At 67.7% G+C, this 54217-nt stretch carries 62 protein-coding genes and 1 pseudogene (1 of these 63 cut by a window edge); 23 read left to right on the forward strand and 40 right to left on the reverse strand.

The annotated features are described in order from the left end of the window. A pseudogene (locus tag CA237_RS06220) lies at nucleotides 1-776 on the reverse strand (hypothetical protein); the annotation flags it as partial. A 155-nt stretch (nucleotides 777-931) separates the two neighbouring features. Here CA237_RS06220 and rplK point away from each other — a divergent pair. Together rplK and rplA are read left to right on the forward strand one after the other, a co-directional pair. Next, nucleotides 932-1363: a 50S ribosomal protein L11 gene (gene rplK / locus CA237_RS06225; protein ID WP_066693188.1), complete on the forward strand. Its 432-nt coding sequence runs from the start codon at nucleotides 932-934 to the stop codon at nucleotides 1361-1363. A 4-nt stretch (nucleotides 1364-1367) separates the two neighbouring features. Next, nucleotides 1368-2066, forward strand: a complete 699-nt coding sequence (rplA, locus tag CA237_RS06230) for a 50S ribosomal protein L1 (RefSeq protein WP_066693191.1) — start codon at nucleotides 1368-1370, stop codon at nucleotides 2064-2066. A 328-nt stretch (nucleotides 2067-2394) separates the two neighbouring features. On the opposite strand, the gene CA237_RS06235 is transcribed toward rplA, so the two are convergent. Genes CA237_RS06235 through CA237_RS06245 form a run of 3 tightly spaced genes read right to left on the reverse strand, consistent with a single transcriptional unit; the run spans nucleotide 2395 to nucleotide 5801 of the window. After that, nucleotides 2395-2889: a nucleoside deaminase gene (locus tag CA237_RS06235; RefSeq protein ID WP_066693193.1), complete on the reverse strand. Its 495-nt coding sequence runs from the start codon at nucleotides 2887-2889 to the stop codon at nucleotides 2395-2397. 45 nt (nucleotides 2890-2934) lie between these two features. Further along, nucleotides 2935-3924, reverse strand: a complete 990-nt coding sequence (locus CA237_RS06240) for a polysaccharide deacetylase family protein (protein WP_066693194.1) — start codon at nucleotides 3922-3924, stop codon at nucleotides 2935-2937. Beyond that, complete coding sequence (locus CA237_RS06245; protein WP_066693195.1) at nucleotides 3921-5801, reverse strand: histidine kinase dimerization/phospho-acceptor domain-containing protein; 1881 nt, start codon at nucleotides 5799-5801, stop codon at nucleotides 3921-3923. Before CA237_RS06245 ends, CA237_RS06240 begins: the two co-directional genes overlap by 4 nt. Nucleotides 5802-5979: 178 nt before the next feature. On the opposite strand from CA237_RS06245, the gene CA237_RS06250 reads away from it, so the two are divergent. After that, nucleotides 5980-6450 (forward strand): Lrp/AsnC family transcriptional regulator, encoded by a 471-nt coding sequence (locus CA237_RS06250; RefSeq protein WP_066693198.1) that lies wholly within the window; start codon nucleotides 5980-5982, stop codon nucleotides 6448-6450. 252 nt (nucleotides 6451-6702) lie between these two features. Here CA237_RS06250 and CA237_RS06255 read toward each other — a convergent pair whose 3' ends face one another. After that, a complete protein-coding gene (locus tag CA237_RS06255; RefSeq protein WP_066693201.1) occupies nucleotides 6703-8007 on the reverse strand; it encodes a hypothetical protein in 1305 nt (434 codons plus the stop codon). Between the two features lie 253 nt (nucleotides 8008-8260). Between CA237_RS06255 and yaaA the strand changes: the two genes are divergently transcribed. Further along, on the forward strand, nucleotides 8261-9013 hold the full coding sequence (yaaA, locus tag CA237_RS06260; protein WP_066693204.1) for a peroxide stress protein YaaA: 753 nt from the start codon (nucleotides 8261-8263) through the stop codon (nucleotides 9011-9013). Nucleotides 9014-9188: 175 nt separating this feature from the next. Here yaaA and CA237_RS06265 read toward each other — a convergent pair whose 3' ends face one another. The 4 genes from CA237_RS06265 to CA237_RS06280 all read right to left on the reverse strand — a co-directional run bounded on the left by CA237_RS06265 (nucleotide 9189) and on the right by CA237_RS06280 (nucleotide 11731). Continuing rightward, nucleotides 9189-9377, reverse strand: a complete 189-nt coding sequence (locus CA237_RS06265; protein ID WP_066693206.1) for a hypothetical protein — start codon at nucleotides 9375-9377, stop codon at nucleotides 9189-9191. Beyond that, a complete protein-coding gene (locus CA237_RS06270; RefSeq protein WP_066693208.1) occupies nucleotides 9367-9573 on the reverse strand; it encodes a hypothetical protein in 207 nt (68 codons plus the stop codon). Before CA237_RS06270 ends, CA237_RS06265 begins: the two co-directional genes overlap by 11 nt. A 27-nt stretch (nucleotides 9574-9600) precedes the next feature. Continuing rightward, the gene (locus CA237_RS06275) at nucleotides 9601-9981 is read right to left on the reverse strand and encodes a hypothetical protein (protein ID WP_066693210.1); all 381 of its coding nucleotides are present in this window, start codon (nucleotides 9979-9981) and stop codon (nucleotides 9601-9603) included. Between the two features lie 142 nt (nucleotides 9982-10123). Continuing rightward, nucleotides 10124-11731 (reverse strand): phosphoenolpyruvate carboxykinase, encoded by a 1608-nt coding sequence (locus CA237_RS06280; RefSeq protein ID WP_066693211.1) that lies wholly within the window; start codon nucleotides 11729-11731, stop codon nucleotides 10124-10126. A gap of 376 nt (nucleotides 11732-12107) precedes the next feature. On the opposite strand from CA237_RS06280, the gene CA237_RS06290 reads away from it, so the two are divergent. The 7 genes from CA237_RS06290 (at nucleotide 12108) to CA237_RS06320 (ending at nucleotide 17519) form a co-directional block, all read left to right on the forward strand. Next, complete coding sequence (locus CA237_RS06290; protein WP_066693213.1) at nucleotides 12108-12818, forward strand: response regulator transcription factor; 711 nt, start codon at nucleotides 12108-12110, stop codon at nucleotides 12816-12818. A 158-nt stretch (nucleotides 12819-12976) separates the two neighbouring features. Continuing rightward, a complete protein-coding gene (locus CA237_RS06295; protein WP_066693216.1) occupies nucleotides 12977-14548 on the forward strand; it encodes a stimulus-sensing domain-containing protein in 1572 nt (523 codons plus the stop codon). After that, nucleotides 14545-14967, forward strand: coding sequence for an HPr kinase/phosphatase C-terminal domain-containing protein (locus CA237_RS06300; protein WP_066693218.1), 423 nt, complete (start codon nucleotides 14545-14547; stop codon nucleotides 14965-14967). Before CA237_RS06295 ends, CA237_RS06300 begins: the two co-directional genes overlap by 4 nt. Continuing rightward, nucleotides 14964-15857: an RNase adapter RapZ gene (gene rapZ / locus CA237_RS06305; RefSeq protein ID WP_066693220.1), complete on the forward strand. Its 894-nt coding sequence runs from the start codon at nucleotides 14964-14966 to the stop codon at nucleotides 15855-15857. The genes CA237_RS06300 and rapZ overlap by 4 nt, the downstream gene beginning before the upstream one ends. A 23-nt stretch (nucleotides 15858-15880) precedes the next feature. Then, entirely contained in the window at nucleotides 15881-16288 is a 408-nt protein-coding gene (locus CA237_RS06310) for a PTS sugar transporter subunit IIA (RefSeq protein ID WP_055761511.1), read from the forward strand. After that, nucleotides 16285-16554 carry an HPr family phosphocarrier protein gene (locus CA237_RS06315; RefSeq protein WP_066693222.1) on the forward strand — a complete coding sequence of 90 codons (270 nt, stop codon included), beginning with the start codon at nucleotides 16285-16287 and terminating at the stop codon, nucleotides 16552-16554. The genes CA237_RS06310 and CA237_RS06315 overlap by 4 nt, the downstream gene beginning before the upstream one ends. 215 nt (nucleotides 16555-16769) lie before the next feature. Further along, entirely contained in the window at nucleotides 16770-17519 is a 750-nt protein-coding gene (locus tag CA237_RS06320; protein ID WP_066693224.1) for a DUF4019 domain-containing protein, read from the forward strand. Here the strand turns inward: CA237_RS06320 and CA237_RS06325 are convergent. Then, nucleotides 17474-17890 carry a hypothetical protein gene (locus CA237_RS06325; protein ID WP_066693227.1) on the reverse strand — a complete coding sequence of 139 codons (417 nt, stop codon included), beginning with the start codon at nucleotides 17888-17890 and terminating at the stop codon, nucleotides 17474-17476. The two genes, CA237_RS06320 and CA237_RS06325, sit on opposite strands and share 46 nt — an antisense overlap. Before the next feature lie 143 nt (nucleotides 17891-18033). Further along, nucleotides 18034-19257, reverse strand: coding sequence for a cyclopropane-fatty-acyl-phospholipid synthase family protein (locus tag CA237_RS06330; protein ID WP_066693230.1), 1224 nt, complete (start codon nucleotides 19255-19257; stop codon nucleotides 18034-18036). Nucleotides 19258-19506: 249 nt separating this feature from the next. Between CA237_RS06330 and CA237_RS06340 the strand changes: the two genes are divergently transcribed. Beyond that, nucleotides 19507-20739, forward strand: coding sequence for a glycosyltransferase family 39 protein (locus CA237_RS06340; RefSeq protein WP_066693233.1), 1233 nt, complete (start codon nucleotides 19507-19509; stop codon nucleotides 20737-20739). Between the two features lie 209 nt (nucleotides 20740-20948). Here CA237_RS06340 and CA237_RS06345 read toward each other — a convergent pair whose 3' ends face one another. The 3 genes from CA237_RS06345 to recO form a co-directional block, all read right to left on the reverse strand. After that, nucleotides 20949-22061, reverse strand: a complete 1113-nt coding sequence (locus CA237_RS06345) for a glycosyltransferase family 2 protein (protein WP_066693236.1) — start codon at nucleotides 22059-22061, stop codon at nucleotides 20949-20951. Nucleotides 22062-22166: 105 nt separating this feature from the next. After that, nucleotides 22167-23210, reverse strand: a complete 1044-nt coding sequence (leuB, locus tag CA237_RS06350; protein WP_066693401.1) for a 3-isopropylmalate dehydrogenase — start codon at nucleotides 23208-23210, stop codon at nucleotides 22167-22169. Between the two features lie 63 nt (nucleotides 23211-23273). Next, nucleotides 23274-24005, reverse strand: coding sequence for a DNA repair protein RecO (recO, locus tag CA237_RS06355; protein ID WP_066693238.1), 732 nt, complete (start codon nucleotides 24003-24005; stop codon nucleotides 23274-23276). A 39-nt stretch (nucleotides 24006-24044) separates the two neighbouring features. Between recO and CA237_RS06360 the strand changes: the two genes are divergently transcribed. Both CA237_RS06360 and CA237_RS06365 read left to right on the forward strand, forming a co-directional pair. Further along, nucleotides 24045-24344 (forward strand): hypothetical protein, encoded by a 300-nt coding sequence (locus CA237_RS06360; protein ID WP_126013403.1) that lies wholly within the window; start codon nucleotides 24045-24047, stop codon nucleotides 24342-24344. 14 nt (nucleotides 24345-24358) lie between these two features. Then, nucleotides 24359-24595 (forward strand): hypothetical protein, encoded by a 237-nt coding sequence (locus tag CA237_RS06365; RefSeq protein ID WP_126013406.1) that lies wholly within the window; start codon nucleotides 24359-24361, stop codon nucleotides 24593-24595. Between the two features lie 4 nt (nucleotides 24596-24599). Here the strand turns inward: CA237_RS06365 and CA237_RS06370 are convergent, their stop codons facing one another. Both CA237_RS06370 and CA237_RS06375 read right to left on the reverse strand, forming a co-directional pair. Then, complete coding sequence (locus CA237_RS06370) at nucleotides 24600-25511, reverse strand: GNAT family N-acetyltransferase (RefSeq protein WP_084401767.1); 912 nt, start codon at nucleotides 25509-25511, stop codon at nucleotides 24600-24602. Beyond that, nucleotides 25508-26464: a polysaccharide deacetylase family protein gene (locus CA237_RS06375; protein ID WP_066693245.1), complete on the reverse strand. Its 957-nt coding sequence runs from the start codon at nucleotides 26462-26464 to the stop codon at nucleotides 25508-25510. Before CA237_RS06375 ends, CA237_RS06370 begins: the two co-directional genes overlap by 4 nt. A gap of 236 nt (nucleotides 26465-26700) precedes the next feature. On the opposite strand from CA237_RS06375, the gene CA237_RS19605 reads away from it, so the two are divergent. Further along, nucleotides 26701-26871 carry a hypothetical protein gene (locus tag CA237_RS19605; RefSeq protein ID WP_157092782.1) on the forward strand — a complete coding sequence of 57 codons (171 nt, stop codon included), beginning with the start codon at nucleotides 26701-26703 and terminating at the stop codon, nucleotides 26869-26871. Between the two features lie 53 nt (nucleotides 26872-26924). Here the strand turns inward: CA237_RS19605 and CA237_RS06380 are convergent, their stop codons facing one another. The 19 genes from CA237_RS06380 to CA237_RS06470 all read right to left on the reverse strand — a co-directional run bounded on the left by CA237_RS06380 (nucleotide 26925) and on the right by CA237_RS06470 (nucleotide 42695). Continuing rightward, a complete protein-coding gene (locus CA237_RS06380; protein WP_066693251.1) occupies nucleotides 26925-27143 on the reverse strand; it encodes a type II toxin-antitoxin system CcdA family antitoxin in 219 nt (72 codons plus the stop codon). Then, nucleotides 27121-29052 (reverse strand): excinuclease ABC subunit UvrC, encoded by a 1932-nt coding sequence (gene uvrC / locus CA237_RS06385; protein ID WP_066693258.1) that lies wholly within the window; start codon nucleotides 29050-29052, stop codon nucleotides 27121-27123. The genes CA237_RS06380 and uvrC overlap by 23 nt, the downstream gene beginning before the upstream one ends. A 39-nt stretch (nucleotides 29053-29091) precedes the next feature. Then, nucleotides 29092-30183, reverse strand: a complete 1092-nt coding sequence (locus CA237_RS06390) for a GGDEF domain-containing protein (protein ID WP_066693260.1) — start codon at nucleotides 30181-30183, stop codon at nucleotides 29092-29094. Nucleotides 30184-30235: 52 nt separating this feature from the next. Then, nucleotides 30236-31225 (reverse strand): oxidoreductase, encoded by a 990-nt coding sequence (locus CA237_RS06395; protein WP_066693263.1) that lies wholly within the window; start codon nucleotides 31223-31225, stop codon nucleotides 30236-30238. A gap of 1 nt (nucleotide 31226) precedes the next feature. Then, nucleotides 31227-31526 carry a hypothetical protein gene (locus tag CA237_RS06400; protein WP_066693266.1) on the reverse strand — a complete coding sequence of 100 codons (300 nt, stop codon included), beginning with the start codon at nucleotides 31524-31526 and terminating at the stop codon, nucleotides 31227-31229. A 193-nt stretch (nucleotides 31527-31719) separates the two neighbouring features. Continuing rightward, complete coding sequence (locus tag CA237_RS06405) at nucleotides 31720-32658, reverse strand: alpha/beta hydrolase (protein WP_066693269.1); 939 nt, start codon at nucleotides 32656-32658, stop codon at nucleotides 31720-31722. Between the two features lie 112 nt (nucleotides 32659-32770). Next, nucleotides 32771-33643 (reverse strand): DUF4349 domain-containing protein, encoded by an 873-nt coding sequence (locus CA237_RS06410; protein WP_126013409.1) that lies wholly within the window; start codon nucleotides 33641-33643, stop codon nucleotides 32771-32773. Nucleotides 33644-33722: 79 nt separating this feature from the next. After that, on the reverse strand, nucleotides 33723-34043 hold the full coding sequence (locus tag CA237_RS06415) for a multidrug efflux SMR transporter (protein ID WP_066693274.1): 321 nt from the start codon (nucleotides 34041-34043) through the stop codon (nucleotides 33723-33725). A gap of 72 nt (nucleotides 34044-34115) precedes the next feature. Next, nucleotides 34116-34715, reverse strand: a complete 600-nt coding sequence (locus tag CA237_RS06420) for a DUF805 domain-containing protein (protein ID WP_126013412.1) — start codon at nucleotides 34713-34715, stop codon at nucleotides 34116-34118. After that, on the reverse strand, nucleotides 34715-35344 hold the full coding sequence (locus CA237_RS06425) for a hypothetical protein (protein ID WP_066693280.1): 630 nt from the start codon (nucleotides 35342-35344) through the stop codon (nucleotides 34715-34717). The genes CA237_RS06420 and CA237_RS06425 overlap by 1 nt, the downstream gene beginning before the upstream one ends. Continuing rightward, nucleotides 35337-35828, reverse strand: a complete 492-nt coding sequence (locus CA237_RS06430) for an ATPase (protein ID WP_066693283.1) — start codon at nucleotides 35826-35828, stop codon at nucleotides 35337-35339. The genes CA237_RS06425 and CA237_RS06430 overlap by 8 nt, the downstream gene beginning before the upstream one ends. Nucleotides 35829-35941: 113 nt before the next feature. Further along, nucleotides 35942-36169, reverse strand: a complete 228-nt coding sequence (locus tag CA237_RS06435) for a F0F1 ATP synthase subunit C (RefSeq protein ID WP_055759731.1) — start codon at nucleotides 36167-36169, stop codon at nucleotides 35942-35944. Between the two features lie 40 nt (nucleotides 36170-36209). Continuing rightward, nucleotides 36210-36995: a F0F1 ATP synthase subunit A gene (locus CA237_RS06440; protein WP_055759728.1), complete on the reverse strand. Its 786-nt coding sequence runs from the start codon at nucleotides 36993-36995 to the stop codon at nucleotides 36210-36212. 38 nt (nucleotides 36996-37033) lie between these two features. Beyond that, on the reverse strand, nucleotides 37034-37354 hold the full coding sequence (locus CA237_RS06445; protein ID WP_066693404.1) for an AtpZ/AtpI family protein: 321 nt from the start codon (nucleotides 37352-37354) through the stop codon (nucleotides 37034-37036). Between the two features lie 494 nt (nucleotides 37355-37848). Then, nucleotides 37849-38232 (reverse strand): YdbL family protein, encoded by a 384-nt coding sequence (locus tag CA237_RS06450; RefSeq protein ID WP_066693285.1) that lies wholly within the window; start codon nucleotides 38230-38232, stop codon nucleotides 37849-37851. A gap of 3 nt (nucleotides 38233-38235) precedes the next feature. Beyond that, nucleotides 38236-38415: a YnbE family lipoprotein gene (locus tag CA237_RS06455; protein WP_198158607.1), complete on the reverse strand. Its 180-nt coding sequence runs from the start codon at nucleotides 38413-38415 to the stop codon at nucleotides 38236-38238. 11 nt (nucleotides 38416-38426) lie between these two features. Next, entirely contained in the window at nucleotides 38427-41597 is a 3171-nt protein-coding gene (locus tag CA237_RS06460; protein ID WP_232308039.1) for a YdbH domain-containing protein, read from the reverse strand. Nucleotides 41598-41694: 97 nt separating this feature from the next. Continuing rightward, nucleotides 41695-42021, reverse strand: coding sequence for a hypothetical protein (locus tag CA237_RS06465; RefSeq protein WP_066693291.1), 327 nt, complete (start codon nucleotides 42019-42021; stop codon nucleotides 41695-41697). Continuing rightward, the gene (locus CA237_RS06470; RefSeq protein ID WP_126013415.1) at nucleotides 42021-42695 is read right to left on the reverse strand and encodes an acyloxyacyl hydrolase; all 675 of its coding nucleotides are present in this window, start codon (nucleotides 42693-42695) and stop codon (nucleotides 42021-42023) included. The genes CA237_RS06465 and CA237_RS06470 overlap by 1 nt, the downstream gene beginning before the upstream one ends. A 144-nt stretch (nucleotides 42696-42839) precedes the next feature. Here CA237_RS06470 and CA237_RS06475 point away from each other — a divergent pair, with 144 nt between their 5' ends. From CA237_RS06475 to CA237_RS06490, 4 genes are read left to right on the forward strand one after another with little or no spacing between them, the layout of a single operon-like run. Continuing rightward, entirely contained in the window at nucleotides 42840-43409 is a 570-nt protein-coding gene (locus CA237_RS06475) for a hypothetical protein (protein ID WP_066693294.1), read from the forward strand. After that, nucleotides 43409-43645 carry a helix-turn-helix transcriptional regulator gene (locus CA237_RS06480; protein WP_055789866.1) on the forward strand — a complete coding sequence of 79 codons (237 nt, stop codon included), beginning with the start codon at nucleotides 43409-43411 and terminating at the stop codon, nucleotides 43643-43645. The genes CA237_RS06475 and CA237_RS06480 overlap by 1 nt, the downstream gene beginning before the upstream one ends. Before the next feature lie 45 nt (nucleotides 43646-43690). Beyond that, nucleotides 43691-44374 carry a DNA repair protein RadC gene (gene radC, locus CA237_RS06485; protein WP_066693297.1) on the forward strand — a complete coding sequence of 228 codons (684 nt, stop codon included), beginning with the start codon at nucleotides 43691-43693 and terminating at the stop codon, nucleotides 44372-44374. Then, complete coding sequence (locus CA237_RS06490; protein WP_066693301.1) at nucleotides 44374-44919, forward strand: sugar O-acetyltransferase; 546 nt, start codon at nucleotides 44374-44376, stop codon at nucleotides 44917-44919. Before radC ends, CA237_RS06490 begins: the two co-directional genes overlap by 1 nt. Before the next feature lie 56 nt (nucleotides 44920-44975). On the opposite strand, the gene CA237_RS06495 is transcribed toward CA237_RS06490, so the two are convergent. Beyond that, nucleotides 44976-45452 (reverse strand): EF-hand domain-containing protein, encoded by a 477-nt coding sequence (locus CA237_RS06495; protein ID WP_232308040.1) that lies wholly within the window; start codon nucleotides 45450-45452, stop codon nucleotides 44976-44978. A gap of 208 nt (nucleotides 45453-45660) precedes the next feature. Between CA237_RS06495 and purB the strand changes: the two genes are divergently transcribed. Together purB and CA237_RS06505 are read left to right on the forward strand one after the other, a co-directional pair. Next, a complete protein-coding gene (purB, locus tag CA237_RS06500; protein WP_066693307.1) occupies nucleotides 45661-46971 on the forward strand; it encodes an adenylosuccinate lyase in 1311 nt (436 codons plus the stop codon). A 73-nt stretch (nucleotides 46972-47044) separates the two neighbouring features. Continuing rightward, nucleotides 47045-48391, forward strand: a complete 1347-nt coding sequence (locus CA237_RS06505; protein WP_066693309.1) for a methyl-accepting chemotaxis protein — start codon at nucleotides 47045-47047, stop codon at nucleotides 48389-48391. Between the two features lie 16 nt (nucleotides 48392-48407). Here CA237_RS06505 and CA237_RS06510 read toward each other — a convergent pair whose 3' ends face one another. The 3 genes from CA237_RS06510 to dnaK form a co-directional block, all read right to left on the reverse strand. Then, nucleotides 48408-48890, reverse strand: a complete 483-nt coding sequence (locus CA237_RS06510; protein WP_066693311.1) for a GNAT family N-acetyltransferase — start codon at nucleotides 48888-48890, stop codon at nucleotides 48408-48410. 166 nt (nucleotides 48891-49056) lie between these two features. Then, nucleotides 49057-50178 carry a molecular chaperone DnaJ gene (gene dnaJ / locus CA237_RS06515; RefSeq protein ID WP_066693314.1) on the reverse strand — a complete coding sequence of 374 codons (1122 nt, stop codon included), beginning with the start codon at nucleotides 50176-50178 and terminating at the stop codon, nucleotides 49057-49059. A 115-nt stretch (nucleotides 50179-50293) separates the two neighbouring features. Beyond that, on the reverse strand, nucleotides 50294-52201 hold the full coding sequence (dnaK, locus tag CA237_RS06520; protein ID WP_066693317.1) for a molecular chaperone DnaK: 1908 nt from the start codon (nucleotides 52199-52201) through the stop codon (nucleotides 50294-50296). Between the two features lie 155 nt (nucleotides 52202-52356). Between dnaK and CA237_RS06525 the strand changes: the two genes are divergently transcribed. Next, entirely contained in the window at nucleotides 52357-52791 is a 435-nt protein-coding gene (locus CA237_RS06525) for a copper chaperone PCu(A)C (RefSeq protein ID WP_066693323.1), read from the forward strand. Nucleotides 52792-52810: 19 nt separating this feature from the next. On the opposite strand, the gene CA237_RS06530 is transcribed toward CA237_RS06525, so the two are convergent. Continuing rightward, a complete protein-coding gene (locus CA237_RS06530) occupies nucleotides 52811-53911 on the reverse strand; it encodes a helix-turn-helix transcriptional regulator (protein WP_164523842.1) in 1101 nt (366 codons plus the stop codon). Nucleotides 53912-54106: 195 nt separating this feature from the next. Here CA237_RS06530 and CA237_RS06535 point away from each other — a divergent pair, with 195 nt between their 5' ends. Further along, on the forward strand, nucleotides 54107-54217 hold the 5' portion of the coding sequence (locus CA237_RS06535; RefSeq protein ID WP_066693328.1) for a hypothetical protein. Its footprint extends 606 nt past the window's final position; 111 of the gene's 717 nt are visible here — the first part of the coding sequence; the start codon lies at nucleotides 54107-54109; its stop codon lies beyond the right edge, outside the window.

Raw genomic sequence — 54217 nt, forward strand, 5'->3', positions numbered from 1 at the left:
GGCTCCCACTGCGTCCGGCGCCCACCCCGCCGCCACTCCAGCTGCGCATATTCCACCATCCGCATCTCGTCCTCGGCCAGCAACAACCGGGCGCGATAGTCCTTCGCCTTGCGCTCGAGATACGCGGCGTTGCTCTCGCCGCGCTTCGGGGCGAGGTCGGGGTTGGCCAGCCCCTTGGCACGCTTGTCGTTCCACGCGATCATCTGCATCGCCTGGTGCACGGTCATCGCCGGGATCGGCGGGGGATCGTTGTGCTGCCAATGGTCGTGGACGTTCGCCTCCGGCAGCGAGCTTTCGAGCAGCGCCAGTTCGAGGCGTTCGGACCCAACCGCCAGCGCGACGCGCATTTCGCGGGCGAAGCCGGGATTGTTGCGCGCACGGGCGTAGAAGCTGCTATGGGCGAAGCCGGCGGCGGCTGCGGAGAGGCGGACATTGGCGGTGGCGCTGAGGCCGGCGAGGAAGCGTTGTTCGGCGTCGCGGTCGATGGTGCGGGTCTTGGAGACGCGCAGTTGCAGGCGGCCTTTCGAACGGACGACGCGCGCCGGGCCTTCCGTCTGCTCGGGCCTGGCGAGGCGGGCGGCGGCGAGGGTCAGCGCCGCCTCCCAGCGCTGGGCGAAGTCGGGGTCGGCGTTGCGGCGCTTGGTGAGCATCGAGCGGTTGAGGCCGGTCGTGCGGGCGGCGTCGCGGGCGTTGCCGGTGCGTTCGAGTTCGGCGAGGAAGGCGGCGTTTTGCAGCGCCTGCTTGCGGCTGTACGGGCGGGGTTTGCGGTCGGACATGGCGCCAGAGGATCAGGCGGAATCCTACATTGCAAGGGGGGCGCTTTTGCGCTAAGCGCGCCGCTTCCCAAACGACAGTTTTGGAAACCATGGCGGGAGGCCGGCCCATTGGGCCGCGCCGCACGAACCGCTAAACTTGAAAGAGAGTGATACCCATGGCCAAGAAGATTACTGGCTACATCAAGCTGCAGGTGCCGGCGGGCGAAGCCAAGCCGTCGCCGCCGATCGGCCCGGCGCTGGGTCAGCGCGGCGTGAACATCATGGAATTCTGCAAGGCGTTCAACGCCCAGACCGGTGACACGGCGAAGGGCACCCCGCTGCCGACGATCATCACCGTTTATGCCGACCGTTCGTTCAGCTTCGAGACGAAGACGCCGCCGGCGACGTACCTCATCAAGCAGGCGATCAACCTGAAGTCGGGTTCGAAGGAACCGGGCAAGGTGAAGGCCGGCAGCATCAAGCGGTCGCAGCTGAGCGAAATCGCCACGATGAAGATGAAGGATCTGAACGCCAACGACATCGACGCGGCGACGAAGATCATCGAAGGTTCGGCCCGCGCGATGGGCCTCGAAGTGGTGGAGGGTTAAGACTGTGGCCAAGCTGACCAAGAAGGCGAAGACCCTCGCCGCTGCCGTCGATGCGCAGAAGCTGTACGGCGTCGATGAAGCGATCGCGCTCGCCAAGACCCATGCGACCGCCAAGTTCGACGAAACGATCGAAGTCGCGCTGAACCTGGGCGTCGATCCGCGTCACGCCGACCAGATGGTCCGCGGCGTCGTGACCCTGCCCAAGGGCACCGGCAAGACCGTGCGCGTCGGCGTGTTCGCCCGCGGCGCGAAGGCCGAGGAAGCCACCGCAGCGGGTGCCGATGTCGTCGGTGCCGAAGATCTGATGGACGCGATCCAGGGCGGCAAGATCGACTTCGATCGCTGCATCGCGACCCCGGACATGATGGGCCTGGTCGGTCGTCTCGGCAAGATCCTGGGTCCGAAGGGCCTGATGCCGAACCCGAAGCTCGGCACGGTCACGATGAACGTCGCGGCTGCGGTCGAAGCGGCCAAGGGCGGCCAGGTGGAATACCGCGTCGAAAAGGCCGGCATCATCCATTCGGGCATCGGCAAGGCGTCGTTCTCGGCCGCCGACCTGCGCGAAAACTTCGACGCACTGGTCGACGCCGTGGTGAAGGCCAAGCCGGCGGGCGCAAAGGGCAAGTATGTCCGCAAGGTTGCGGTCAGCTCGTCGATGGGCCCGGGGATCAAGGTCGATACGGCTGAGGTTGCAGGCGCGTAAGCGCCGACGCCGTGCCGCAGGGCACGGCCCGAGGCCGGCCAGCGGGGGCGCAAGCTCCCGACCGCCGATGCGGGATTTACTCCCGCGTCGGCCGACAAACAGAACAAGGGTCGGAGGCTTTCGTGCTTCCGGCCCCTTTTGTCGTGTCGTTGCTGGAGCCGGGAGCTTCCGACACAATGGATCCCGGCCTTCGCCGGGATGACGGGGGTGGTTGGGTGTCCGTCCATGTCCGGATTTGATCCGCGGTAGCGGCTCAACGGGCGCGGAAGAAGAATCGGGACCCTGGGTCAAGCCCGGGGTGACGGTTGGGGGGAGCGTTGCCTTCCTCTTACAGGTTCCCCTGTTCCTCCTCCGGCACGTCGTCATCCGGGCCGTAATAGAGCGCCGCGCATTCCTCGCGCAGGCAGCCGCCTTCGATCACGATATCGTCGCGATAGGCGTCGGCGATGAAGCTGAGGGTGTCGATGTGGCGATCCTCGAAATACATTTCGTGGACGTCGTCGCGGCCGGCGCCATAGACGACGCGGGCGACCTTCGACCAGATCGAGGCCATGGTGCACATGCCGCAGGGTTGCAGCGTGGAGTAGAGCGTCGCACCGCGCAGTTCCATGTCGCCGACCCCCTCGCATGCGCGGCGGATCGCCATCATCTCGGCATGGGCGGTGGCGTCCGGCAGCTCCTGCGTCTGGTTGGGTTCGGCGGAGAGCACCTTGCCGTCGCGGACGATGATCGATCCTAGCGGGGAGCAGGACGGGTCGTCGCCCTTGGTCCGGGCGATGGCGATCGCCTGTCGCATCCAGTGTTCGTCTTGGGGCGTCAGCATCGGCAATTCCCTTCGCCGCGCTGAACGCGCCGGGGCGCCGAAGGATCAGTCGGCGGCGGCGAGGATGTCGTCGCTCGACGCGGCATGCACGTCCAATCGCGCGAGCAGCGCCAGCACCGCATCCCACCAGCGCCAGAAAGCGACGAGGTCGGCGGCGTCGCGGACATAGGGGGTGTGGCCGGGGACGAGGCTGGGCGAGTGATAGGCGAAGTTGAGGACGCGCGTCCCCTCCCCCACCGCGACGCGGATCGCTTCCAGCACGTCCGCGAGCGGCATGTCCTCGGGCGTGAGCGCGACGCGGTGGAGCAGGCCGAGGCGGGCGAGGACGCCGCGCCCGCGCGGGATCCGGCCGGCGGCGCGGTAGAGATGCGCGCCGCCGCGGCGCAACCGGCCGGTGAAGACGGTGGTCAGCGGCAGTTCGACGATGCCGCCATCGGGACCGGTGCGGAAGGCGTGGTTGGCGATGGCGCGATAGTCGGGACCGCCCTGCGCGCCATAATCGTAGCGGGCGCGCATCGAGCTATCGAGGCGATAGCCGCGGGCCGCCAGCAGCTTGAGGGTGTTGGGACCGAGGCCGTAGCGGCCGGCGCGATAGACGGTCGGCGCGGTGCCGATGATCGCGGTCAGCGCATCGGTCAGGCGGTCGAGCTTGGCCCCCTCCAGTGCCTTGGGCAGGTTGCCGGCGAAGCTGCTGTGATTGGACAGCGCCTCGTCGAAGGGCGGGTTGACCCAGGGGTGGAGCTGCGCACCGATGGTCGCATCCCCCTGCGCCATCACCGCGCGCAGGGCGTCGATCGCAGCGGGATCGGTCGCGACCGGATAGTCGACAAGGTAGCCGCTGCGCGCGCCCATCCCCGCCAGACGCGCATGGGCGTCGGGCAAGGCGGCGGTGGTCGCCACGCCCCAGCCATCGTGGCGGAAGGGCGCGCGCCAGTCGAATTCCTCCTCGGTATCGACAAGCAAGGTGAAGCGGGTGCCGAAGCCGGCGCGCCACACGACCGGCCGGCCATCGGCGGGCCGGAAGGGCGGGCTCACCGCTGCTGCGCCTGCCCGACCTCCACCGCGTCCGCCGCCGGCAGGCGCAGCGTCAGCGTGGCGGTGCCGAAGACCAGCGTGCCGCCCAGTTCGCTGGCGAGGTTGCGGGCGAGGCGGAGGGCAAAGCCGGTGCCGAGCAGCGACTGGTCGCCTTCATCATCGTCGACGTCGAACACGCTGTCGCCGGGCCATGCGTCCAAGGCCTGCGGCCGGTCGAGCACGATCGCGACATGGCCGTCGCCCTCCAGCCCCATGCGGACATAGATGGATTCCTCCGCCTCGCCCGCCGAGACGAGCGTCGCGAGCAGGCGGGCGAGCAGGCGTTCGACCGCGCGGCGGTCGCCCGATACCGACAGGTCGGTCGGCTCGATCTCCAGCAGCGTGCCGCGCAATTCGCACAGCGAGGCGAGGTCGGCGGCGATGACGTCGAACACCGGGCGCAACGCCACGCTGTCGGCGCGCAGATCGAGCGCGTCGCCATCGATCCGCGCGGCGAGGTCGAGATCGTCGATAACGGCCACGAGGTCGCGCGAATGGTTGAGGATCGCCCCGGCCCGGTCGCGATAGACCGGCGGCACGGGGCCGAGCAGCTGCGCCTCGATCATCTCGGCAAAGCCGGCGATGGCACCGGCGGGGGTGCGCAGTTCGTGGACCAGCTGGCGCAGTTGCGCCACGCCGGCGTCGCGGTTGGCGACCGGTTCGGCGCGTTCGTCGCTGCGCGGACGGCGGGCGGTGCCGCGATAGCCGGTAAAGCGACCGGTCGCATGGTCGAAGGCGGGAACGCCGGCCACGCTCCATTCGCCAGCCGCATCGCTGTCGCCGCCGATCACCAGCCGGGCGTCGCGGAACGGGCTGCGATGGCGCAACGCTCCGGCCGCTACCCCGTCGAAGCGCGCGGTGCCGGGCGCGGCGCCGAAATCGAGCGACAGGCCGATCAGCGGCGCGCGGCTGACACCGTCGACCCAGCGGATCAGGCCGGCGGCGTCGGTTTCGAAGCGGAAGCTGTCATGGGTGCTCGCGGGCGGCGGCGGGGGCGGAGCGTCCTGGTTGCGCTCGAACGCCTCGATCCGGGCCATGACGTCGACGATGCGGAACGGGCCGGCGGGGTCGGCTTCGGGGGCAGCGTCGTCGCCTGTTTCCGCGTCGACCGCCCCGGACGTCACCCCAGCGGACGCTGGGGTCTCTGTGGGGTGAGCGTCGTCCGACTGCGGCGGGAGATCCCAGCCTTCGCTGGGATGACGTTCCTGGGTAGAGGGTGCGGACGCGGCGATGGCCGATACATCTTCGGCGTCGGCCGCCGGCGTTGAGCGCTCCGCATCGAACGCAGCCGTCGTCCCGGCCGAGGCCGAGGTTTCTGCGGGGCGGGCGTCGTCCGGCTGCGGCGAGAGACCCCAGCCTTCGCTGGGGTGACCGCTTGTGGCGGATGCGGCGACGTCTTCCGCCGCCCGCTCGTCGCCCAGCACGAGGTCGGTGCTGCCGAAGCTGTCGAGCGCGCGGGTGACGGCAGGGTCGAGGTCGCGGCGGTTGCGGACCACGCCGCGCGCCGCCGAGCCGAGGCGCGGCAACAGCGCCAGCCATTCGCCGACCGACAGCGTGGCGCTGCGCAGCACCGGCACCGCCGCCTCGATCACGTCGGTCGCCAGCAGGTCGACCAGTTCGGCAGGCGGGCGGGCATATTCGAGGTCGCGGGCGCTGGCGACGCGGACGGTGCGCGGCACGCCGTCGCGCAATTCGCGTAGTAGCGCGATGGCGCGGGGATCGGGGCTGGCGCGACCGCGCCCGATCAGGTCGACCAGCTGCCGCCAGGCGGACGCGCGCGCACCCTCGCCCGTCAGATCGGAGGCCAAAACCGTTTCGAGGCTGTCGTCGAAGCGCACCGCGTTCCCGTTACTCGCACCCGCGCAAAGCCGGGGTGCCTACGACCCTTAACGCCGACGTCGTTAATACGGAACTGCCCATTTTCGGCACGTCGCAATGTGGGACAATTGCGCTTCCGCGTAATTTTATAATGCTGTAGGCAGGGCAATCATTCGGACCCTAACACGGAACACTATCATGGCTTTCGATCGTATCGACCGGCAAATCCTTGCCCTGTTGCAGGAGGACGGGCGGATGACGAACGTCGAACTGGCCGAGCGCGTCGGGCTGACCGCCCCGCCCTGCCTGCGCCGCGTCCGCGCGCTGGAAGAGGCCGGCGCGATCCGCGGCTATCATGCCGCGCTCGATCCCCGGCTGCTGGGGTTCACGATCACGGTCTTCGCGCTGGTCAGCCTGAAGAGCCAGGCGGGCAGCGACCTTGCCGCGTTCGAGGAGCATATCGCGACGATCCCCGAGGTGCGCGAATGCCATATGCTGAACGGCGAGATCGACTTCATCCTCAAGATCGTCGCGGCGGACCTCGAATCCTTCCAGTCGATGCTGACGACGCAGCTGATTACCGCGCCCAATGTGGCGAGCGTGAAGACGTCGCCGACGGTCAGGACGTCGAAGGCGCTGCCGGGGATTCCGGTTTCCGCCGGGGAGTGATTACCCTCTCCCGGCGATAAGCCACCCCGTTCGGTTCGAGCAGCTTCGAGCTTGTCGAGAAGCGTCTGTCGAGAACACCCGCCCAGCGGAACCCCGTTCTCGATACGCGCTCTCGACTTCGCTCGATCGCTACTCGAACCAAACGGGGTGGTTGGGATGGAAACGGAGTGATCGGGACTGCCGCCCCCTCCCCCAAACGAAAACGGCCCGGACCATCGCTGGTCCGGGCCGTTTCGCGTTCGGGTCACCCGATCAGTTGTTGCCGACCGCCGGGGTCGACGCGACGATGCGGGGATTGTCGACGTAGAAGGTCCAGAAGCTGGCGATTTCGGCGCGCGGGCCGGTGGTCGTCACCTTGCCGAACGCCGCCTTCGCTTCCGCCGCCTGGCCGGCACGGGCATGGGCGATGCCGATGCGGGTGTTGGCTTCGTCGGCGTCGATCCCGCCCTTTTGCAGCGCGAGATTGTACATCTCGACCGCCTTGGCGTTGTTGCCGGTCGCCAGATAGACGTTGCCCGCCGCCATCGCCGGACGGCCGTTCGGGCCGGACTTGGCGCGGGTTTCGAGCGCGGCGGCCGAACCATCGGCCTTGATCTGGGTCTGCGCGGTGGTGCGGACGGTGTTGAAGATCGCGGCCGAGGCCGGGATCTTGCCCGAGGCGCGCCCTTCGTCGATCACCGCGACGGTTTCATAGGGCAGGCCGATGTCCTGCGTGGTCTGGACATAGTCGCGATAGTCGTTCTGGTCGGCGAGCGACTTGGTGTCGCGCATCAGGCGCAGAATGTCGACGCGCGCCTGGTTGCCGAGCGTCGCGCCCTTGTTGTCCGCGCGGTCGCGGAACAGCGCCAGCACGGTGCGCCAGTTCGCCTGGGTCGGATAGTCGGCCAGCTTGCGGCGCGCCCACTGTCCCGCCTCGACCGGACGGTTCGAGCGATAGAGCTGCGAGATGGCGAGGTCGTACCAGCCTGCCGGCACCGGCTGACCGGCGGCCTTGCGCGCGGCCATCACCTTTTCGAGGCTGGCGAGGCCCTGATCGACTTGACCCTTCTGGATCGCGATGCTGGCAAGGCGCAGTTCGAGGTCGGGTTCGTTATAGCCGGCCTGCTTGGCGCGTTCGAAATTCTGCACCGCGACATCGGTCTGCTTGGTGTCGAGCGCGAGGACGCCGCGGTTGTAATAGAGGCCGCCGCGCTCTTCGGGCTTCAGCTTCGGGCTGGCGAGCAGTTCGTCGATCGCCGCGGCGAGCGCCGGGCGGTCGTTCTTCGCCTGCGCATTCTGCACCTTCAGCTGGGCGAGGAAATAGGCCTCGTCCTGGTTGCCGGCGGTCATCGCGGCCTGCATCGCGGCGATCTGCTGATCGGCGGCGGCGAAATTCTTGGCCTTGATCGCGGCGTCGGCGGCGAGCGCGGCGGTGCGGAAGGCTTCGCCGACCTGAATCTGCGGCGCGGCGGCTGCGTCTTCCTTCTTCTTGCGCTGGGCATCGGCGGTCGGGGCGACGACCAGGGTCGCACCCATGCCGAGCAGGGCGGCCAGGGCGGCCTTGGAAACGAACGTCATGCCGTGATCTCTCCCGAAAACTGGTGCCAGGCGCGCGCCCGGCAGGCGCGGCCCATCTAGGTCGAACCATGCGTCCGCACAAGCACACGCACGTAACGATGCGTTGCCGGACCTGCGCTGAACGCGCGTTGAACGGTTCGGGTCCGTTGTGCGATCCGGCGGTGCCGGATCGACGCGGTGCCGGTTTCGCGCGAGCGGACCAACCCCCCCATCCCCTTTGACGTGTCGGTTTGCGGCCGATAGGCGGCTCGCGATGATCGCGATCCTGTCCCCCGCCAAGACGCTCGATGATACGAGCACGCTGCCCGACCTGACGTGGAGCGCGCCGCGCTTTCCCGAGGAGAGCGGGCAGATCGCGCGCGGCGCGGCGCGGCTGGGCGCGAAGAAGCTGGGCGAGCTGATGCGGATTTCGCCCAAGCTGGCCGAGCTGAATGCCGGTCGGTATCGCGCGTTCGACGGTGCGGAGGAGCGGCCAGCGCTGCTGGCGTTCGCGGGCGACGTCTATGCCGGGTTCGACGCCAAGTCGCTGGAGACGGCGCAGTTCGATTTCGCGCAGGACCATGTGCGGATCCTGTCGGGGCTGTACGGACTGCTGCGGCCGCTCGACGCGATCAAGCCCTACCGGCTGGAGATGGGCACGCGCTGGGCGCCGGGGCGGGCGAAGGATTTGTACGCGTTCTGGGGGGACCGGATCGCGGAATTGCTGGCGGAGGATGTCCGGGCGAGCGGGTCGGACGTGGTGCTGAACCTCGCCAGCCAGGAATATTGGCATGCGGTGGCGGGCAAGCTGCCGGGCGATGTGCGGGTGATCGAGGTCGATTTCCGCGAGGACGGGCCGGACGGGCCGCGCTTCGTCAGCTTTCATGCGAAGCGGGCGCGGGGGATGATGGCGCGGTGGATGTGCGAGCATCGCGTGACCGAGGTCGAGGCTATGCACGGGTTCGATAGCGACGGGTATCGGTTTGCGGGGGCTGAGGGGGATCGGTGGATGTTTTTGCGCGGGTGAATGGGGCCTGATCGCCTCCGCCACGTAAATCCGCTCGGTTCGAGCAGCTTCGAGCTTGTCGAGAAGCGTCCGTCGAGAACCTCCCGTTTGAGGCACCCCCTTCTCGACTTCGGTTCTCGACAGGCTCCAACCTGCGCTCGAAGCAAACGGGAAAGAGAACGGAAGGCCGCGGACCTTACGAAAACACCGCGATCAGCCCCGCGATCACCGACGACCCGGCCAGCGGCCCGACGAACATGACCAGCAGGAACAGCCCGATGCTGCCGATCATCACCCGTTCCTGCGGGCAGGTCAGGCGCGCCGGCGGCTTGGGCGGTTCATAGCCGTCGGGGGGCGGTGGCCAAGCGTTGGAGTCATAGAACATCGCGCTTCTCCCGATCCCGCGCCGGTATCCGCGCGGCGACGACGATCGCCGCGCTGGACAACAGGATCGAGGATACCAGCGCGCCGATCGACAGCAAACCGGCCGGGGTGACATGGACCCCTGCCCTTAGGCGCAGCTTGCGCCCGGCGCGCAGCGTCAGGTCGGCGGATTGCGGTTCGTGGAGAGCATGGGGCATGGCGCATCAACGCGGCAAGCCGCCGGGCTATCCCGCTGCGACGGGCAATGTCTTGCCGGTCGTCGCGTCCAGCCCGCGCGCCGTCGCGATGTCGAGCAACGTCGCGCCGATGACGAAGGCGATCGATCCCCAGATCGCGCGATTGCCGGGCGATTTGCGGGCGGCGAGCGCCAGCGCGCTCAGGTCCATCGCGTCGCCCGCCACCCGGTTCCAGACATTGGTAGCATGCGCCGGCGCGGCGAGCAGATTAGCCCCGGCGAGCAGCTCGCGCGCGCCGAAGCCCTTCACCAGCCCTTCATGCCCATCGGCATCCAGCGCGCGGGTGATCCGCTTCGATCCGAGCAGTTCGGCGGCACCGAGCGCGATCGAGAAGATGCCGAGCCCGAAGGCGAGCTTGCGGTAATCCATGGTGAAACCTCCGGTGACGGTCGCCGAACGAACGACAGCCCGACCCGGCAAGTTCCGGAATATTTCATTAACTTACAATAGCTTGATCAAGATCGGAAAAGGCGCCCCCGCTTACGTGGCGGGGGCGCTCCCTCTCCCGACGTCAGGCCGGTTCGGCGACGCGCGGGGCGGCGTCGCGCACCCCGGCGTCGACCGCATCGGCGAACTGCGCGAAATTGGCGTTGAACAGGTCGACCAGCTTGGCGGCGGTGCGGTCATAGGCGGCGCCATCGGCCCAGGTCGACCGCGGGTCGAGGATCGCGGCGTCGACGCCCGGCACCGACACCGGCACCTGGAACCCGAAATAGGGATCAGTGCGGAATTCGGCGTCGTTCAGCGATCCGTCGAGCGCGGCGTTGAGCAGCGCGCGCGTCGCCTTGATCGGCATCCGCCGCCCCTCGCCATATTGGCCGCCGGTCCAGCCGGTATTGACCAGCCAGCACGCGACATTGCCCCTGGCGATGCGCTCCTTCAGCAGATTGCCATAGACCGAGGGGTGGCGCGGCATGAACGGCGCGCCGAAACAGGTCGAGAAGACCGGCTCCGGCTCGGTCACGCCGATCTCGGTCCCCGCCACCTTCGACGTATAGCCCGACAGGAAATGGTACATCGCCTGGTCCGGGGTCAGCTTCGCGATCGGGGGCAGGATCCCGAAGGCGTCGGCGGTCAGCATCACGACGTTGCTCGGCACCGGCCCCATATTGTCGGCCGAGGCATTGGGGATGAAGTCGATCGGATAGGCCGCGCGCGAATTTTCGGCGAGGCTGGGATCGTCGAGGTCGAGCACCCGCGTGTCCGGGTCCATCACGACATTTTCGAGGACGGTGCCGAAGCGCCGGGTCGTGGCGAAGATTTCCGGCTCGGCCTCGGCCGACAGGCGGATCATCTTGGCATAGCAGCCGCCTTCGAAATTGAAGACCGCCGTGTCCGACCAGCCATGTTCGTCGTCGCCGATCAGCGTGCGGCTGGCATCGGCCGACAGCGTCGTCTTGCCGGTGCCCGACAGGCCGAAGAACACCGCCGTATCGCCCTTGGGACCGATATTGGCGGAACAGTGCATCGGCATGGTGCCGGTTTCGGGCAGCAGGAAGTTCAAGAGGCCGAACACCGACTTCTTCATCTCACCCGCGTACTGCGTGCCGCCGATCAGGATCAGCTTTTCGGTCATGCTGACCGCGATCACCGTCTCGCTGCGGCAACCGTGACGCGCGGGATCGGCGCGGAAATTGGGCAGGTCGATGATGGTGAAGTCGGGGACGAAGCCCGCGAGATCGGCGTTTTCGGGGCGGACCAGCATCGTACGGATGAACAGGTTGTGCCATGCCAGCGTATTGATGACGCGGACCTTCACCCGGTGTTCGGGCTGCGACCCGCCGAACAGGTCCTGCACGAACAGGTTCGGTTCGTTGACCAGCTCGGCAAGGAAATCGGCCTTCAGCGTGGCGAAATGCGCCGGGTCCATCGCGCGGTTGGTCTTGCCCCACCACACGGTGTCCTCGGTCACCGCGTCGCGGACCATGAACTTGTCCTGCGGGCTGCGGCCGGTGTGGCGACCGGTGGTGACGACCAGCGGGCCGTCCTTGGCCAGCCGCCCTTCACCGCGCGCGACCGCCAACTCGACCAGCTGCGGCGTGCGCAGGTTCCAGTGCACTTCGGCGCCGGTTTCGATTCCCATTGCGGCCAGGTCGTGTTCGGGCGTGACGATCGCCATGCTTGTTCTCCCTCGGGTATCGACTCGCGGACGGTGGACCCGCCCCGCGATTTGCGGTTGGTTTAGGCGCGGGGATGGTAGCCGTCAAACACGTTAAACAACATTATCGTCGTGATGTTTTGTGGTCGCGACCAATGGGTTAGATGTGGATTTATATGATATATGGCCGCCCTTTCTTCGTCACCCCGGACTTGATCCGGGGTCCCGCTTCTTTTTTCCGGCGTGGGTAAGAAGCGGGACCCCGGGTCAAGCCCGGGGTGACGGTTGGGGGGATATCTCTCGCCAAAGAACGAATGTCCCTCGCTGCCGGCTCGGGGATTGAGCGTTCGCCCCCTTTCCCCTAACCGTCGAGCGTGATGCAGATGGACCTTGTGGCATGACCGCGACGATCGCGCTGGTCGATGACGACCGTAACATCCTGACGTCGGTGTCGATCGCGTTGCAGACCGAAGGGTTCGTCACGCGGGTCTATTCGGACGGCGAGGTTGCGCTGAAGGCCTTTGCCGAGAATCCGCCCGACCTGGCGGTACTCGACATCAAGATGCCGCGGATGGACGGCCTCGAGCTGCTGCGGCGGTTGCGGGAAAAGAGCCGGTTGCCGGTGATCTTCCTGACCAGCAAGGACGACGAGCTGGACGAGGCGCTCGGCCTTGCCATGGGTGCCGACGACTATATCGCCAAGCCGTTTTCGCAGCGCCTGCTGATCGCGCGCATCCGCGCCATTCTGCGCCGCGCCGAACCGGCGCAGGCCGGCGAGCCGGGCAGTCCCGAGGGGAGCCCGCAGGCGGTACTGGAGCGCGGGCGGCTGGCGATGGACCCGGCGCGGCACAAGGTGACGTGGAACGGAGAGAACGTCACGCTGACCGTGACCGAGTTCCTGATCCTCGAAACGCTCGCCAGCCGCCCCGGCATCGTCAAGACGCGCAACCAGTTGATGGACGCCGCCTATCAGGACGACATCTATGTCGACGACCGCACGATCGACAGCCATATCAAGCGGTTGCGCCGCAAGTTCCGGCAGGTCGACAAGGAATTCGATGCGATCGAGACGCTGTATGGCGCGGGGTATCGGTTTTCGGACGAATAGGGTGGGGTTGGTCGGCGGCGATCGCTCGCCTGCTTTCCGCCATGTAGCCGTACCCCCGCGCAGGCGGGGGTCCAGGGCCCCGTACGCACCCGGCGGTATTGCTTGGCTCTGGACCCCCGCCTGCGCGGGGGTACGTCGGCGCGTGAGGGCACGCCACCATGCCCCCCGCTGATCCGCCCGAGGACCTGCCGGTCGACGAAGGCGCGCTGTCGCTGCGCTGGTCGGGCCGGGTGTCGCTCACCCCGCGCATCCTGTTCGTGAACATCTTCGCGCTCGCGCTGCTGGCGGGCGGGTTCTTCTATCTCGACAGCTATCGCGCGCGGATCGTCGACGGACGGGTGGCGCAGGCCGAGCGCGAGGTGCGGTTGATCGCCGAGGCGCTGGCGCTGCTGCCGCCCGACGACCGCACCGACGAGATGGTCAATTTCGCGCGCAAGTCGGGGCTGCGGCTGCGCATCTATGACCGGCGCGGGCGGCTGGTGGCGGACAGCCGCGCGCTGGGCGTGCGCAATTTCCAGCTGGTCGACCCGGACAAGGACGGCTGGCAACAGGATGCCGCCCGCGCGCTCGACGCCGGGATCGATACGGTGGTCGGCAACGACCGCGACCCGCTGTACCGCGAACGTGCCCCCGGGCGCGGCCTGCGCTGGCCCGATGTGGTGACGGTGCGCACCACCGGCGGCACGGCGGCGAGCGTGTGGCGCGCGCCCGACCGGACGCCGGTGGTCACCGCCGCCGCGCCGCTGCCCGAGGATCGGGTGCTGATGGCGACGGTCAACGCGCGCGACATCACCTCGACCGTCAGGACCGAGCGGGCGCGGTTGAGCCTGGTGCTGGCGGTCGCGTTTCTGCTGTCGGTGCTGCTGTCGCTGTTCCTTGCGCGCACCATCGTCCGGCCGATGCGGATGCTGGCCCGCGCCGCGATCCGGGTGCGGCTCGGTCGCGCGCGCGAGGTCGTCGTGCCGCGCCTGCCCAGCCGCCGCGACGAGATCGGGATGCTCGCCCGCGCACTGTCCGACATGACCAGCGCGCTGCGCAGCCGGATCGACGCGACCGAAGCCTTCGCCGCCGATGTGACGCACGAATTGAAGAACCCGCTGGCCTCGCTGCGGTCGGCGGTCGACGGGTTGGGTGCGGTCAAGGACCCCGAGCTGCGCGCGCAGCTGCTGGCAATCGTGCAGGACGATGTGCACCGGCTCGACCGGCTGATTACCGATATCTCCGACGCGTCGCGGCTGGATGCGCAGCTGGCACGGGCGAAGTTCGAGGCGGTCGATCTGGGCGCGCTGATCGGCGCGCTGGTCGCCTATCGCACCGAACGCGGGATCGCGCGCGGCGTGACGCTGCATTTCGACCCGGACGAGCCGCTGGTGGTGCATGGCGAGGGTGCGCGGCTGGAGCGGGTGTTCGCCAATCTGATCGACAATGCCATCTCCTTCTCGCCCCCCGGCGGCACGGTGAGGATCGCGGGCACCAACGACGGCGACCTGATCGAGATCGAGGTGGTCGACGAAGGCCCGGGCGTCCCCCCCGAACAGCGCGAGGCGGTGTTTCGCCGCTTCCATTCGGTGCGACCGGGCGACGAGGCTTTCGGACGACATTCCGGCCTTGGCCTTGCCATCGCGCGGACCATCGTCGAAGGGCATGGCGGTATGATCGCCGCAGAATCACGCAGGGACCACCGCGACGGCGCGCGCTTCGTCGTGCAGCTGCCGGTGGCCGGCGCATGAGCGACGAGCCTCCGCAAACCGTGCATGCCTCGTGCGTCGCGATCGACGGGCGGGGCGTGCTGATCGCCGGGCCGTCGGGGGCGGGCAAGTCCGACCTGACGCTGCGGCTGATCGATGCCGGCGCGATGCTGGTCAGCGACGACTATACGTTGCTGACGGCGCGGGACGGTGTGCTGCGCGCCGCGCCGCCCGCGACCATCGCCGGGCGGATCGAGGTGCGCGGGATCGGTATCGTCGAACGCCCCTATGTCCGCGATGTGCCGGTTGCGCTGTGGATCGCATCCGGCACGCCCGAGCGGATGCCCGAGGCTATGACCCATGTCGTCGCGGGCATAGCGCTGCCCGCCTATACCATGGCATTGCTGGAGGCATCGGCCCCGGCCCGACTCCACCTCATGCTCGACAGGATCGCCCGATGATGCGTCACGCCTCCATCCTGCTCGTCACCGGCATGTCCGGCGCGGGAAAATCGACGGTGCTCAAGACGCTGGAGGACAGCGGCTGGGACATTGTCGACAACCTGCCGCTGCGCCTGCTCGGCAACCTGATCGCCGCCAGCCCGGCCGATGCCGACCGGCCGCTCGCGATCGGCATCGGCACCCGCACGCGCGGCTTCGATGCCGAACAGATCGTCGCCGCGATCCGCGCCCGGCCCGATTTCGGGGTCAGCGTGCTGTTCCTCGACAGCAGCCAGGCCGAGCTGGAGCGCCGTTACAACGAGACGCGGCGACGGCATCCGCTGGCCAGCGACCGCACCGCCGCCGATGGGATCGAGAGCGAGCGCGAGGTGCTCGAACCCTTACGCGCCTTCGCCAACCGGTTGCTCGACACCACCAATTTCTCTCGTGCCGATCTGGCGCAATGGACGCGCGAGACCTTTGCCGAGCCGGACAGCAGCGATCCGGTACTGTCGGTGCTGTCGTTCGGCTTTTCGCGCGGGGTGCCGCGCAACGCCGATATCGTGCTCGACATGCGGTTCCTGCGCAATCCGCACTGGGACCCGGTGCTGCGGCCGGGTACGGGGCTGGACCCCGATGTCGCGGCCTATGTGCAGGCCGATCCGGCGTATGACGCGGCGATCGCTTCGTTCGAGACGATGCTGCTGACCCTCCTTCCCCGCTACCGCGCGGAGGGGAAATCCTATGTCACCATCGCGTTCGGCTGTACCGGCGGTAGGCACCGGTCGGTCCATGTCGCCGAACGGATGGGCGCATGGTTGCGCGCACAAGGATTTTCGCCCACGATACACCATCGCGACCTGGGCACCGCGCCGCAGGATTCGCTGGAAGGCGCGAAGCAGGCGCCATGACGGATGTAGGAACGACGACGAACATGATCGGCCTGGTTTTGGTGACGCACGGACGTCTTGCCGAGGAGTTCGTCGTGGCGATGGAACATGTCGTGGGTCCGCAGGAGCGGATCGGCACGGTCTGTATCGGTCCCGAGGACGATATGGAGGAGCGCCGCGCCGACATCGCCAAGGCGATTGCCGATGTCGATGCCGGTCAGGGCGTGATCGTGCTGACCGACCTGTTCGGCGGGACCCCCAGCAACCTCGCCATCTCGCTGATGGAAACCGGCCGGATCGAGGTGATCGCCGGCATCAACCTGCCGATGCTGATCCGGTTGGGCGGCGCACGCAAGGCGATGAAGGTCGCCGAAGCCGTCGCCGCCGCGCGCGAGGCGGGGCGCAAGTACATCTCTGTCGCCAGCGAAGTGCTGGGCGAGGCGGCGGCGTGAGCGTCACCCGCACCGTCCAGATCACCAACCGCCGCGGGCTGCACGCGCGCGCGAGCGCCAAGTTCGTGACGATGGCCGCCGCCGCCCCGATCGAGGTGAGCGTCGAAAAGGACGGATCGCGGGTGACCGGCACGTCGATCATGGGCCTGATGATGCTGGGTGCCGCCAAGGGCGACCATATCACGATCAGCGCGTCGGGCGACGGTGCCGAGGCGGTGGTGGGGCAGTTGTGCCAGCTGGTCGAGGATCGCTTCGGCGAGGATTGAGCGGGCGGGCGAACTGCTTCCCACCGTTACCCCGCCCCGCACGTCATCCCAGCGAAGGCTGGGATCTCCTAGTGATAGGGCGCTACAGGAGCCGCTCGATGCCCCAGCCTGCGCTGGGGCGAGGCTTATGGGAGGGCGGGGCGAAGAACGGCTAACCGCCTTTCCCAAATTTTTAGGGGTGGCCCCTCCCCCGCCCCGGCCATAGGCCGAACGCCATGACCATGCCGGCCAGACAGGGCATCGACGCCCTGACCGAAAAGGAAAAGCAGACGCTGCGCCTGATCGTGCGTGGGCATGATGCGAAGTCGGTCGCGGTGACGCTGGGGCTGTCGGTCCATACCATCAACGAACGGCTGCGGGACGCGCGGCGCAAGCTGATGGTGTCGAGCAGCCGTGAGGCGGCCCGGCTGTTGCTGGATGCCGAGACCCCCGAAAATCTGGGGGACGAAAGAACCGGGGAGGACGCGAGGAGCGCGGCGAACGATGTCGGACAGGCGCCGGACGACGGCGCGGCACCGGCGCGGCGCCGGCTGCCGGTTCTGATCGGAGTGATGCTGATGACCTTCGCCCTCGGCCTGCTGGCCCTGACCCTGATGCCCGGTGCGACCCAGGCCCCGCCGGCCGCCACGACCGCCCCCGCCACCGCGGCCCCCGATGCCGCGCGCCAGTTCCTCGAGTTGGTCGATGCCGGGCGGTGGAGCGAGAGTTACGCCCGTTTCGGTGCGGCGTTTCGCAAGCTGAACAGCGAACAGGTGTGGAGCGAGGTGTCGCAGCGCGTCCGCCCGCCGCTGGGCGCGGTGGTGTCGCGGACCTTGCAGGAGCAGGAAACCATTCCCGTGCCGCCCGCCGGCGTCGAAATGCTCAAGTTCCGCACCCGCTTCGCGACCGGTGGCGAGAAGATCGAGACGGTGACGGTGAATCAGGAGGGCGGCGAGTGGAAGGTCGTCGGGGTCACGATCGAATAGTCGGGCGGCGCCGGCGTCCAGCAGGATGGCCAATCGTTGAAGTCCGCTGCCGCTGCGACCCGATCCCCCGCCATCGCGAAGAACACGAAGCGCGGCGGATCGGGCCAGCCGAACCAGTCGCGATCGCGGACGATGCAGCGCAAGCCGTCGATCTCCGCGATGCCGATCGTATCGTCGCCGAACCGCCCGAGCAGTGGGTCGGCGATGATCGCGGCTTCTTCGTCGGGGGTTGGCGCGCGCCAAGTCATGGTGAGCTGCCGATAACGACGCACGCGCCAGATCCAGCGCAGGTCGTCGAGCAGGCCTTGGCCGAAGCCGTCAGGTTTGATCGACGTTGCATATCGCCGGGAAATCCATGCGAACAAGGCCATGGCGCATCGTTGCCGATTGAGTTCCATGCGACAAGCCTCGCCGTCGCCCCGGACATGATCCGGGGTGGCGCTTCGCAATCATTGTTGCTGGAGAAGCGGGACCCCGGGTCAAGCCCGGGGTGACGAGAGAAGCAGGCGACAGCCTATCCCCGCAAACGGCGCTCTTCCTCCAGCATGTAATCGCGGGTCAGCGGCAGCGACAGGCGGTTGCGGGTGAGCTGGACCTGGTAGTTGACCATGCCGCCATGGCGGAAGGCGGCCGCCGCGCCGGCGAGGTAGAAGGTCCACATGCGGTAGAATTTCTCGTCGTACAGCGCGACGATCTGGTCCTTCGCCGCCACCGTGCGATCGTACCAATGGTCGATGGTCAGCGCATAATGGACGCGCAGCACCTCGATATCGGTCGCGATCAGCTTGGTCCCTTCATAACCGCGCACGATTTCCGACAGCGCCGGGTTGTAGCCGCCGGGGAAGATGTATTTCGTGGTGAAGGTGTCGGTGACGCCCGGCACGCCCATCCGCCCGATGGTGTGCAGCAGCATGACGCCGTCGTCGGTCAGCAGTTCGCGGCACTTGCGGAAGAAGGTGCCGTATTGCGGCGGGCCGACATGTTCGAACATGCCGACCGACACGATCCGGTCGAACCGGCCGGTGACGGCGCGATAGTCGATCAGTTCGAACTTCACCTTGTCGGCGACGCCGGCTTCCTCCGCGCGGCGGCGGGCGACCTTGATCTGCTCTTCGGACAGGGTGACGCCCAGCACTTCCGCGCCGGTCTTTTCATGCAGGTACAGCGCCATCCCGCCCCAGCCGCAGCCGATGTCGAGCACGCGCATGCCGGGCTTCAGCGCCAGTTTCGCGGCGATATGCGCCTTCTTGTCCGCCTGCGCCTGTTCGAGGCTGTTGGCGGGATCGGTGAAATAGGCGCAGCTATACTGGAGGTCGGTGTCGAGGAAGAGCGCGTAGAGCCGGTCGGACAGGTCGTAATGATGCGCGACGTTGCGTTTCGACCGGCGGGCCATATTGACCCGGTCGACCCGGTGACGGACCGCGTCGAACAGGCGGATCGGCAGCGACGGAGCAAGGCCGCTGCCCCGGCCCCAGGGGGTGTTGGACGTCAGCAGCTCGACCAGATCGCGAATGTCGCCGCGGTCGATGACCAGTTCGCCGTCCATATACGCCTCCGCCGCGCCCAGCGCGGGATGGCGGACGATGCGCCCCGCCACGCCGGGCTGGGTGAAGCGGATCGCGACGTCGGGAAAGGCCGGATCGGCGGTGCCGAAGGTAACGGTGCGGCCATCGGCATGGGTGAGCGAGAGCGTACCGCGGCGGACGGTACGGGCGAGGAACGTGTCGATCAGTGCCATGGCTCGGTCCAATACGGACGGAATGTGGCAAGTGATGGGCGAACCGTTGCGATCCTCCCCGGCAGGGAGCTTTGAGACCCTCCCCGGCACGGGGAGGGGGACCATGCGGAGCATGGTGGAGGGGGTGTCCGCATACGGAACCGCCGCGTTGCGCCGCCCGCACGCTCCACCATCGCCTTCGACGACGGTCCCCCTCCCCGTTCCGGGGAGGATTTGCAGGTCCGCCCGCTTCCGCTACACCGCCGCCCCATGCTCTCCCGCCTGCGCGATCGCCCATGGACCACCGCCCTGCTGATCGCATGCGTGGCGCAGTTGCTGTTCCTGTGGGGCCTCGGGCGACCGGGCAAATTGTCGTTCGACGAGGTGCATTACGTGCCCGCCGCAAGGACGTTGCTGGCGCTGGCCTATCCGGCGAATACCGAACATCCGCTGGTGGCGAAGGCGTTCATCGCCGCGGGCATCGCGCTGTTCGGCGATACTCCGTGGGGGTGGCGGATCTTCGGCACGCTGGCGGGGACCGCGACGGTGCTGGGGGTGTTCGCCTGCCTGCAACTGCTGTTCCGGCGGACGCCGGTGTCGGCGTTCGGGGCGGGGCTGGCGATGCTGAACCAGACGCTGCTGATCGAGGCGCGCACCGCGATGCTGGAGGTGTATCTGGGCGCGTTCACCACGCTCGCCATCGCCGCGTTGCTATGGTCGATGCGCGGGCGGCCGGCGTTGCGCCTTACCCTGTCGGCGGTGCTGTTCGGGCTGGCGGTCGGGGTCAAATGGGCAGCGATTCCCTATGTTGCGGGCGCCGGGCTGCTGCTGATTTGGGGCAAGAGCGATCAGCGCGATTACTGGCCGGGGCTGTCGCTGTTCCCCGCGCTGGCGCTGTTCGGGCTGGTGAGTGTCGGCACCTATCTGGCGACCTTCGCGCCCGCCTTCTTCTATGCGCAGGACCCGCTGACGCTGTCGCGGCTGATCCCGTTCCAGGTCGAGATGTACCAGCGACAGACGCAGATACTGGCGCCGCATCCCTATCAGTCGAGCTGGTGGAGCTGGCCGCTGCTGATCCGGCCGATCTGGTATTTCTACGAACCCGATAACGGTGTGCAGCGCGGCGTGCTGCTGCTCGGCAATCCGGCGATCATGTGGGGCGGGCTGGTCGCGGTGGCGGCGTGCCTGTGGGCCGGATGGCGGCGGCGATCGCGGGCGTTGCTGGGGGTTGGGCTGCTGTGGGTCGGATCGCTGGCGGTGTGGGCGGTGATCCCCAAGTCGCTCGGCTTCTATTATTATTACCATCTGTCGAGCATCTGGTTGTGCCTCGCGTTGGCGGCGGCGTTCCATGCTTATGCGAAGGGACGTTTCGCACGGGCGAACGAGTGGTTCGCGCTGCCGGTGCTGATGCTGTTCGTGTATTTCTACCCGATCATCTCCGCCGCGCCGCTGTCGGGGCCGCAGGCGTTCAACCGGTGGATGTGGTTGGATAGCTGGCGTTAGAATTGGGTTCACGCGGAGGCGCGGAGGCGCGGAGAAAAGTAGGAGTTTGTTCGCGCAGAGGCGCAGAGGACGCAGAGGGGTTGCAGCTGCCGCGACTGCGGCGCTTAACCGTAATGGACAGGGAGGCGCCGTCTCCCGATCGCAACCTCTCTGCGTACTCTGCGCCTCTGCGCGAAAATCCTGCTCTTCCGCCCGCTTCGGTGCGAAAACTAGGCCGAGCGCTTCCGCCCGTACCGCCCCCACGTAAACCGCGACGACAGCGCGAAATTCCACACCGCGCCGACCGCGATTCCCGCCAGCGCCGGCAGCGCCCACGCCCCGCCGCGCACATCGTACAGGAACGCCGCGACCCCGACATTGGCGACCGCGCCGACCGAACATACCGCGCAGAACGATACCCAGCCGTCGAGCAGCGCCCTTGGCCCCCGCAGCCGCCGGTCGCGATAGGTCAGGTGGTTGTTCAGGAAGAAATTGAACGTCATCGCCGCCACCGTCGCGACGATCGTCGCCGCGATGAAGCCTGCGCCCAGTTCGAGCAGCAGCCCCAGCGCCGCGAGATGGACGATCGCCCCCGCCGCGCCGATCGCGGAGAACATGACGAAGCGCACCGGCACCACCCGCCCGAACATCCGGTCGTAGAGCGCGATCAGATATTCGAGCGCGACGACATGGTCGAGCTTGCTCTCCCCCACCGCGCGGGTGCGGAACACATAGGGCAGCTCGACGAATTTGAGCGGCTGGGGCGCGGCGGTCAGGATGTCGAGCAGGATCTTGAAGCCGATCCCCGACAGCCGCGGCACGACGCGGCGCACGACCTCGCCCCGGATCATGAAGAAGCCGCTCATCGGGTCGGACAGATCGGCCTTCAGCACGCGGCGCGACAGGCGGGTGGCGAGCGCCGATTTGGCGACGCGGTCGGCGTCCCATGCCCCGGTCCCGCCGCCGGCGACGAAGCGCGAGCCGATCACCAGGTCGAGCGCGGGGTCGGCGGTCAGCGCCGCCGCCATGCGCGGCAACAGCGTCTCGTCATGCTGCAGATCGCCGTCGATCACCGCGACCAGCGGCGCAGCGGTGGCGCACATCCCCTCGATACAGGCGCTCGACAGGCCGCGCCGGCCGATCCGTTGGATCACACGGATGCGCGGGTCATGGCGGGCGATGGCGCGTGCGACATCGGCGGTGCCGTCGGGGCTGTCGTCGTCGACGAAGATCGCTTCCCACGCGATGCTGGCCAACGCCGCGTCGAGCGCGGCGACGAGCAGCGGCACGTTGCCGCGTTCGTTGAATACGGGCACGACGATGGCGAGGTCGAGGGGGGTCATATCCCCGCTATCGTACCCCCGCGCAGGCGGGGGTCCAGTGCCACGGATGACGTCCTTCGTGGCCCTGGATCCCCGCCTGCGCGGGGATACGGCGCCGCAACGGGATCACAACGCCGCCAGCACCGCGTTCGTCATGTCCTGCGTCGTCGCGGTCCCGCCCAGGTCGGGGGTGCGGTGTCCAGCGACCAGCGCGGCGGTCACCGCTGCCTCGATGCGGTCGGCCGCATCCGCTTCCCCCAGCGAATGGCGCAGCATCATCGCCGCCGACAGGATCGTCGCCAGCGGGTTCGCCTTGCCTTGGCCCGCGATATCGGGGGCCGAGCCGTGGATCGGTTCGTACAGGCCCTTCCTGTCCTGATTGATCGCGGCGGAGGGCAGCATGCCGATCGACCCGGCGCACATGCTCGCCTGATCGGACAATATGTCGCCGAACAAATTGCCGGTGACGATCACGTCGAACTGGCCCGGATTGCGCACCAGCTGCATCGCGGCATTGTCGACATACATGTGGGTCAGCGCGACATCGGGATAGTCGGCCGAGACTTCGATCACCACATCGCGCCATAGCTGCGAGGTTTCGAGGACGTTGGCCTTGTCGACCGAACAGAGCCGGTGGTTGCGGGTGCGCGCCGTCTCGAACGCGACGCGGGCGATGCGGGCGACCTCCGCCTCGTCATAGCGCATCAGGTCATGGCCCTCGCGCAGGCCGTCCGCCGTCGTGCCCCGGCCCTTCTCACCGAAATAGACGTCGCCGGTCAGCTCGCGCACGATCACCATGTCGATCGCGGCGGCGACTTCGGGGCGGAGCGCGGAGGCGTCCTCCAGCCCCGCAAACAGCTTGGCCGGGCGCAGATTGGCGAACAGGCCCAGTTCCTTGCGCAGGCCGAGGATCGCCTGTTCCGGACGATGTTCGCGCGCGACATTGTCGAATTCGGGATCGCCGACCGCGCCGAACAGGACGGCATCGGCACGCTTGGCCAGATCGAGCGTCGCGGGCGGCAGCGGATGGCCATGGGCGCGATAGGCCGCGCCGCCGACCGGTGCTTCCTCGAACGTCAGCCCGAGATCGAGCGCATCCAGCACTTGGCGCGCCGCTGCCACCACTTCCGGTCCGATCCCGTCGCCGGGCAGTATCGCGATCAAAGCCATCATATCATCCGTCGTTCGCGCACGAAGATTACGCGCGGACGCCTCTGCCCCAACCGGCCATGCTCACGCAACCGTCCTTTTCAGCCGCTCGACCAGCCGGGTGCGCGCCGCCAGCACGTCCTGCCCCTTCAGCCCCAGCAAATCGCGCGACAGGAAATGGCCCGACAGCGTCAGCCCGTCGAACGCCGCCGCCCAGTCGGCCCGGCCCCCTTCGATCAGGAAGGCGGGTAGCGGCAGCAGGCGGTGTTCGAGGCCGACCGCCGCCGCCCGCGATACCGCGCCGCCGCTCTTGGGGCTGACATGGGTCAGGTCGTCGGTCACCCCGGTCGCGACGCATTCGTCGAGCGACAGGCCGAAGCCCAGTTCGGACAGGATCAGCAACTCGGTCCGCACCAGCGCCCCGACCCAGTCGCGCGCACCCGGCGCCGCGGCGATGGCCGCGAACAACCCGTCGAGCGCGGCATGGATGCGCGGATAGGGCTGCGCCTCAGGCAGGGCATAAGCGGTCAGCGCACACATCCAGTCGATCGCGGCGGCGGCCAACGGCTCGGCGAACAGCGGCGCGCGGCTTTCGACCAGTTCGACGGTCAGCGCCGCCAGCTGCGTATCGGTCCGCGCGCGCCAGTCGCCGCGGATCAGGTTGCCCGGTTGCAGCACCGGCCGGATCGCCCGGCTGCGCCCGCCGCGGACGTAACCGGGCTGGACGCCAGCATGTTCGGTCAGCACCCGCACGACCGCACCATGTTCGCCGTGCGGGCGCACGGAGAGGAGGATGGCGGTGGTGTTGAGGTGCATGGGGTGGGTCTAGCAGGGGTTTGCCAGCGATCCCACGTCTTGAATTCGATCCGCGACCAGCTCAACAAAAATCGTCGCCGAATGATGCAGCGCAAAATATCGCCATCAAATCCTGATGGAAATCAGAAAATCGGCTACAAAGTCTTGTTGACTAACCTGCTCTTATTTCCAATATTCGTGAAATGGATGCTTGCCGAGCATATCAGCGTTTTCTCAATCACGCCGGCCAACTCGCCGCACGCGGGTAGCCCGAACTCGGAACGGTTCGCCGTCCGAGTTCGGGGTTTATTCGATCTTTGTTTGGGATCGGTGCGTCGCGCCGTTTCCCGCATCGAATAGATGGAATCCGCACCATGTCAGATCCCGTTTCCAAGCCCGTGTCGGGCACCACCAGCGAGCGCGCGGCCGATGCACCGCAGCCGCCGGTCTATCTCAACAGCGAACCCGATCATTTCTTTTCGAACCGGTTTCGTACCCGGGTCGTCGAGAGCGACCCGACGAACCGACGCGACGGCGATCACGGCCTGATATTGATGATCGCGACGATCGGCGTGCCGATCCTCGCTTACTGTATCTTCAGCGCGATGTAGCGGTTCAGCCCCGACGCAGCCGGTGCATCGCCTTGCCGAGCACCGGCCAATCCCGCGCCCGCTTCGCCCGCTCGACACCGCCATCGAACGCCCGCAACGCTTTCACCGTCGCCCGATTGCCGAGCGACCCGCGCAGCAGCAGCAGGTCGGCACACGCCGTACCACCGGTCGCGAACTGGCGCTTGTGCTGTCCCTCGCCTTCCGTAAAATCGAACCGCTGCGCCGCGGGTTCGTCGAACAGGGTGCGGAACGCCTCCATGTGCAGCACGCTGCCCGGCGACCATTCGCTCCAGGCGGGATCGTGGCCGACATAGTCGTAGCGCACGTCGCCGCCGGTCATCGGGCAGTAGAGATAGGCGATGGGCGAACCCCCGACGAACAGCAGCCAGCCGAACGCCTCGCCGCGCGTGCCCCTGCCCTGCATCGCGGCACGGAAGGCGATGTCGTTGGGCAAGCCGGCGCCGAGCAACTTTTCCTGATAGGTCCGCTCGGCCACCTGGCGGGCGATGCCGTGGAACTCGGCCAGTTCCTGCGCCGTGCGATAGGTGCGGACGTCGAGGCTGCCTTCGTTCGCCTCGGCCAGCTTCTTCGCCTTGCGTTTCAGGCCGGAGCGGGCATTGCCCGACAGGCCGGCGAACCACGCGTCGAAACCGATCGTCAGGTCGGTGTGATAGCGGGTGTAACGCTGCCGAACGAAGGCGATCGGGCTGGTCGACAGCATCGCATCGACCAGCGGTTCGGGCAGCGACGTCACCGACCAGCCGTCCGCCCCCGGCGGCAGCGGCGGCAAGGCGGGCGCGTCGCCCGACAGCACGTCGCGCAGTTCCAGCGGCACGCGCACCAGCCGGCGGCGGATCGAAAAGAGCGTGCGCGCGCCGATCTGGAATTTGAGCGGCCAAGACTGGGCGCTCGTCACGCCGCGCGCTCCTCGACCCAGTTCGACCAGAGCTGTTCGACCTGCCGCCACCGCGTGCGCAGGGCATTGGCGGGCAGCGGCCGGTCGTCCTGCCCCAGGCGGAGCGCCGGGCGGTCGCGGAAATGGGTGGTGGGCAGCGCGTCGGCGCGTTCGGCCAACGTGCGGCACAGCGCCTCGAACCGGCGGACATGGACGCCGTTGGCACGTGTCCCCTGCCGGTTGGCAAGTTCGAAGCCGTGGCTAACGATCGTCACCGCCGCATGGTCGTGGCGGGCGGCGTAGGTCAGCGCGGCTCGCATCTCGGCGGCCGACAGCGCGCAAATCTGGAAATGCCGCCGCCCGCCGCCGGGCATCGCGATGGTCGTGACCGGCAGCTCGACCAGCCCACGATGCGCGACCGGTGCGATCAGGTCGGGCGACAGGGTGATCGCACTGGGCCAGGGATGATGCGCGCCGTTATGGCTGCTGTCATAGGCGAAGCCCAATGCGGCCAGCGCGTCGATGGTCGTGTCGTTGGCGCTGTAGCTGCCCGCGCGGAAGGCGACCGGTTCGGGCGCACCGCAGGCTTGCAGCAGGTCGCGCGCCTCGCCCAGCAGATCCTGCTGCTCCTGCCGCGACAGGTCGACCAGTTCGAACCGGCCATGCGCCTGCCCCCGATCACCGACCGCCGCACCGACCCAATTGGGGTGGAGATGCAGCTGGACCTCCTGCCCCCCGGCCAGGATCGCCTCCACGGTCGGCGCGATCGCCGCCATGCCATAGAGCTTCGCGGGCAGCGGATCGACGAAGAAGCACGCCTTCAATCCATGGGCGCGCAGCCGCTCCAGCTGCCACGTCACGCCGACCCCGGCGGGTTCGAGCGAGCGGGCAATGACGGTCGACGCCGACAGGTCGGCGGCATGGTGCCGCCACATCAATTCGGTGTCGATCGTCAGGAATACCGGCGTTGCCATAAAAGAGGTCCTGCACCGATGGGCGTAAACATCCCATAAAGCCCGCACCGGGCGCACGAATAAATTGTACGCCACGTACCAATGGCTCGTTAACCACGGTGTTGCAGACTTTACGCACTTTGTTACCGCGCCGTACCGAAACCATGCGGAAACCCGGCGACATTCCGGGCTGGACCGGCGGGAACAGGACCTGTCAGGACGTCGTTAGCCGCGTAACTTTCTGACCGGAGGAATGGATGATCGACGATATCGACCGCACCGACGCCATTTTTCTCGTGGCGCGTCACGGCCGGGCGGCCCAGGATGTCGCCGGATCGCGCAGCGTCCGCGCGGGCAAGCGGGGTGACGCGGGCGAAGCGGTTCGCTGGCAGGCGATCCGCAGTTTCATCCAGCGGGGGATCGGGTGACGTCGCCACCGCGCTTTGCGACGGCGAAGGAAGAGTAGAAGCGGGACCCCGGCTCAAGGCCGGGGTGACGGGGGATATTCGGGCGACCCGGCCCAATCGTTCCATTCGGCGATCGCGGTCGCCGTTTCCGCGCGCAGCCGGGCGTGCGTCGCCTCCTCGATCGCGCGGAGCAACGCCGCGTGGCAGGTCGCGGCGACGTCGACGCCAGCGGCCCGTGCCCGTTCGAACAGCGCGGGATCGATTGCGACCTTACCGGGCGTGGAAGAAGTCATAGACCCCCTGTGCCATTGCCTTGCTCACCCCTGGCGCCTTTTGCAGGTCCTCCAGACTGGCGTTGCGCACCGCGCGGGCGGTGCCGAAGTGCATCAGCAACGCCTTCTTCCGCGCCGGGCCGATGCCGGGCACGTCGTCGAGCGGACTGGCCCCCATCGCCTTGGCCCGCTTGTCGCGGTGTGCGCCGATGACGAAGCGGTGAACCTCGTCGCGCAGCCGCTGGAGGTAGAACAGCACCGGTGAATTGACCGGCAGCGTCAGTTCGCGCCCGTCCATCAGGTGAAACACCTCGCGCCCCTCGCGGCCATGATGCGGCCCCTTCGCCACGCCGACCATGCAGACATCCTCGATGCCGAGGTCCTCCAGCACCGCCTTGGCCGCGCTCAACTGGCCCTTGCCGCCGTCAATCAGGACGAGGTCGGGCCAGCCATTGCCGTCGCGGTCGGTCTCGCGATCCGGATTTTCCTCCTGCGCACGGGCGAAGCGGCGGGTCAGCACCTCCTTCATCATCGCGAAGTCGTCGTTGGTCTGCGCCTGCTTGATGTTGAACTTGCGATACTGCCCCTTGCGGAACCCCTCCGGCCCGGCGACGACCATCGCGCCCAGCGCATTGGTGCCCTGGATATGGCTGTTGTCGTACACCTCGATCCGGTCGGGCGGCCCTTCCAACTCGAACAGGTCGGCGACCTCGCGCAGCAGCTTCGCCTGCGTCGTCGATTCCGCGTTTCGGCGCTCCAGCGCCTCCTCCGCATTGCGCTTGGCCTGGTCGAGCAGCCGGCGGCGGACACCGCGCTGCGGCACCGATAGCGCGACCTTGAACCCGGCGCGTTCGGCCATCGCCTCGGCCAGCACCGGCGCTTCGGCCAGGTCGCGGTCGACGAACACGTTGCGCGGCGGCGGCACCTCTTCGTAGAATTGCATCAGGAAGGCGGCCATGACCTCGTCCTCGGGCACGTCGTTGGTGTGCGCGGGGAAGAAGCTGCGATGGCCCCAATTCTGGCCGCCGCGGATGAAGAAGGCCTGGATGCCGATCGTCCCCTCACGACAGGCCATGGCGAAGATATCGGCATCGCCGACGCCGTCCGCGTTGATCGCCTGCGAACCCTGGATGAAGGTCAGCGCCTTCAACCGGTCGCGCAGCACGGCGGCCAGTTCGAAGTCCATCGCCTCCGCCGCCGCCTGCATCTGCGTGCCCAGCTTCGCCTGCACCTTGGTCGACTTGCCGGCGAGGAAGTCCTTCGCGTCCGCAATCAGCTCGGCATAGGCGGCCTGATCGATCCGCCCAACGCACGGCGCCGAGCAGCGCTTGATCTGGTACAGCAGGCACGGCCGGTCGCGGGTCTTGAAGAAGCCGTCGGTGCAGGAGCGCAGCAGGAACAGCTTCTGCAACGCGTTCAGCGTCTGCGTCACCGATCCGGCGGACGCGAATGGGCCATAGTAGTTACCCTTCGCCCGCCGCGCGCCGCGATGCTTCTGAATGCGCGGAAATTCATGATCGGCGCGCAGCAGGATGAACGGGAACGACTTATCGTCGCGCAGCAGCACGTTGTACGGCGGGCGATAGCGCTTGATGAGCTGCGCTTCGAGCAGCAGCGCCTCCGCCTCGTTATTGGTCGTGACGATCGTCATCGACCGGGTCTGCGCGACCATGCGCTGCAACCGCTTCGTCAGGCGCGACACCTGCGTATAGTTGGCGACACGGTTCTTGAGCGCGCGCGCCTTGCCGACATACAGCACCTCGCCGCGCGCATCCTGCATCCGGTACACGCCGGGCCGCGCGGGCAGCGTCGCCAGCACGTTGCGGATCGCGGCGACGCCGGCGTCGATATCCGGCGCGTCCGACCCGCGCACGGTGAAGCTGGCCTTGTCCTCGTGGAAGCGGTTGGGAGCGTTGGGCGTTTCCGACATCGCGCCCGATTTAGGGAGTGCGCCCGCCAAGCGCCAGCGTCATGCCGCGGCGGGCGTGCGGCCCAAATCCTTGGCGCGGTACATCAGCAGGTCGGCGCGCTGGATCACGTCGTCGATCGATCGGTCGCCGGCCTCGATCCGCGCCGCGCCGATGCTGAGCGTCCAGGCCGGCAGCCCCGGCTCGCCGCGACCGGCGCGCAGGCGGATCTGTTCGGCGGCGATCAGCGGATCGGCGGCGCTGGTGACGACCAGAAACTCGTCCCCGCCCAGCCGCGCGACGAAATCGCCGCCGACGCTGCGTTGCAGGCCGGTCGCGATCGCGACCAGCACCCGGTCGCCGACGCCGTGGCCATGGCGGTCGTTGATCGCCTTGAACCGGTCGACATCGATCAGCAGCGCGACCCGCCCCGGCACCAGCAGCTCGGCCGCGCCCGCCGCCAGCGCGGCGCGGTTCCACACGCCGGTCAGCGGATCACGCAGCGCCATGTCGCGCAGCTGCTGCTGCGAATGCGATGCCGGAATCCACAACAGCGTCAGATTGGCTGCACCGAACAGCAGCTGATCGGCGAGGAACGGCACCATCGCCAGATGCGCGCCGATCGCCTGCGGCACCAGCGCGCCGATCGCGCCGGTCAGGTAGATCGGAACATAGATGAGCAGCATCGCCCCGGCGATCCGCCGCGGCCGCGCCGTCCCATCGGTCGCGCGATTGCGGACGAGCGGCATGGCAAAGGCAAACGCGCATCCGGCACCGACCAGCGACCACATCGCCGATGCGACGGGCGCCGTCCCGAACACCAGGGTCACGATGGTCGGGATGATCGCGGTCGCCGCGATCACGCCCCACATCCACAGCGCGATGCCGCGCTGTCCGTCGAAGCGCCGCACGCCGCCCAGCACCAGCGCCATCGACAGGGCGAGGACACCGTCGAACAACGGCTGGATCATCAGCGGGACGGGTTCCCCGACCAGCGCGGCCAGCACCAGCGCCGCGCAATAGCTGCCCGATCCCCAGCCCCAATACAGATACCATGCGCGGCGCCCGGCCATGGAAAAGAACACCACGGTATAGGCGGCACTGCACAGGATGCTGCATTGGCGCAGCGTCGCCAGGTCGGGAAGATCGAACATCGCCCAACCGGATTAGACGATGTTCGTTAACAGCCGATCACTACAGGATTTTCTACCCCGCCCGCGCCGCTTCGATGATGCGCAGGCCGCGCACGGCGTCGGCCGGATCGACCGGCACGTCGCCCTCCCCCCGGATCGCGTCGCGCATCGCGCGGTAGAACCCGCGCCAGTCGCCCGCTTCCGACCGGACCGACCGCGCAGTCCCTTGGGCGTCGGTCAGCACGCCCCATTGGCTGTCGGGTTCGATGCCATAGCCGCTATCGGTCGGCATGCCGCCGGCACGCAGCACCGCCTCTTGCGGGTCGATGCCGAATTTCACGAAGCTGCCCCGCGTCCCGTGCAGCGCAAAGCGCGGGCGCGGTGCGGCGACCAGCGACGCCGAACCGATCGTCACACGGCGCGCACCGTAGCGCAGCACGATCTCGAAATAATCGTCGACGCCGGCACCGTCGCGCTGCGTCGTGACGTCCCCCGCCACCGCATCGGGCATGCCGAACAGGCGGATCGCCTGATCGATCATGTGCGGCCCCAGGTCGTTCAGCAGCCCACTGCCCGGACCGCCCTCCTCGCGCCAGCCCGGCTTGATCGCCGGGCGGAACCGGTCCCAGCGCAATTCGGCCAGCTGCACCTCGCCCAGCGCATCGTCGCGCAACAGCCGTTCGACGGTCAGGAAATCGCTGTCCCAGCGGCGATTGTGGAATACGCTGAGCAACCGCCCCGTGCCCCGCGCCAGCTGGACCAGCGCGACGGCATCGGCATCGTCGGTCGCCAGCGGCTTGTCGACGACGACGTGCCGCCCGGCGGCCAGTGCCGCCTGCGCCAGCGGGGCATGGCTGTCATTGGGGGTAGCGATGACGATCAGGTCGAGGCTGTCGTCGTCGATCAGCGCCATCGGATCGGCGTGACGCACCGCGCCGGCAAAGCGCTCGGTCGGCCGCGAGGTCGCGATCGCCGCCAGCTCCATCCCCTCCACGCACGCGATCAGCGGCGCGTGGAACGACGCGCCGGCCAGGCCGAACCCGATCAGGCCGACGCGCACCATGTCAGTTCAGCTTCGCCAGTTCGGCGGCGACCTTCGCCACCTGTTCGTCGGTGATCCGGCCCTGGGCGTAGGGCTGGACCTGCTTCAGGCTCATCCCCTTGAACATCGGATAGGATTCATGCGCGAGCATCCCCGGGAACTGCGCGTCGAGGATCGCCTTGCCCTTCGGATTGGCGGCGATGGTTTCGATGCTGCTGTCGATGGTCAGCTTGGCTGCGGCCGGCGCAGGCGCCGGGGCGGTCTGCGCCGATGCGGCCAGCGGCATCGCCAGCAACGCGGCGGCGGTGAACAGGAACTTCATGACAATCCCTCCTTGGGCTTGGTCGCCCGCACAAGGACTTAGCGTTCCGGCGGGTCGTCGCCAAGCGGGTGGGTGATCGGTTCGCCCCCCGTCACCCCGGACTTGATCCGGGGTCCCGCTTCTTCTGCTGCGGGAAAGGCAGCGGGACCCCGGGTCAAGCCCGGGGTGACGGGAAAGGTTGCGGCGCCCGCCCTTACCCCGCGCGCTTCAGCCAGCCATGCATGTCCATCCACCGCGCAAAGGCGTCGAACCAACCTGTGCTGGTCGTCGGCTTCTGGTACATGCCGAACCCGTGGCCGCCCTGTTCATACAGGTGGAACTCGACCGGGCGCTTGGCCGCCTTCCACGATTCGATCAGGCCGAAGCCGCTGTTGGCAAAGAACGGATCGTCGGCGGCGATGGCGACGAACAACGGCGGGGCGTCGGCGGGCACCGGCCCCATCGCGGCCAGCGGGCCATAGACGTCGCCGATGAACGCCGGCCTGGCCGGACCGTTCGACAGGGTCGTCGCCATGGTTAGCATCGCGCCGGCGGAAAAGCCGATCATGCCGATGCGGTTCGGATCGACCTTCCATTCCCCGGCGCGCGACCGGATCAGCGCGAAGGCGGCATTGGCGTCGGCGATCTGCGGTGCCAGCGCATTGGCGGCGGCACCCGGCGCGGGCCGTGGACGCGGCGCGGTGCCCGAGAACATCTCGCGCATCGACCGTTCGAACCCGGCCATGTCCGCCGGCGTCTGGTTCAGGCGATATTTCAGGACGAACGCCGCGACGCCGCGATCGGCCAGCGCCCTGGCCACATCCCACCCCTCGTTCGACATCGACAGCGTGCGAAAGCCGCCGCCGGGCGCCACGATCACCGCCGTGCCATTGGCCTTCGCCGGATCGGGCAGGAACGGGGTCAGCGTCGCATCGGTCACATTGCGGGTAAAGGTGCTGCCATATTGCGAATGCCACGATTCCTTCGCGGTCGCACCGGGCAGCGTGCCTGTATTGAGCGGGATCGCATTCGGCTGCGCCGGTGCCGCGATCGGCTCCATCTTGTCGCTTTGCGCGCATGCCGGGGCGGCGGTGGCGGCGAGTGCCGCGCCGATTGCCCAGCCAAACGCACGGCGTCCGTAAATTGCTCGCATGTCCCTCTCCCTTTGTTATCGGGGGAGTATTGTTGCGCGGCCGGCCATTGTCCAACGATTCCTGTTAGCGGTAACGCGACGCTGATCCGGACCGGTCGACCGCGCGGTGGACTCAACCGGCGGAGCGTTCGCCCCGCCGCCACGGCCAGCGCCAGCCCCGCCGCCGGGCCACCCGACGCAGGCCGAACAGCATCAGCCCGGCAACGACGATCCAGGGCAGGGCGGCCACGACGAACGTCACCAGCGCGGCGACGCTCGTCGACAGCGTCGCCCCGGCCGCCTCGATGCTGGCCATGACCGGCGAATTGCCGCCGGGCGTGTCGTTGAACGCATAGGCGATCGTCAGCTTCGACATCGCGACCCGCTGGGCCAGTTCGGCGCGTTGCGCCTTCGCCGCCTCCAATTCCTCGTTGGTGGTGGCATAGGCGCGTTCGGCCTCGACCAGGTCGCCGACCTTGCCATTGCCCGACCGGATAATGGCGAGCAGCCGTTCGGCCAGCGCCTGCTTCGCCCGGACACGCGCCTCGGTGTCGATCACCTGCCGGGTGACGTCCTCCGCCTCGACCTGCCGGCTGGCCCGGCGTGCGTCACCTGCCTCGGCGATCGCATCGAACCGGCGGGTCAGCGCCTCGGCCTGCCGCGCATCGACCATCAGCACCGCTTCGTCATGGACGACATGATCGTCCGGACCCGGCGTGTTGAGCGACGACCGGACGATCAGGCAGCGGGCAGGCCCCAGCCGGCGGCACAGGTCGAGTTGTTGCCCCTGCACCTGCGCAACGGTCCTGCGATCAAAGGCATAGGTGACCGAATAGCTATAGGCGATCTTCGAACCGGTCGCGGCCGGCGACGGCATCTCTGCCGGCGGCTCCTCGACGTCGAACGTCTCGGTAGTGGGCGACTGCATCGAATGGGTTTCGGGCGACGGCCCGCTGCAGCCCGCCACCAGAATGGCGATCGCCCCTATCAGTCGTTGTCCGGTCATCGTCCGCTCCCCTATCGGGGCCGAGCATGACCGGCGAGGTCGCCCGCCGTCAACGCCCGACTCCGATGCGGAGCGCGGGTCAGCCCTGCGCGAACAGCTTCGTGCCGACCACGCCGATCACGATCAGCACCATGAAACCCGCCTGGACCGGCGCGATCCGTTCGCCGAACAGCACCGCGCCGCCGATGATGACGCCGACCGCGCCAAGCCCGGTCCACACCGCATAGGCGGTGCCTGCCGGAATGCCGCGCATCGCCAGCGCCAGCAGCCCCATGTTCACGAACGACAAAGTGATCGGCACGGCGGAGGCGAGCAACGTCCCCTGCCCCGCCGCCCATTTCAGGCTCAATGCCCACACGATCTCACACACGACCGCAACCGCGAGAATGGCCCATGCCATATCGCCTACTCCTTTTGCGGGCTCGAATAGGAAAGGGCACGGCCGGAAACCCGAAAGAGGCCGTGCGGAAAATCAGGCCAGCGGCGGTCCGAACCGATTGGGGCCGGGATCGCTTGGCCGGCTAAGCTGGACGATCAACACGCCCAGGCTCGCCAGATACAGGATGTTGTTGCCGAACATCAGCGCGAACGGTGCCATATCGGGTGGTTCGTTCCCGGTCCCGATCCGGCTGAACAACTGCCCGAACACGATCATGCCGGTCACCAGGAAGGGCAGCGGCAACAGCCCCCAATAGCCCCGCCGTCCCGAATCATGCAGTCGCCGCACGACCGCCGCGGCGAGAAACAGGACCGACACTATCGCGACGATTGCGACCAGCGGCACGAACCAGCGCATCGGTTGCAACATCAGGTCCGGCGGGACCGGCCCATCGATCTGCACCGAATAATGCCCCGGTCCCGACGTCACGGTCGCACGTTCCGGATGTGCCTCTGCAAAGGCAGCCATGTTGCGGGCGATGCCGACGAACATCGGTATGCCGACCGCCATTGCGGCGATCATGTTGGTCACCATGACGCAGGCGACCCACGGCCAGAACAGCCGTCGCGGCTCGCGATCGGACCACCGGGTCAGCCGCTGGAGCTGAAACCGCGGGGTCCGGTGCGACGGCATCAGTTCAGGCGGCTGCCACCCAGACCGGCAATGGTCCGGTCGACCAGCGCGCGATCGGCATCGCCCGACAGGTGCGTCGCGATCAGCGTGCTGGCGGCCTTGGCAGCGGCATCGGCGGCGGTCGCGCGGACCTCGGCAATGGCGGCGCGTTCGGCGGCGGCAATCTTGTCGGTCGCCATCTTGGCACGACGCTGGGTCAGCTCGGCGGCGTCGGCCTCCGCCTTCACCAGCAGCGCCTGCGCTTCTGCCTCGGCGTGGGCGACCATTTCAGCGGCCTGTGCCTCGATCCCAGCGATCTTCGACGTATATTCGTCGCGCAGCGCCTCGGCTTCGGCACGCAGGGTGCGCGCTTCGTCCAGACGGGTGCGGATCGCCGCGATCTGCCCGTCGAGCAGGCGACCGATCAGCGCGGGCACACCCTTCACGACCAGCACCAGCAGGAACAGCAGCATCGCGGCGCTGACCCATGCGGTCGCATTCAGCCCGAGGGCGGTCGGATCGACATGCGCCGTACCGGTGGCGCTGCCATGCGAACCCTCGACAGCGTCGGCTCCGGTCTTGGGCAGGCCCTCTTCATGGATCGCTTCGTTCAGCGTCGGGCTGGTATGGGCGACGTTGGGATTAGCCATGGAGCACCGCCTTCACCGCGCCCTGCGCGTCCTGTTCGCTGACCCGCACGCCCGAGACGCGCTCGACGATCGCCTGTGCCGCTTCGGCTGCGACCTGCTCGACCTGCGCCATCGCCGCACCGCGCTGGGTAGCGATATCGGCTTCGGCCTGTGCGACCCGCGCCTGCATGTCGGCATTGGCCGCGGCCAGCCGTTCGGCCGCTGCCGCCGCGCCCTTGGCACGGGCTTCGGCCAGCAGCTTCTGCGCAGCCTCGCGGCTGGCATTTTCGCGGGCACGCCATGCCGCCTCGGTCGCATCCGCCTGCCCACGCGCCGCTTCGGCGGCGGCGAGGTCGGCGGCGATGCCCTGGTCGCGCTGGTCGACCGTGCCCTGCACCTTGGGCACCATGCCGAGGCCCACGACCAGGAACACGATGCCGAAGGTCAGCACCAGCCAGAAGACCTGCGACCCCCAGGTCGCGGCGAGCTGCTCGATTTGCGGCATGAAACGTCCCGTATTGGTCTGGTCGACCGGGCGCCATCGCCCGGCCGAAACCGGTCCGTCATCCGGACCGGGAGTCCGGCGCGAGGCACCCCCCGCGCCGGGCGTCACGCATGTTACGCGACGAAGATCAGCAGCACTGCGACGACGAACGCCAGCAGGCCCAGAAGTTCGGCGGCGGCGAAGCCGATGAACATGTTGCCCTGCTGACCGGCAGCGGCCGACGGGTTGCGCAGCGCGCCCTGCAGGAAGGCGGCGAAGACGTTGCCCACGCCGAGTGCGGCAAGGCCGGCACCGATGGCTGCGAGACCGGCGCCGAGGAACTTGATGGCGTCTGCTTCCATGTCGAAAACTCCCTTGGAAAAATCTGAATGTTGGTTGGGATCAGTGATGGTCGTGCAGGTGCACGGCATCGTTGATGTAGAGCGAGGTCAGCAGCGCGAAGACATATGCCTGCACGCCGGCGACCAGCATTTCGAGGGCCGACACGCCGACCATCAGCGCGAAGCTCGGCACGCTGACCAGCACGCCGATGCCCGCGCCGGTGGCGGTCGAATTGATGATGAAGCCCGCCAGCACCTTCAGCAGGATGTGTCCCGCGGTCATCGCCACGAACAGTCGCAGCGCGAGGCTGAACGGGCGGACCATGAACGACACGAACTCGATCGGCGCGACCAGCAGCAGCACCGGGATCGGCGTACCCTTCGGCGCGAACAGGCTGAAGAAACGGAGACCATGCTTGAACAGACCGACGACCAGCACGATCGAGAAACTGGCAATGGCAAGGACGCCGGTCACGGTGAAGTGGCTGGTGACGGTGAAGGGGTGCAGCCCGACCAGACCGAACGGCAGCAGGCCGACGACGTTCGCGAACAGGATAAACATGAACAGCGAGAAGACGTACGGAAGGTACTTGCGTCCTTCATGCCCGATATTCGCGGCGAGCAGCTTGTCGATGAAGCCGGTAAAGCCCTCGACCGCCATCTGCCAGCGACCGGGCACCTGCTGCTGCTTCATGCCGCCGATCATGAACACGAACAGCGCGACCGCCGCGACGATCATCCACAGCGCCGAATTGGTGAACGGCAGGACGTGATCGCCCAGGGGAATGTTGAAGATCGTCTGCACCTCGAACTGGTGCATCGGATCGATCTTGCCTGCCTGCGCCACGTCGCTTCGCCCCGATATGCCAAGGCGCCCGAGGACTGTCAGTCCGGACGCCGGTTCGAAATCCTGATGATATTCCTGAACGCACTGACGATCCCGAGGGAGAGCAGCACGAGCAGGAGCCATGGCGAGGTGCCGAGCAGATAGTCGAGGGTCCCCCCGATCACCGCCCCCCCGACCATTCCGCCCACCAGTTCGGCCAGCACGCGGTTGCCGAGGCGGTAGTTTTTGTCCCCCGCTTCGTCGCGCGCCTGGCCGGTCCGGATCGCCTCGTCCTTTTTCGCCTGGTTCAGCCGCGCGTCGAGCGAGGTGATCCGGGGATCTTCGGGCAAGGGGTCTAGTCCGGGCTCGTTCTCCGCCATCATCCCCTCCCATGACCTTTCGGTCGGGCCGGATATGCGCCGGATGGCGAGCCCGCCAAGGCAGGCGCGCTTTAGGAAGGTGACGGTTTCGAGTCAACCATAGCGTTCGCGCGGAAACCTTTCGGGACGATGAACGAAGCGGCGCCAAGGGGGCAGAGAGCATCGCTACCCGTTCATTTGCTTGGCTGCCCCGGGAATATGACTACACCAGCCTTGCGGTCGACACATCGGCCGCAAAGGAGGTGATTGAGCTGAACAACGATACCGCAACCGTCATCATCGGCGTAATTATGCTGATGGTGGCTTTCGCGACCCTGGTGCTGAAAATCATCGAGGTCGCCCGCTCGAAGTAGCGGCGGGACGGGGTCGGCCTGGCAGCCGGCCCCGTAACGTAGAAGACCCCGGCCGCTGGCACGACCGGGGTCTGGAGGTGTATCACTGAAGTCAGATACCGCATGATCGAAATAGCGCATGATGCGCCTTTTTTCAATCCCTCACACGCAGCGCGGGTCGCGTTCGGGCGGACCGTTACCACGCGTTTCCCAGCTACCGCCCGGCGTCTTGTACTTCTCGCCCGGCTTGGTCTGCGCGATCAGGTTGCAGCCCGACACGAACGCGAACTGTTCGACGGTCGCGCCCGACTGTGCACCGCGGGTATAAGCCGCCTTGCGCTGGATGTTGATGTTGGCAACCAGCGCGCGCAGCTCGGCCGTGCCGCCGCCGACGACGCCCAGATAGCCGTCAGGCTGCTCGCCGACCTGCCCTGCCGCACGCGCGGCCTGGTAGGCGGGGTCGCGCTGCGCCCATGCGGTGCCGGCAAGTCCCGCGACCGCGACGAAGGCGGCTGCGGCGAGGCCGTATTTGACGTAAGCATGCATGGTTCAGAAAATCCCCGGATTGTCCTGGATGAGGGTCTTCGCCTCGCCGTCGAGACGATACACCACTTCCTGCGTGATGTTGATGTTCAAGTTGATGACGATCGGCTTGTCCGGCGCGGACACGTTGACGCACCCGCCCGCGGCACATGCGGGCACGCCGATCACCAAGGCTCGCAACAGCATCACGGTTCGCGTCATGGCACAGTCTCGCTTTCGGAGGGCTGAATGGTGGTGTCGAGCGGCGCCGGTGGCAAGCCCTGTTCGCGGCGGCGCTGTTCGGCCTGGAGCGCGGGCAGGTTGCGTTCGATCAGCCGTTTCGGGTCGTAGTAATTCTGCACCGAATCGATCAGCTGGCGGAAGGGCGCCCTGATCCGCACGTTGAAGACGAGCGGTAGTTTGGCGAGGCGACGGATCAGGAAATTACTGTACGTCCCCTCCCCCTGGCTGACCCCCGCGAAACGGATCGCGGTCAGCATCTCGCCTGCCAGCGGCCCGTCCAGCTCGATCGTCAGGCGGCGATAGTTCATCGATTTCAGCGCCTGGAAGGCGAGATTGCCCCAGAAGCCGACATCCTCCTTCGTGACCTCACCCACATAGGACAGGTTGCCGCCGCCGCGCGACTGCAGCCTACCCCCTTCGATCCGGCCGCCCCGCGCGTCGAAGATCATCGGCAGCACGCCGTCGAACACGCCCGATGCATTGAGATTGTCGAATTCGAACTGCTGCAGGAACAGCCCGCCATCGACGCCAGTCACGCGGAAGGTCATCCGGCGTTCCTGATCCTCGGCAAAGTCGAGGATGGTCGGCTCCAGCACCATCTCGCCACCGCCCAGCGGCCAGCGGCCCCCTTCGATCTGAACGCGCATCCCTTCGATCAGGCGATAGCGGACCACACCGTCGGTCACCGCGATGCCCGGATTGACCTCGGCGATCGTCGCCACCTGCCCCGGCGCGGTGACGAGGCCCAGCAGGTCGGTGAAGCGGATCTCGCCGGCAAGGCCCGTTACCGGACCGAAGGCGGCGGCAAGATCGGTATCGTCGGTGCGGAAGGTGCCCGTCGAGGTAACGCCGTCGGGGCTCCACGCAATGTCGCCGCGGCCAGACACCGTCCCCTTCACATCGGCGACGACCCCGAAGGTCAGCCGGGTCAGTTCGTTCGGCTGGAACGAATCGCCAAAGGTGATGCCCGGCACCGCCAGCACGGCATTGCCGCGCCCGGTGGCGAGGTCGTGGACGATGGCGACGTCGGTGACCTTCACCCCCTTGGCCGGGTGCTTCAGCGTGCCCCCGGCGCGAATGTCGTTTCCGCTGAGCGTCAGTTTGAAATCGTCGCTGCGCAGCGGTTCGAATCGCGGCTGCGGATCGGCGTCGCGCACGGCGACATCGCCATCGAGCGAAAGGACGCCGCCCGCCAGCCTCCAGTCGCCCGCCGCCTCGCGAATCAGCAGCGGGACATTGCCGATCTGCCCCTCGCCGCGTTCGAATGTGCCCGCGACGACCCCGTTGGCGACGCGGCCGGTGAGCGAGCCGAGGTCGAGGACGCTGACGCGCTCCGGGCTGCCCAGCCGGGTCTTCACATCGCTCAGCGCAAAGCCGAGATCGCCAAGGCCGAACCGCCCGCCCGCCGCCGCCAGCGTGATCGGAGTCCCGCCCAGCGTGCCGGTCAGCCGCGTCGCGCCGGTCGCGACACCCCCACCGACCCGCCCGTTCGCCAGCCGGACCATGCCGCCATCACTCGCGCAGAGCTGTAGCCGTGCGGGGTCGAGCGTCAGCGCGGACACCCGCAACCGGTCGAACGCGACCGGCACGCAGCCGGTATTCACCACCAGCCGCCCGCCCCCGTCCCACCGCGCATCGATCGGCAGCGCGAGGCGATCGATCCGCCCGCCGCTGAACGGTCCCGACAGTTCGGCACGGGTTTCGATACGGGTCGCGCCGTCGCCATCGGCACGGAAGCGCACCGGCGACAGCGCCAGCCGCGCATCGCCTGCCGCATAGGGGGCGATGGTCGCGGTGCCGTTCACCGGCGATCCCGGTCCGGCATGGGTCAGGCGGATGCTGGCGGCCGGCAGCCCGCCACCGCCCATCGCCAGCGTGCCGTTGAGCGTCACGCCCTTGCCCGACACCCAGTGGACCGGTCCGTCGCGCAGCGTGGCGCGCGCACCGCTGGCCGCAACGAAGGCCAGCCGGTCGATTCGCGCAGCCAGCGGGCGCGCGGCAACCTCCGCCGACAGGTCGAAACGCTGTGCGGCGCGGGCCGCCGCGCGCATCGCGGCGGTCGCCAGTGGAGCAACCGGTGTACCCGCGGCGGCATCCGCGCTACCGGCGATCCGCGCGACCATCGCGGGGGAAAGCCGTGCGCCTCGCGCGCCGATCCGCCCCTCGAACGCAGGCACGCCGCCCACTGCATAACGCCCGGCGATCGACAACGCCTGCCCCGCAAGGTCCGGCAGGACGAAATCACCCGAGGTGAGGTCGAGCGTGCCCGTCGTTCCCTGCGCCCGACCGTCGAAGCCGATCGTGCCCGACAGCGCGGCGACCCGCGTTTGCGGCGCAGCGATCCGCTCGGCGGCGACCTCGGCCCGCCCGCGCCACCGATCGAACCCGGGCGAGAGTTGCGCCTCCGCCTGCACGACCGGTCCGACCAGCCGTACGTCGCCGCAGGCGGCGGCCTGGGCCCGGATCGGACCGGACAGGGATGGGCCGCCAGTCGCCGTCCGCAGCGACAGGTTCGCGGCGAGCCGATCGATCCCGCAGCCATTGAGCGACAGCCGCTCCGCCACCGCCGCCAGCCTCCCGGTAAAGTCGTTCGCAAGATTGCCGCGCCCGGCCAGCTTCGCACCGATCACGCCATAGGGCGTGGCGAGCCGGATGCGGCCATCGTCGACCGCGACGGTAAAATCGGGCAGCGCGAACGGCTTGCCCGACGGCGGCGGGAGCAACCGGTCGATCTGTCCGAACGACACCGTGCCGTCAGGACGAAGCGTCGCGCGCAACCGCGCCTGCCCGACGCGTGCGCCGACGACCTTGGCGCCGTTCAGCCCGACCTCGGTATCGACCTCGATCCAGTCGGCGATCAGGTCGGGCGCCCTGGGATCGCCCAGTACGACATCGACCAGCCGTTGCCGCCCCAGCCCGATCTGCGCCACGCGGTAGCGCGCGGCGACCCCGCGCTTTTCCAGTTCGCGGCGGACCAGATTGTCGGCGATCGGCCGGCGCTGCGTCCATACCAGCGCCGCGAGCAGCAGCACGATGCCGCACACGACGAGCAGCACCTGCGCGAAGCGGCGCCGTTTGCGGCCATGGCGACGCGGCGACGCTACGGTCTCCACCGCCTCCTCGTCGTCACCGCCCAGACCCGTCACTCCGCTGTTCGCCTCGTTCGTCGCGCATGGGCGCCATCCGGGTCAAGCGCGAGAGGCGGCAAACGGTTCCGGCAGCGCAACGGAAGTTGCGCGCGGCTCAGCGCGTCGCCATCGCCGCCTTGCGCCGTTCCTGCCACGCCTTCACCTCCCGTCCCATCGGAGGCCGCATGCACGCCTCCATTTCCGGCCCGGTCCGCACCGTCGGTACGCAGGCGAGATATGCCTGGCAGATGCCCGTATCGAGCAGTGGGTCGCCGCTGGGCGGCTTCAGCGTGCAACGGGTGATGCCCGCACGACGGTCGCGTTTCGTGACGATCCGAAAATTGCGCGGGCGTTCGCCGGTGACGACGATCTCATCATCGGACGGAGACGCAGGCGGTGCGGCCTGTGCCGACAGCAGGGCGGCGGCGAGGACGGCGAGCATCACCGCCCCAGCCGCCGCACGACGCGGATACCGACATGGTCGATGCCAGGATTGGTATCGGAAAATATCTGGCGATGGCTGTGATGTTCCCAGGCCAGTTCGACCGCCCAGCGCCGGTCGACCCGCACCCCGATCGACGCGTTGGGATTGAACAGGATTTTCGACCCGAACGAGGTCCGGCGGCGATAGATGTCGTAGCGCCGCCAAGCCTCTTCGTTCGAGATGCCGGGCTGGAACGGATCAGGGGTAAAGCTGTAGCCGTCGATGACCGTCGCGCCGATCCCCGCCTGCCCATAGACCCAGCCGCGCAGGATATGCTGGCGCCACTCCGCCCCGACGCTGAAGAAGCTGGTGCGCCCGGCGGTGTTGATCTGCACCTTCGCCGTCAGGCGGGGTTTCAGGAGGATGCGCAGCGGCGCGGTGCGATAGGCGATCTGCACGTCGACCGTGCCGTTCTCCTCCTCGCCCTCGTAAATCTGGCCGGCCGGCAATGCGGGCAGGTCGAAGATCAGCTTGCTGCCGAGCGGGTGGAAGTTGGCGCCGTGCCGCAGGACGCCGACCGCGATCTCGGCCTGCTCGCGGGGCGGCATTGGTTCCGGCCCCTCCTGCGCCATCGCCGTCGTCGAGGCGAGCGCCAACACTGCGCCCAGGACGCCCTTTTCCAACCGAATCATATGAACCCCTTCCCGCAAACGGCAGTCGCTTAGCCGTTGCCGATGCTGTATCATCGACAATAATTGCTGTAAAACAGAAAGTATCTTGTGTTAGACGGATATTCGTTACCGCGGAAGAAAGCGCGGGTCTGCCGTGGGATCGGCATGCTGTTTCTCGTGATTGGTGCCTTGCTCGGGGTAATAACGCTGGTCGCAGCGGCGGCACCGGGACCGTATTGGAATTGCGATTCCCAACAAGGCTGCCGCGCCGGCGCTGATGCGGCGAACCTGCTGCCCGACGAAACGCTGGCCAAATTGGACCGCGATCCGGCGGCCCGCCATCGTTTCGACACATGGGCGGCAATGCCCGGCATCCGCATCGGACTGGCCGCTGTCACGCTGCTGCAACACGGACCGATGGCGGTTCTGTTGTTTGCGGTTGGTATGGCGCTGCGACGCCTTGGGCAGAAGCGGCGCAATGCCCTAGTCGACGCGCTGCCATGGTTACGGCGGGCATCGCGCGCCGCGATCGTGCTGGCCTGTACGCGCGTCATCGCGCCCATCGCTCAAAGCCTGTTGCTAGCCAATGGTTTTGGCCAGCCGGAGACAATCGCCTCGCCTATAATGGTGGAGACAACCTTGCTGCTCCTGATGCTGGCGTTTGCCGCCTATGCCACGATCTGGGCATTGGAGGCGGGCTTTCGGGCCGAGCGCGAACTGGCCGATTTCGTCTGATGCCGGTCGTCGTCAATCTCGACGTGATGCTTGCCCGGCGGAAAGTACGGTCGAAGGAACTGGCCGAGGCGATCGGGATCACCGAATCGAATCTGTCGCTGCTGAAATCGGGCAAGGTGAAGGGAGTGCGCTTCGCGACGCTGGCCGCGATCTGCCGTTATCTCGACTGCACGCCGGGCGATATTCTCGACTACACCCCGTCCGACGACGACCTGCGCGCCGGGGGCGAGGAGTGATCCGCCCCCTCGCCCCCTGCACCACGATCCGCTAGGCAAACGCCCATGACCACGCCAGAGACCGACGGCACCGGCCACCGTGCGCGCCTGCGCGGGCGGTTGCTGGAGCATGGCGGCGCGGCGCTGCTCGACCATGAACTGATCGAATATCTGCTGACGCTGGCGATCCCCCGGCGCGATACCAAGCCGCTGGCGAAGACGTTGCTGCATGAATTCGGCGGGATCGGCGGACTGCTGGCCGCCGATCCGCTGGCGCTGGGCAAGGTGTCGGGCATGGGCGACAGCGCGGTGGCGGCGATCCGCATCGCGCAGGCCGCGGCGACGCGGATGTTGCAGGCGCAGGTGGCGGAACGCCCGGTGCTGTCGAACTGGCAAGCGCTGCTCGACTATCTTCACGCCGACATGGCGCATCTGGCGGTCGAGCGTATCCGCGTGCTGCACCTCAACAGCCGCAACCTGCTGATTCGCGACGAACTGGTGGCGGAAGGGACGATCGACGAGGCGCCGATCTATACCCGCGAGGTGATCCGCCGGGCGCTGGACCTGGGGTCGGCGGCGCTGATCCTCGTCCACAACCATCCGAGCGGCGACCATAGCCCCAGCCGCGCGGACATCGACCTGACCCGCACCATCGCCGCGGCGGGCAAGCCGCTCGGCATCACCGTCCACGACCACCTCATCATCGGTGCCAAGGGGCATACGAGCCTGCGCGCCAAGGGAATGTTCTGATGCGTACCGAAAAGGAAAAGATGATCGCCGGCGAGCTGTATCATGCCGGCGACGCCGAACTAGTCGCCGACGTGGCGCGCGCGGCGGCGTGGATGGACCGCTACAACGCGTCGATCGCGATGGCGGCCGATGCCCGCGCGGCGCTGCTGCGCGAAGGGTTGGCGTGCGTCGGGACCGGCGTGACCATCCGCCCGCCCTTCCACATCGATTATGGCTACAACATCACCGTCGGCGAAGATGTGTTCCTGAACTATGGCTGCGTCATCCTCGACGTGTGCGCGGTCACCATCGGCGACAAGACTCAGATCGGGCCGGGCGTGCAGATCCTCGCGGCCGATCATCCGCGCGACCCGGCGGTGCGGGCGCAGATGCTGGAATTCGGGCGGCCGGTGACGATCGGGCGCAATGTGTGGATCGGCGGCGGCGCGATTCTCCTGCCGGGTGTCACGGTCGGCGACGATGCTCTGATCGGCGCGGGATCGGTGGTGACGCGCGATGTGCCGGCGGGGGCGACGGTCGTGGGGAATCCGGCGCGCGTGCGATAAGAAGCGACCGCCGGGTCGCTCCCGGCGGTCGCATCGATATCAGCTCTGGATGGCGATCAGGCGCTCTGGGTCAGGAAGCTGGTCAGCTCCGCCTTGCTCACCGCCTTGGACTTGTCCTTGTCCGCCTGGGCGAAGGCCTGCTTGACCCAGCTCTTCACCTCGGGCTTGTCGGCAGTCACGCCGGGTTCGCTGGCCGATCGCAGGGCGACCATCCATTCGCCGAACTGCTTTTCGGTCAGCTGGCCCTTCCCGTCCTTGTCGTATTTCGGGAATTCGGCCTCGACGATCTGGGCGATCTGGGTGCCGCTGGCGGGCTGGCCGGCCTCCGCCGTCGTCTGCGCGGTCTGCGTCGCGGGGTCGGGCTGGGTAGCCGGAGCCGCCTGCGTAGCGGCAACCGACGGATCAGCCGGAGTTGTCGCCGGCGCGGCGGGCGCCGCCTGCGTTACTGGAGCAGTCGTTTGCGCCGGCGCGGCGTCCTGGGCAAATGCCGGGGTCGACATCAGAACGGCACTGGCGAGAAGAATACGCTTCATCATCGAATTACTCCTTTCGGATTGGTTCGGAACTTCATGCTATCGCCACAAAGACTTGATGACGACTATGCGATGATCCAACCAACTTAGGTCGTTTCGGTTTCGATTGAAGCCCCTTCGCTACTCTTCTATCGCATGACAGGCTCGATTCGTCCGCGACTTGTTGCTAGGGCGCGGCCAACCGTTCGCCCGTTTGGAAAGGCCCGCCATGATTCCCCGCTACTCCCGCCCCGAAATGACCGCCCTGTGGCAGCCCCAGGCCCGATTCCGCATCTGGTTCGAGATCGAGGCGCACGCGACCGACGCGCTGGCCGAACTGGGCGTGGTGCCGAAGGAAGCCGCCGAGAAGATCTGGGCGATGAACGACGCCGATTTCGACGTCGAACGGATCGACACGATCGAGGCGGAGACCAAGCATGACGTCATCGCCTTCCTGACGCACGTATCGGAGCGGACCGGGCCGGAGGCGCGCTTCCTGCATCAGGGCATGACCAGTTCGGACGTGCTCGACACCTGCCTTGCGGTGCAGCTGGCGCGCGCGTCCGACATCCTGCTCGCCGATCTCGACAAGCTGCTCGAGGTGATCGAACGCCGCGCGCGCGAGCACAAGCTGACCCCGACCATCGGCCGCAGCCATGGCATCCATGCCGAGCCGGTCACCTTCGGCCTGAAGCTGGCGCAAGCCTATGCCGAGTTCGACCGCTGCCGCACCCGCCTGCGCAATGCCCGCGCCGAAGTCGCGACCTGCGCGATTTCGGGCGCGGTCGGCACCTTTGCCAACATCGACCCGCGCGTCGAGGAACATGTCGCGCAGAAGATGGGCCTCACCGTCGAACCGGTGTCGACCCAGGTCATCCCGCGCGACCGCCATGCGATGTACTTCGCCACGCTGGGCGTGATCGCCGGGTCGATCGAGCGGCTGGCGACCGAAATCCGTCATCTGCAGCGCACCGAAGTGCTGGAGGCCGAGGAATATTTCTCGCCGGGCCAGAAGGGGTCGTCGGCGATGCCGCACAAGCGCAACCCGGTGCTGACCGAGAACCTGACCGGCCTCGCCCGCATGGTTCGCGGCTATGTGACGCCCGCGTTGGAAAACGTCGCGCTGTGGCATGAGCGCGATATCAGCCACTCGTCGGTCGAGCGCTATATCGGCCCCGACGCGACGATCACGCTCGACTTCGCGCTCGCCCGCCTGACCGGCGTGATCGACAAGCTGGTCGTCTATCCGACGCGGATGGAAAAGAACCTCAACAAGATGGGCGGCCTCGTCCATTCGCAGCGCGTGCTGCTGGCACTGACCCAGGCCGGGGTGAGCCGCGAAGATTCGTATCGCTATGTCCAGCGCAACGCGATGAAGGTGTGGGAATCGGACGGCGCGCTGTCGCTGCTCGAACTGTTGAAGGCCGATCCGGACGTTGCCGCTGCATTGTCGGCGGAAGAGATCGAGAGCCGGTTCGACCTCGATTACCACTACAAGCATGTCGACACGATCTTCGCCCGGGTGTTCGGACAGGCGTGATCACATGGTCCCGCCGGGTACCGACCCGGCGGGACAATAGTATAATATTAACGCCGCGCCGGTAGAAGCGCGCATGATCTTCCGTCGCTCCACAACCGATCTCGAAACCCGCACCGCGATGGCGATGTACCGCCATTCGCCCGACGCCGTCCTGCTGCTGAAAGGCGGCGCGTTCGTCGAATGCAATCCGGCGGCGGAACAGGTGTACGGGCTGCCGCGCCGCGACATCATCGGCCAGAACCCGGTCGTATTCTCACGCGCGACGCAGGGCGACGGACGGCCGAGCATCGAACATGTCGGCGAACGCGTGCAACAGGCGATCCGCGACGGTCACGCCCGGTTCGAATGGTACAATATGCGCGGTGCCGACGAGGTGCGCATGCTCGTCACGCTGATCCCGATCGCCGACGAGGCCGCCGATGCGGTGCTGGTCCAAATTCAGGACCTGACCAATACCGGGCGCGTCGTCGATGCGCTGACCCAGGGGCTGTCGTCGCTCGCGGCGGGGGACCTGAACGTCCGGCTCGACACGCCGTTCAGCGCCGAGTTCGAACCGCTGCGGGCGAGCTTCAACACCGCCGCCGACACGATGGCACAGTCGATGGCCGAAGTGACCTCGGTTGCGGCGGCGCTGCACAACGGGTGCAGCGATATCCGCCAGGCATCGGACGATCTGTCGGGCCGCACCGAACGCCAGGCAGCAAGTCTCGAGGAATCGGCGGCGGCGATCCAGGAAATTACCCAGAATGTGCGCGAAGCCGCCACGCTGGTCGAAACGACCGAATCGATCGTCGCCGACACCCATCGCGATGCGCAAAGCTCCGTCAGCGTCGTCGAGGACACGACGCAGGCAATGGGCGGCATCGAGCGCGCGTCGAAGGAGATCGGCGACATCATTGCCGTCATCGACGGCATCGCGTTTCAGACGAACCTGCTGGCACTGAACGCCGGGGTCGAGGCGGCGCGCGCCGGGGATGCGGGCAAGGGCTTCGCGGTCGTCGCCTCCGAAGTCCGCGCGCTGGCGCAGCGATCGGCCGAGGCGGCGAAGGACGTCAAGGCGCGGGTCAGCGCCTCCACTGCACAGGTCGACCGGGGCGTGGAACTGGTGGCGAACACCGGTGTCGCGTTGAAGCGCATTACCGAACAGATGGACCGTATCCGCTCGCTGATCGGCAATATCGCCACTTCGGCCCGCCAGCAGGCCGATACGCTGGGCCAGATCAATATCGCGGTCGGCGAAATGGACAGCATCACCCAGCATAATGCGGCGATGGTCGAGGAAACGACCGCCGCCGCGCGCAGCCTGGCCGACGAAGCGGCGCGGCTGAACGATGCCGTCGCGGTATTCCGGATAGGCCGGGCCGACCTGCGGGGCACGTACAGCGCGCCGCTCCGGATGGTGGCGGGCGGCCGACGCTGACGGCCGGGGAAGCCGGTCAGCCGACCGGTCGCTCCATGTACACCGCGCCGGCACCGAAACCGGCCGCGCCGCCCGGTGCCGCGATGAACCCCTGGCGCACCCAATAGGCATCGGCCCCGCCGACCGCGATCAGCGCGAGGACGGGGATCGCTCGCTGCGCGGCAATGGCGTCGAGGATCGGCAGCAGGCGCTCGACCGCCTTCGTACCGCGTGCGGCGGGTGCGACGACGACGTCGTGGAGGTACCAGCAATCGGCGCTGGGCGGCAGGTTGCCGAGCAATGCGTGCATCGTCGGCGGCGCGAGCCGGTGCCAGGGATGGCTGATGCAGTGGCCGATCAGCGCATCACCGTCCGCCAGCACCCAACAGCCTTCGGGACTGAGCGCGATGCGTTCGGCGTACAGGTCCGCCGCCTCGCCATAGGCGCCCAGTTCGGCACGCGCGAGCATGGCGATATCGGGCGCGTCGGCGGCGGTGGCGAGGCGCCACTGGGCGGTCATGGTCGCTTGATCCTTGGTTGGGTCGCAGTGTCGTATCACATTCCATCGTCATCCCGGCGAAGGCCGGGATCCATTGACGGCGGAACGTCGCGTATCGTTCGCGAACACCCGACACAATGGATCCCGGCCTTCGCCGGGATGACGATGGAAGCGGACGACCTGTCCCTTACCCGCCGAGCGCGGTCTTCAACCGGCTGAAGAAGCCCATCGATTCCGGACATTCCTCGCCGGTCTCGGTCTCGCGGAACGCTTCGAGCAGTTCCTTCTGCCGCGCCGACAGGCGGGTCGGGGTCTCCACCTCGATATGGATGACCATGTCGCCATGGCCGCGCCCCTGCAGCACGGGCATGCCCGCGCCGCGCTGCCGCAGTTCCTTGCCCGACTGGATGCCGGCCGGCACGCGGATGCTGTGCTTCTGTCCGTCGAGGCCGGGGATTTCGATCGTCCCGCCCAGCGCCGCCGTCGTAAAGCTGATCGGCGCGCGAGCATGCAGCGCGGTGCCCTCGCGTTCGAACAGCGCGTGGCGTTTCACGTGCAGGAAGATGTAGAGGTCGCCCGCCGGCGCACCGCGTGCGCCCGCTTCGCCCTCACCGGTCAGGCGGATGCGCGTGCCTTCGTCGACGCCAGGCGGGATATTGACCTGCAGCGTCTTGGTCTGGTCGACCCGGCCCTCGCCATTGCACACCGGGCATGGGTCGCTGATGACCTGTCCCGCGCCGTGGCAGGTCGGGCAGGCGCGCTCGACGACGAAAAAGCCCTGCTGCGCCCGGACCTTGCCCTGCCCGTTGCAGGTGTGACAGGTCCGCGCCTTGGTCCCCGGCGACGCGCCGCTGCCGCCGCACGGGGCGCAGGACGTCGATACATCGACCGTGATCTCGGTCTGGTGGCCGTGATAGGCCTCCTCCAGCGAAATCTCCATGTCGTAGCGCAGGTCGGCACCGCGACGGGGTCCGGCACGCCCTTGCCGGCCGCCGCCCATGAATTCGCCGAAGACGCTTTCGAAAATGTCGGAAAAGCCGCCGAAATCCTGCGCGCCGCCGCCCGGCCCGCCCGCACCCTGACGAAAGGCGGCATGGCCGTAGCGGTCATAGGCCGCGCGCTTCTGCGGGTCCTTCAGGCAGTCATAGGCTTCGTTGATCGCCTTGAACTTCGCCTCGGAATCCTTGCACCCGGCATTCTTGTCGGGGTGATATTTGATCGCGAGCTTGCGATAGGCCGACTTGATCGTCCCCGCATCCGCGGTGCGCTCGCATTCGAGCAGTTCGTAGAAATCGACTTCGGTGGTCATTCGAAAACCCCAAAAGCCCTCTCCCCGCTGGCGGGGAGAGGGTTGGGAGAGGGGCAGTCACCTGCGACGCCCCCTCTCCCCGGCCCTCTCCCCCGAGGGGGAGAGGGAGCAGTCATCACGCCTTGTGGCTGTCGTCGACTTCCGAGAATTCGGCATCGACCACGTCGTCGGCCTTGTTCTCCGGCTGGGCATCGGCCGCCGGGGCGGCTTCGCTCTGCTGCTGCTTTTCGTAGATCGCCTGGCCGAGCTTCATCGCGACCTGCGCCAGCGCCTGGCTCTTTTCGGTCATGCGATCGGCATCGCCGCTCTCGACCGCCGCCTTGGTCTCGGCGACCGCGGCTTCGATCTCGGACTTCAGCGACGCATCGACCTTGTCGCCATTGTCGGCCAGCTGACGCTCGGTCGTGTGGATCAGCGATTCGGCGTTGTTCTTCGCCTCGGCACCGGCACGACGCTTCTTGTCCTCTTCGGCGAACTGCTCGGCGTCGCGGACCATCTGGTCGATGTCGCTGTCCGACAGGCCGCCCGAGGCCTGGATGCGGATCTGCTGCTCCTTGCCCGTGCCCTTGTCCTTGGCCGACACGTTGACGATGCCATTGGCGTCGATGTCGAACGTGACCTCGATCTGCGGCACGCCGCGCGGCGCAGGCGGGATGCCGACGAGGTCGAACTGGCCCAGCATCTTGTTGTCGGCGGCCATTTCGCGCTCGCCCTGGAACACGCGGATCGTCACCGCACCCTGATTGTCGTCGGCGGTCGAATAGACCTGCGACTTCTTGGTCGGGATAGTCGTGTTGCGGTCGATCATGCGGGTCATGATGCCGCCCAGCGTCTCGATGCCCAGCGACAGCGGGGTCACGTCGAGCAGCAGCACGTCCTTCACGTCACCCTGCAGCACGCCGGCCTGGATCGCGGCACCGATCGCCACGACTTCGTCGGGGTTCACGCCGGTGTGCGGTTCCTTGCCGAAGAACTGCTTCACGACCTCGCGGACGCGCGGCATGCGGGTCATGCCGCCGACCAGCACGACCTCATCGATCGCGCTCGCCTGCACACCGGCATCGGCCAGCGCCTTCTTGCACGGCTCGAGCGTGCGCTTGACGAGGTCTTCGACCAGACGCTCGAGGTCGGCACGGCTGATCGACTTGACGAGGTGCTTCGGGCCCGTAGCGTCCGCCGTGATGAACGGCAGGTTGACTTCGGTGGTCTGCGCCGACGACAGCTCGATCTTCGCCTTTTCGGCGGCTTCCTTCAGACGCTGGAGCGCCAGCTTGTCCTTGGTCAGGTCGATGCCTTCGACCTTCTTGAACTCGTCGGCCAGGAACTGGACAATCTTCGCGTCGAAGTCTTCGCCGCCCAGGAAGGTGTCGCCGTTGGTCGCCTTCACCTCGAACACGCCGTCGCCGATCTCGAGAACCGAGATGTCGAACGTGCCGCCGCCAAGGTCATAGACCGCGATGGTCTTGTTATTGTCCTTGTCGAGGCCGTAGGCGAGCGCCGCCGCCGTCGGTTCGTTGATGATGCGCAGGACTTCGAGACCGGCGATCTTGCCGGCGTCCTTGGTCGCCTGACGCTGGGCATCGTTGAAGTAGGCGGGGACGGTGATGACCGCCTGGGTTACCGTCTCGCCGAGATACGATTCGGCGGTTTCCTTCATCTTCTGCAGGATGAACGCGCTGATCTGCGACGGCGAATATTCCTCACCGCCCGCCTTCACCCACGCGTCGCCGTTCGGGCCGCGCGCAATGGTGTAGGGAACCAGTTCGGTATCCTTCTTGGTGACCGGATCGTCGAAGCGGCGGCCGATCAGGCGCTTCACCGCGAAGATCGTGTTGTCGCCGTTGGTGACGGCCTGACGCTTGGCCGGCTGGCCGATCAGGCGCTCGCCATCCTTTGCGAACGCCACGATCGACGGCGTGGTCCGCGCGCCTTCCGCATTTTCGATGACCTTGGGGCTACCGCCCTCCATCACCGCGACGCAGCTGTTGGTCGTGCCCAGATCGATACCGATAACTTTAGCCATGGTCCCTCATTGGCCCCCGGGTTGAATGTAAAACCTGGACCCGGTGGCACGGGGTAGTGCCGTCCGGGTCGTTCCGAGGGCGGATATAGGCAGGGTTCGGCTTGCCGCAAGATTATGCGCGGCATAGGGAACCGTATCGGGACAGGAGCGTGCGCATGAAGACACGGTGGATCGCGCTGGCAGCAGCGGCAGGCGCGCTGACGGGATGCCAGAACCCGCCGCGGGTCGAGGATGCGTGGGTCCGCCTGCCCGCCGTGCCCGGACGCCCCGCCGCCGCCTATGCGATCGTGTCGCGCGGATCGACGGCCGACCGTGTGACGGGCGTCACGACTCCGGCGGCGGGTCGCAGCGAGCTGCACGAGAGCATGACGGGCCATGGCGGCATGGCATCGATGCGGCCGTTGCAAAGCCTGTCGTTCGGCGGCGACCACCGCATCCTGCTGCGACCGGGCGGAACGCATGTCATGCTGTTCGACCTGAAGGGCGACCTGCGCCCCGGCGGCACGATACCCCTGACCTTCCGCTTCGAACGGTGGGAGGACGTCACCGTCGACGCAAAGCTGGTCGGCGCGGGCGATCCGGCACCCTGACGCCGGGTGCGGCGGCGGCTCAGCAGGCCCCGCGCAGCCTCGCGACAAGCTCACCCTGCCGATGGGTGCCGGTCTTGTTCAGCAGCGCCATGACCTGCGTGCGGACGGTGGCGACACTGCATCCGCGCAACCGGGCGATGGCGGCACTGTCATGCCCCACCGCCAGCAGGACCGCGACCTGCGCCTCGGCCGGAGTCAGGCCGAACAGGTCGGCGAACAACTCCGCCGAGGGCGCCGCGGCGGTCTTCGCGGACAGCATCACTCGGGCGCGGGCAAGCGGTCCCGAGGGGCGTCGCGGTGCCGCACGGACCGTCAGGATCAACCGCTCGCCCTCGTCATGGCCGTCGCTGCCCGGCATGCGCAGCACGACCCGCCGTCCGGGGCGGAGCGCCTGTAGCGGATCGAGCGCCTGCGCGATGGCGAGCGACAGCGCCCGATCGGTCGCCGCATCGCGGGCATGGATCCGGCCGCCGCGCATGGTCAACGGCCCGGCCGGCGCCAGCCACGCCTCGCACCCCGGCGACATCTGCACCATGCGTCGGTCGCCATCGAGGAGGAGCACGCGCTGCTCCAGCAGCTCGGCGGTTTCGCGAACCGTGCGGTCGAGCCCGGCCCCCAGCGCCACCGCCTGGGCCATGATGTCGGACAGGGCCGGCGCGGCCGCATCGATGATGTGCGCCTCGCGGTCCGCCGAATCGAGGAACGATCGTGGCCGCAGCAAGGACAGGATCGCATCGCACCCCGGCACGCGCAGGCGGGTCAGCGCGGCAAAGCCCGCATCGGCGCGGTCGAACAGGTTGCGATAGATCGGCAGGGCGTCGCGTTCGTGCCGGCTCAACAGCGCATCGTCGAACACCGTCCTCAGCATCGGACCATCGATCGCCACCCCGGTGCGCGGATTGGTGTGGCGGCTCAACCCGCCTTCGCGCACGAAGGTGTCGACCATGTCGGGCGTCACCCCCCGGATCAGGTCGAACGCGACGGCCCCCGATCGATCCATGCCGATCAGGTGGACCACGCGCGCGTCGGTCGCCCCGGCAAAACCGGCCAGCGCGTCCTGCCAGTCCTCCAGGCCGAACGCCGCCCTGCGGAACCGTTCGACGATGTCGGCGACGTCCACCGATCCCCCTTCGCCCCTGCAGCACGACGCCGTCCGTCCCACCGGACGGGGCCGACCGAACGGATAAATTCTCGAGAGGCGCATGGCCATACCGCATTTGAATGATGTCCGTGCGGTGCGGCATCGACATAGGTGCAGCGCGGCAAGGGTGTGCGACGCACCGGGGGCCGCACCATCCGTTCTGAGGGGGACATCATGCGTATTTCACGGGCCGGCGCGCTTGCCGGCACTCTTTTCCTTGCGCTGCCCGCAGCCGCGCAGACCGCCGCCGGTCCGGTTTCCGAACCGCCCGCGTCGGCCGCGACC

Source organism: Sphingomonas sp. ABOLH, assembly GCF_003951715.1.
Taxonomy (GTDB): Bacteria; Pseudomonadota; Alphaproteobacteria; order Sphingomonadales; family Sphingomonadaceae; genus Sphingomonas; species Sphingomonas hankookensis_A.

Bases quoted from the DNA above. Each gene is read 5' to 3' on its own strand.
- CA237_RS06330 (WP_066693230.1), bottom strand. From the start codon at position 19,257: ATGGCACTGATCGACACGTTCCTCGCCCGTACCGTCCGCCGCGGTACG.
- CA237_RS06275 (WP_066693210.1), bottom strand. From the start codon at position 9,981: ATGGATTACCGCAAGCTCGCCTTCGGGCTCGGCATCTTCTCGATCGCG.
- CA237_RS06365 (WP_126013406.1), top strand. From the start codon at position 24,359: ATGTCAGATCCCGTTTCCAAGCCCGTGTCGGGCACCACCAGCGAGCGC.
- CA237_RS19605 (WP_157092782.1), top strand. From the start codon at position 26,701: ATGATCGACGATATCGACCGCACCGACGCCATTTTTCTCGTGGCGCGT.
- CA237_RS06430 (WP_066693283.1), bottom strand. From the start codon at position 35,828: ATGCCGCAAATCGAGCAGCTCGCCGCGACCTGGGGGTCGCAGGTCTTC.
- uvrC (WP_066693258.1), bottom strand. From the start codon at position 29,052: ATGTCGGAAACGCCCAACGCTCCCAACCGCTTCCACGAGGACAAGGCC.
- recO (WP_066693238.1), bottom strand. From the start codon at position 24,005: ATGCACCTCAACACCACCGCCATCCTCCTCTCCGTGCGCCCGCACGGC.
- dnaJ (WP_066693314.1), bottom strand. From the start codon at position 50,178: ATGACCACCGAAGTCGATTTCTACGAACTGCTCGAATGCGAGCGCACC.
- yaaA (WP_066693204.1), top strand. From the start codon at position 8,261: ATGATCGCGATCCTGTCCCCCGCCAAGACGCTCGATGATACGAGCACG.
- CA237_RS06400 (WP_066693266.1), bottom strand. From the start codon at position 31,526: ATGAAGTTCCTGTTCACCGCCGCCGCGTTGCTGGCGATGCCGCTGGCC.
- CA237_RS06405 (WP_066693269.1), bottom strand. From the start codon at position 32,658: ATGCGAGCAATTTACGGACGCCGTGCGTTTGGCTGGGCAATCGGCGCG.
- radC (WP_066693297.1), top strand. From the start codon at position 43,691: ATGACCACGCCAGAGACCGACGGCACCGGCCACCGTGCGCGCCTGCGC.
- CA237_RS06450 (WP_066693285.1), bottom strand. From the start codon at position 38,232: ATGCATGCTTACGTCAAATACGGCCTCGCCGCAGCCGCCTTCGTCGCG.
- CA237_RS06410 (WP_126013409.1), bottom strand. From the start codon at position 33,643: ATGACCGGACAACGACTGATAGGGGCGATCGCCATTCTGGTGGCGGGC.
- CA237_RS06510 (WP_066693311.1), bottom strand. From the start codon at position 48,890: ATGACCGCCCAGTGGCGCCTCGCCACCGCCGCCGACGCGCCCGATATC.
- CA237_RS06455 (WP_198158607.1), bottom strand. From the start codon at position 38,415: ATGCTGTTGCGAGCCTTGGTGATCGGCGTGCCCGCATGTGCCGCGGGC.
- CA237_RS06490 (WP_066693301.1), top strand. From the start codon at position 44,374: ATGCGTACCGAAAAGGAAAAGATGATCGCCGGCGAGCTGTATCATGCC.
- purB (WP_066693307.1), top strand. From the start codon at position 45,661: ATGATTCCCCGCTACTCCCGCCCCGAAATGACCGCCCTGTGGCAGCCC.
- CA237_RS06235 (WP_066693193.1), bottom strand. From the start codon at position 2,889: ATGCTGACGCCCCAAGACGAACACTGGATGCGACAGGCGATCGCCATC.
- CA237_RS06265 (WP_066693206.1), bottom strand. From the start codon at position 9,377: ATGTTCTATGACTCCAACGCTTGGCCACCGCCCCCCGACGGCTATGAA.
- dnaK (WP_066693317.1), bottom strand. From the start codon at position 52,201: ATGGCTAAAGTTATCGGTATCGATCTGGGCACGACCAACAGCTGCGTC.
- CA237_RS06390 (WP_066693260.1), bottom strand. From the start codon at position 30,183: ATGTTCGATCTTCCCGACCTGGCGACGCTGCGCCAATGCAGCATCCTG.
- CA237_RS06495 (WP_232308040.1), bottom strand. From the start codon at position 45,452: ATGAAGCGTATTCTTCTCGCCAGTGCCGTTCTGATGTCGACCCCGGCA.
- CA237_RS06295 (WP_066693216.1), top strand. From the start codon at position 12,977: ATGCCCCCCGCTGATCCGCCCGAGGACCTGCCGGTCGACGAAGGCGCG.
- CA237_RS06470 (WP_126013415.1), bottom strand. From the start codon at position 42,695: ATGATTCGGTTGGAAAAGGGCGTCCTGGGCGCAGTGTTGGCGCTCGCC.
- CA237_RS06420 (WP_126013412.1), bottom strand. From the start codon at position 34,715: ATGCCGTCGCACCGGACCCCGCGGTTTCAGCTCCAGCGGCTGACCCGG.
- CA237_RS06300 (WP_066693218.1), top strand. From the start codon at position 14,545: ATGAGCGACGAGCCTCCGCAAACCGTGCATGCCTCGTGCGTCGCGATC.
- CA237_RS06415 (WP_066693274.1), bottom strand. From the start codon at position 34,043: ATGGCATGGGCCATTCTCGCGGTTGCGGTCGTGTGTGAGATCGTGTGG.
- rplK (WP_066693188.1), top strand. From the start codon at position 932: ATGGCCAAGAAGATTACTGGCTACATCAAGCTGCAGGTGCCGGCGGGC.
- CA237_RS06290 (WP_066693213.1), top strand. From the start codon at position 12,108: ATGACCGCGACGATCGCGCTGGTCGATGACGACCGTAACATCCTGACG.
- CA237_RS06380 (WP_066693251.1), bottom strand. From the start codon at position 27,143: ATGACTTCTTCCACGCCCGGTAAGGTCGCAATCGATCCCGCGCTGTTC.
- CA237_RS06525 (WP_066693323.1), top strand. From the start codon at position 52,357: ATGAAGACACGGTGGATCGCGCTGGCAGCAGCGGCAGGCGCGCTGACG.
- CA237_RS06505 (WP_066693309.1), top strand. From the start codon at position 47,045: ATGATCTTCCGTCGCTCCACAACCGATCTCGAAACCCGCACCGCGATG.
- CA237_RS06425 (WP_066693280.1), bottom strand. From the start codon at position 35,344: ATGGCTAATCCCAACGTCGCCCATACCAGCCCGACGCTGAACGAAGCG.
- leuB (WP_066693401.1), bottom strand. From the start codon at position 23,210: ATGGCTTTGATCGCGATACTGCCCGGCGACGGGATCGGACCGGAAGTG.
- CA237_RS06310 (WP_055761511.1), top strand. From the start codon at position 15,881: ATGATCGGCCTGGTTTTGGTGACGCACGGACGTCTTGCCGAGGAGTTC.
- CA237_RS06320 (WP_066693224.1), top strand. From the start codon at position 16,770: ATGACCATGCCGGCCAGACAGGGCATCGACGCCCTGACCGAAAAGGAA.
- CA237_RS06255 (WP_066693201.1), bottom strand. From the start codon at position 8,007: ATGACGTTCGTTTCCAAGGCCGCCCTGGCCGCCCTGCTCGGCATGGGT.
- CA237_RS06480 (WP_055789866.1), top strand. From the start codon at position 43,409: ATGCCGGTCGTCGTCAATCTCGACGTGATGCTTGCCCGGCGGAAAGTA.
- CA237_RS06445 (WP_066693404.1), bottom strand. From the start codon at position 37,354: ATGGCGGAGAACGAGCCCGGACTAGACCCCTTGCCCGAAGATCCCCGG.
- CA237_RS06340 (WP_066693233.1), top strand. From the start codon at position 19,507: ATGCTCTCCCGCCTGCGCGATCGCCCATGGACCACCGCCCTGCTGATC.
- CA237_RS06435 (WP_055759731.1), bottom strand. From the start codon at position 36,169: ATGGAAGCAGACGCCATCAAGTTCCTCGGCGCCGGTCTCGCAGCCATC.
- CA237_RS06475 (WP_066693294.1), top strand. From the start codon at position 42,840: ATGCTGTTTCTCGTGATTGGTGCCTTGCTCGGGGTAATAACGCTGGTC.
- CA237_RS06395 (WP_066693263.1), bottom strand. From the start codon at position 31,225: ATGGTGCGCGTCGGCCTGATCGGGTTCGGCCTGGCCGGCGCGTCGTTC.
- CA237_RS06345 (WP_066693236.1), bottom strand. From the start codon at position 22,061: ATGACCCCCCTCGACCTCGCCATCGTCGTGCCCGTATTCAACGAACGC.
- rapZ (WP_066693220.1), top strand. From the start codon at position 14,964: ATGATGCGTCACGCCTCCATCCTGCTCGTCACCGGCATGTCCGGCGCG.
- CA237_RS06270 (WP_066693208.1), bottom strand. From the start codon at position 9,573: ATGCCCCATGCTCTCCACGAACCGCAATCCGCCGACCTGACGCTGCGC.
- CA237_RS06325 (WP_066693227.1), bottom strand. From the start codon at position 17,890: ATGGCCTTGTTCGCATGGATTTCCCGGCGATATGCAACGTCGATCAAA.
- CA237_RS06280 (WP_066693211.1), bottom strand. From the start codon at position 11,731: ATGGCGATCGTCACGCCCGAACACGACCTGGCCGCAATGGGAATCGAA.
- CA237_RS06250 (WP_066693198.1), top strand. From the start codon at position 5,980: ATGGCTTTCGATCGTATCGACCGGCAAATCCTTGCCCTGTTGCAGGAG.
- CA237_RS06375 (WP_066693245.1), bottom strand. From the start codon at position 26,464: ATGGCAACGCCGGTATTCCTGACGATCGACACCGAATTGATGTGGCGG.
- CA237_RS06465 (WP_066693291.1), bottom strand. From the start codon at position 42,021: ATGCTCGCCGTCCTCGCCGCCGCCCTGCTGTCGGCACAGGCCGCACCG.